The organism is Noviherbaspirillum massiliense JC206 (genome assembly GCF_000312045.1).
Classification (GTDB): Bacteria; Pseudomonadota; Gammaproteobacteria; order Burkholderiales; family Burkholderiaceae_D; genus Noviherbaspirillum; species Noviherbaspirillum massiliense.
Genome location: NZ_HE978634.1, coordinates 878,065 through 928,025 on the forward strand (window position 1 = coordinate 878,065; position 49,961 = coordinate 928,025).

Below are 49,961 nucleotides of genomic sequence, written 5' to 3' on the forward strand. Positions count from 1 at the left end.
CCTCGCACGAGCAAAGCGCCGGCATCGAACAGGTGAACCAGGCCATTGGCCAGATGGACCAGGTCACGCAACAGAATGCGGCCCTGGTGGAACAGGCGGCAGCGGCCACGGAAGCCATGCAGGAACAGGCGCGCAACCTGGCAGAGGTGGTCAGCGTGTTCAAGCTCAGCCACGAGGGCGCGAACCTGCCTGCGGCCACGGCAGTTCCGCGCCAGGTGCCGGCGCCGCAGGCAAACAAGCCGACGCCGCCTGTAGCAGCGATCCGGACCGCGGCAGCGCCTGCCCCGTTACGTCGCACGTCGGGCCGTCCGGCGACAAGCGGGGATGACTGGGAAGAGTTCTGAATCCAGCGGCAGCAGGAGCCGGGCTATTGCAGGAGTCCGGCTCCTTTGCGGCGGATGGGCGTACATACGGTGCGTCCAGACCGCTCGTTCATCACTGCAGCTCCGGATTATCTCCACATTGGCGCATGGCTGCAGCCATCACCAGTCCTGGAAATTTCCAGACTGAACTTCTTGTCACGCCTCAAATCCCGTCTGCGAAACAATCCGACGCTTCGTCTTGTCTACCCTGTGTGCCGGCAGCAAGAACGTCCGGACGATATCCGGTTCACAGCAGAAGGGAAATCAATGGAACAGTTGCAAGCCATCTCGGAATATTTCAAAGCGCACAAATTGCGGCTTGTGACGGCGGAATCCTGCACTGCCGGCCTGGTAGCGGCCACACTTGGCGGACAGCCGGGGTGCGGCAGCTGGCTGGAAGCCGGGTTCGTCACGTATGCGCCGGAAGCAAAATGTCGTTACCTGCAGGTCAAGCCTGAGACCATTGAAAAATACAATCTGACCAGCGAGCCGGTGGCGCGCGAAATGGTCGAGGGTGCACTGCATAACAGCGGCGCCAATGCGGCGGTGGCCAATACCGGGGTGGCCGGGCCAGGCGGCGAGGATGGCATTCCGCCGGGGACCATTTGTTTCGCATGGGCATTCGAGCACAATGGCACAACAATTGTGTTTTCTGAAACCCGGCGCTTTGATGGCGACCGCAACGAAGTGCGCCAGGCAGGCACCGACTACGCCATCGAGCGCGTCGTGTATTATCACAAGCAACTTCAAAGCGGCATCCCGGCGCGTTCCGCATAAGCCTGCGTGAAGGAAAGCCAGGCCTCCGTTGCGAAGGGAGGCCTGTTTCCTATTGAAGCCCGGAATATCATCCCAAGATAAAATCCCTCAGCCGGTGATTCCCGGTTCCATGCCTGTTGTCCACGAATTCCATGCCAAGTCGAAATTTCGTTCTCGTTGTTTACAGCCTGCTCGCCGTATTGCATGCCTATATCGGGTGGCGCGTGCTGCCCGATCTGCCGCTCGACACGACTGCGCGCACGCTTGGCGCATTGTGGTTGGTGGCTTCTTTCGTTCTGGTGCCGGCCGGGCTGCTAGCGCGTGGTATCAGGCGCCAGCCGCTGTCGGACCGGGTTGCCTGGGTCGGCCTGCTGGCGATGGGCCTGTTTTCCTCATTGCTGGTGCTGACGCTGCTGCGCGACGTGGTTCTGTTGCTGGCCGCGATCGTCGGCCTGCATTCCGCTGCGCTCGTAAGCTGGACCGCACTGGCAGTGCCTTCGCTCGCAGTGCTGGTGTCCCTGATTGGTTTCATCAATGCGCGCCGCACCGCACGGGTAGTGGATGTCGAGGTGCCGATCGCCGGTTTGCCGGATGCGCTCGATGGCTTCACCATCGCGCAGATCAGCGATATCCATGTCGGACCAACCATCAAGCGCAGTTACCTGGAAGCGATTGTCGATGCGGTCAATGGGCTAAAGCCGGACCTGATCGCGATCACCGGCGACCTGGTCGACGGCAGCGTCCGGCAACTGGCACCACATACCGCGCCTCTGTCGCAATTGAAGGCGCGTCACGGCACTTACTTCGTCACCGGCAACCACGAATATTATTCGAATGCCCATGCCTGGATTGCGGAGCTACGCCGACTGGGAATCACGGTATTGATGAATGAGCATGTGGTGTTGCAGCACCAGGGCGCATCCCTGGTAGTGGCGGGCGTGACCGATTACACCGCGCACCACTTCGACGAAGCGCACCGCAGCGATCCGCATGCGGCCCTCGCCGGCGCGCCGGAGAATACGGGCGCGAAAGTACTGCTGGCACACCAGCCGCGTTCGGCGGCCGCCGCGGCCGACGCCGGCTTCGACCTGCAACTGTCCGGTCATACCCACGGCGGACAATTCCTTCCCTGGAATTTTTTCGTGCCGATGCAGCAGCCTTACGTCGCCGGCCTGAACCGCTTGCGCCAGCTGTGGGTGTATACCAGCCGCGGTACCGGCTACTGGGGGCCGCCGAAACGTTTCGGCGCACCCTCGGAAATCACCCGCCTGCGCCTGGTGCCGGCGCGCTAGGTCCTGTTGGCAAAGCATCTGCGTGAGTCCCGCTCTCGAGCTGCCGTGCTCGGCCAAAATCCAGATTGCTCCTCGCTGCGCCTAAAGCAGCTTCGATAAGCCTGAAAGGGGACGAAAGTAGGGTGCGCCGTGCGCACCGGGATCGCATGGTGCGCACGGCGCACCCTACTTCCCATGGCAAATTGAAATCCGGACCCAAAAAAAGGCGCGCTCGCGGCGCGCCTTTTTACTTGGGCTGCAACGCTTCAGACATCCAGGGCCGCTTCCAGCACCCGTGCCACGTGGATGGCTTCACGCTCGGCGCCATCCGCGATCTGGTGGCGGCAGCTGGTGCCATCGGCCACGATCAGGGCATCCTTGTCCGCCGCGCGCACTGCCGGCAGCAGCGACAGTTCCGCCATCTTCATCGACACGTCGTAATGTTCCGCCTCGTAGCCGAAGCTGCCTGCCATGCCGCAGCAGCTCGATTCGATCATCTGCACCTTGAGTGAAGGGATCAGGCCGAGCACGGTGTTGATCGGATTGACCGCATCGAAGGCTTTCTGATGGCAGTGGCCATGGAGCAGGGCCGTTTGCTGCGGCAGCGCTTTCAGCTTCAATTTAAGCGTGCCGTTCTTCGCTTCGCGCGCCAGGAACTCCTCGAACAGCATCGCCTGCGCTGCCAGCTTCTTCGCCTGTTCGCCAAAGCCGTAGACCAGGAATTCATCGCGCATGGTCAGCAGGCAAGAGGGCTCCAGTCCCACTACCGGCACGCCGCGCTCCACGAAGGGCAGCAGTGCTTCCATGGTGCGTCGCGCTTCCTGCTTCGCCTCGTCGACCAGGCCGGCCGCGAGATAGGTGCGGCCGCAGCACAGCGGACGCGATTCGCCCGGCGCCTTGGCGAGATGGACGTTGTAGCCGGCAGCCTGCAGCACGCGATATGCCGCGCGGCCGTTTTCAGATTCGAAATAATTGTTGAAGGTGTCGACGAACAGCACCACTTCCGGCGCGCCTGCCGGTGCCGCCTTCTGCTCGGCCGTCTTGAAGAACGTGTCGCTGCGCCATTCCGGCAGGGAGCGCTTGGCGCTGAATCCTGTCGCCTTCTCCATCAGCTGCGCTGCGCCGGGCAGGCGGTTGCGCAGGTTGAACAGGGGCGCGAGCCTTGCCGCAAGCGGCGCATAGCGCGGCATGTAGGCCACCAGCTTGTCCTTCAGGCGCAGGCCGTGCTTCTTGCGATAGTGGTACAGGAACTCGGTCTTCATTTTCGCCATGTCGACGCCGGTCGGGCAGTCGCGCTTGCAGCCCTTGCAGCTCACGCATAGGTCGAGCGTGCTGTACATCTCTTCGGAAGTGAAAGCATCCGGGCCCAACTGGCCGGATACCGCAAGCCGCAGCGTGTTGGCGCGGCCCCGGGTCAGGTGCTTTTCATCCTTGGTGGCGCGATAACTCGGACACATGGTGCCGGCATCGAACTTGCGGCAATGGCCGTTGTTGTTGCACATCTCGATCGCCTTGGCGAAACCACCGGCCGGATCACCGCCGGTGCCCGGAGCCGTTGTTTCTTCGGTAACCGGATCTGCCTGCACGTTCCAGGCGGACCAGTCCAGCGCAGGCTGCAGCGGCAGTGCCGCGTAGCCGGGCTTGAAGCGATACAGCGAGGCATCGTCCATCTTGGTGGAGCGCACGATTTTCCCGGGGTTCATCAGGTTCAGTGGATCGAAGTTGTCCTTCACTTCGCCATAGGCCTTCATCAGGCGTTCGCCGAACTGCCAGTCCACCCATTCGCTGCGCACCAGGCCGTCGCCGTGTTCGCCGGAGAACGCGCCCTTGTACTTGCGCACCAGCGCCGCCGCTTCTTCCGCGATGGCGCGCATCTTCTTGCCGCCGTCGCGACGCATGTCGAGAATCGGGCGCACGTGCAGGGTGCCGACCGAGGCGTGGGCATACCAGGTGCCGCGCGTACCGTGTTTCGCGAACACTTCCGTCAGGCGGTCGGTGTATTCCGCCAGGTGCTCGAGCGGCACGGCGCAATCCTCGATAAAGGACACCGGCTTGCCGTCGCCCTTTAGGCTCATCATGATGTTCAGGCCGGCCTTGCGGACTTCCCACAATTCCTTCTGTTCCTTCTCGTCGGGCATCTCGACCACGGAGCCGGGGAGACCGAGATCACCCATCAGTTCGACCAGGGCTTTCAGCTGGCGCACCTGTTCATCCTTGGTCGCACCCGCGAATTCCACCAGCAGGATCGCGTCGGGCGCGCCGATCAGGGCTTTTTCAATCGTGGGCTTGAATGCCGGATTGCTGCGTGCCAGTTCGATCATGGTGCGGTCCACCAGTTCGACCGCGACCGGCTTCAACTTGACGATGTGCTGCGTCATCGCCATCGCATCGTGGAACTTGGCGAAATTCACCACGCCCAATGTCTTGGCCTTCGGCAGGGGAGCGAGCTTGAGCTTGATCTGGCGCGAATAAGCCAGCGTGCCTTCGGAGCCCACCAGCAGGTGCGCCAGGTTGACACTGCCGTCGACGGTATAGGGGCGCTCCGATTGCGGATGGAAGATGTCCAGGTTGTAGCCTCCGACGCGGCGCATCACTTTCGGGAAGCGTGCCTCGATTTCATCCTTCTCGCGCTCGGCGATCTTGCGGACGTTTTCGGCGAGGTCGCGCACGCGCGGCGAGGCCGATTGCAGCATGGCGGAGAATTCGCCGAAGCTCGCTTGTGTGCCGTCCGACAGCCAGGCATCGATGGCGAGCACGTTGTGCACCATGTTGCCGTAGTGGATGCTGCGCGAACCGCAGGAGTTGTTGCCGGTCATGCCGCCGATCGTGCATTGGGCCGCGGTGGAGACGTCCACCGGGAACCACAGGCCGTGCGGCTTCAGCCAGGCATTCAGATGGTCGAGCACGATGCCTGGCTGCACGGTGACCGTCATCGCCTCCTTGTCGAAGTCGATGACCTTGTTCAGGTACTTGCTGTTGTCGAGCACCAGCGCCTGGCCCACGGTCTGGCCGCACTGGCTGGTGCCGCCGCCTCGCGGCAGGATGGGCATGCCGGCATCGCGCGCGATGGCGATGGCGATCTCCACATCCTGTTCGGTACGCGGAACGAAGACACCGATCGGTTCGACCTGGTAGATCGAGGCATCGGTGGAATAGCGGCCGCGCGAGAATTTGTCGAACAGGACTTCCCCGGTCGTTTCCTGCGCCAGGCGTCGGGCGACTTCATGCCGGTCTGAGAGATTCTGCATTTGCGGACTGAGCAGGACCTGGGAGGGTGTAGATGCGTTCATGTTGTTCCTAATGCCTGTTTCAATGGTGAGTCGAGTAACTGGCGCAGGCGCATGAGGCGCTAGGCCGTGAGTCTTTCGCGCAGGTCGGCAATGACCGAGTCGCGCTTGTTGATCAGGTGCTGCTGCAGGACGGTGCGCAGCGCATCGCCGTCGCGCTTTTCGAGCGCCGCCAGCATGGCATCGTGTTCCTTGACCGCGGCATCCCATTTTTCCTGGTTGAAGTTCGAGCGGAAGCGCAGGCTCTGGATGCGCGTGTTGATCTGCTGGTAGGTCGTCGTCAGCACGTCATTGCCGGCGGCCGCGTTGATGCAGTCATGGATCTTGTGGTTGAGCTTGTAATAGCTCGGCAGGTCGCGCCGTGCATGCGCAGCCAGCATTTCATAATGCATCGCCTTGATTTCCGCGATCGCGGCATCGGTGATCCGCTGGCAGGCGAGCTGGCCCGACAAGCCTTCCAGTGCGCCCATGACTTCAAAGGTCTGCTCGATGTCCTCGATCGACATCTGGGCGACTGCGGCCCCCCGGTTGGGCAGGAGGTCAACGAGGCCTTCCACCGCGAGGGTTTTGAAGGCTTCGCGCAAAGGCGTGCGGGAGACGGCCAGCTGCTCGCACAGCACGCGTTCGTTCAGGCGCGTGCCCGGCGCGAGGATGCCTTCCACAATCATGTCACGCAGTTTCGCCGTCACCGCAGATGACAAGCCCTGACGGTCTATCGACAAGGAAACGGGCAGGGCGGACTGTTTGTTAGAGTTCATAGTCTCTGCATTGTATATTAAATACAGCGATCGAAAAATTTTCAAAGTACCGCAAGTATATCCATAAACCCTTAAAAAACAATTGCTTACAAAAAAGCGACAAATCAATTAGTGCTTGACATGATTTTGGTTTGGTATATTGTATGCAAAGTGCTTTTTTTAATAACCGCCCAGCCCGTGCGCTGGCGTGTAACAGGAGGATCCATGCTCAAGCTTAATTCCCACCCGTCCGGCCGTCATTTCCTGCAAATTCCTGGCCCCACCAATGTGCCCGACCGGGTGTTGCGCGCCATGGATTATCCGACCATCGACCACCGTGGTCCGGAATTCCAGGCCTTGGGCAAGAAGGTTCTTTCCGACATCAAGAAAGTTTTCCAGACCAAGTCGCACGTGGTCATCTATCCGGCATCCGGCACCGGCGCCTGGGAAGCTGCTCTCGTCAATACCCTGTCGCCCGGCGACCATGTGCTGATGTATGAAACCGGTCACTTCGCGACACTGTGGAAGAAGATGGCCGACAAGCTGTCGCTGAAGCCGGAATTCATCGGCGACGACTGGCGCCGCGGTGTCGATGCCGACAAGATCGAAGCCCGTCTGAAGGAAGACAAGGCGCACTCGATCAAGGCCGTCTGCGTCGTGCACAACGAAACCTCGACCGGCGTGACCTCCAACATTGCGGCTGTGCGTCGCGCGATCGACAATGCCAAGCACCCGGCACTGCTGCTGGTCGACACGATTTCCTCTCTCGGCTCGATCGATTATCGCCATGACGAGTGGGGCGTGGACGTTACCGTTTCCGGTTCGCAGAAAGGCCTGATGCTCCCGCCGGGTATTTCCTTCAATGCGATTTCCGAAAAGGCGATCGCCGCATCCAAGACTGCCAAGCTTCCGCGCGCATTCTGGGGCTGGGATGAAATCATCGAAGCCAACAAGAACGGCTTCTGGCCTTACACGCCTGCCACCAACTTGCTGTATGGCTTGTCCGAAGCCTGCGACATGCTGTTCGAAGAGGGCTTGAGCAATGTGTTCCATCGTCACCAGCGCCATGGCGAAGCGACCCGCGCCGCAGTGCGCGCATGGGGCCTCGAAATCCTGTGCCAGAACCCGGCCGAGTACAGCGGCTCGCTGACTGCCGTGGTGATGCCGAAGGACGCGAAGGGCGAGTACTACAACGCCGACAAGCTGCGCAAGACCATCCTCGACAACTTCAACATGTCCCTGGGGCAGGGCCTCACCAAGCTGTCGGGCTATGTCTTCCGAATTGGCCACCTCGGCGACTTCAACGACCTCACGCTGATGGCGACGCTCTCCGGCGTCGAGATGGGCCTGTCGCTTGCGGGAATACCACATAAATCGGGTGGTGTGCTCGCTGCAATGGAATCGTTACAAAAATCCGTTACACCTGTCGCCCAAATCAAAGCGGCCTAGTGCTAGTATTACCGGCGCAGTTGTGAAATGAACCAAAATAGGAGACTAAACATGCGTAACAAGTCGTTGAAGCGCCCCCTGCAACTAGCGGTATCCGTACTCGCTCTCAGCATCGCGAACATCGCGGCTGCATGGGAGCCGAGCAAGCCGGTCGAATTCGTGGTGCCGTTCAGTGCGGGTGGTGCAACCGACCAGATGGCGCGCTCGATTCAGGGCATCATCGCCAAGCACAAGCTGATGAATCAGCCGGTCATTGTCACCAACAAGGCCGGCGCGAGCGGTGCAGAAGGACTGCTCGACATCAAGGCAGCCAAAGGTGATCCGCACCGTGTCGTCGTGTCTTCCACCGGCTTGTTCACCGTGCCGCTGGCAACCGGTCTCCCATTCAACTGGCGCGACCTGACTCCGGTGGCGATGGTCGCGCAGGATGAGTTCATGCTGTGGGTGAACAGCGAAACGCCTTACAAGACTTCCAGCGATTTCATCGCTGCCGTGAAGAAGGCGCCCCCCGGACAATTCAAGATGGGCGGCACCAGCTCCAAGCGGGAAGACCACGTCATTACTGCGATGGTCGAGAAGAAGGCGGGCGTGAAATTTACCTATATCCCGTACAAGGGAGGCGGCGAAGTTACGACACAGCTGTCCGGTAAGCATATCGATGCCGACACCAACAATCCTTCGGAATCGATCGGACAATGGCGTGCCGGCGAGCAGCGTCCGCTGTGCCTGTTTGCCAATGAACGTTCCGCCTACAAGGAAAAGGTAACGCAGACCATGAGCTGGGGCGATGTCCCCACCTGCAAGGAGCAGGGACTGGACGTGGAGTACCAGATGATGCGCATCTTCCTGCTGCCGGGCGGCGTTCCTTCGGAAGCGACCAAGTACTACGAAGATCTCTTCCAGAAAGTGGTAGCTACTCCGGAGTGGAAGGAGTACATGCAGAAGAATGCATTGAAGGACAACTTCAAGACAGGCAATGCTCTGCGTGATTACCTCACCAAGGATGAACAGGAACACCGCGCAATCATGAAAGAAGCCGGTTTCCTCGCTCCCAACGCCAAGTAAGTCCGACATACCGCGCATCCGCTCCACGCGGATGCGCGGCGCAGTACCGTCCACCTTTCACATCCATTCATCATGAGTACAAATCTAGAGCCGGTCGACTCCACCGAGAGTTCAGACGGCGCGATTTCCAATCGCACAATGGAACTGATTGTCGGCATTATCTTGGCGGCGCTTGGTGTCCTCATCATCTGGAGCAATTACGAGATCGGCGCAGGCTGGGCTGAAGACGGTCCGCAATCGGGTTACTTCCCCCTCAGAATGGGCGTCTTCATTCTGCTGGCCAGCATCGCAGTGATTGTCCAGGCGATCTTGAAAAACGACAGATCACCGTTTGTCGAAAAGGCGCAGTTGCGTCTGGTTGCCACGGTACTGGTTCCGCTGATCATTTACGTCGCTGCCATCCAGTGGCTCGGCATCTACGTTGCCTCGGCACTCTTCATCGGCCTCTTCATGCTGGCCGTCGGAAAGTTCAACTGGTGGAAATCGGCGCTTGTCAGCTGCAGTATCAGCCTGGCGTTCTTCTGGATATTCGAAATAGCCTTCAAGGTGCCCCTCCCCAAAGGCCCTCTTGAGCAGTTTCTCGGATATTGACTGGATCACAAATGGAAAATCTAGATTCTCTCTTACACGGTTTTGCCGTCGTCCTGTCCTGGCAAAACACCGGCCTGATGTTCATCGGCATCCTGCTGGGGATCGTGGTTGGCGTGCTGCCCGGACTGGGCGGACCCAATGGTGTCGCGATCCTGCTGCCGCTGACTTTCTCGATGAACCCGACTTCCGCCATCATCCTGCTCTCGTGCATTTACTGGGGCGCACTGTTTGGCGGCGCGATTACCTCCGTGCTGTTCAACATCCCGGGGGAGGCGCACTCGGTTGCCACTACATTTGACGGCTATCCGCTGGCGCAGCAGGGTAAGGCAGGCCAGGCTCTCACCAGCGCCTTCACGGGTTCCTTCATCGGCGCGCTGTTCGGCGTACTCGTGATCACCTTCCTGGCGCCGCTGGTTGCGAAATTCGCGCTGCGATTCGGCCCGCCCGAATTCTTCGCGGTGTACTTCCTGACCTTCTGCAGCTTCATTGGAATGGGCAAGGAACCCAAGGCAAAAATCATCATCGCGATGTGCCTCGGCTTCGCACTGGCTGCCGTGGGTATGGATACCATTTCCGGCCAGTTGCGCATGACCTTCGACATACCGGAACTGTTGCGCGGCTTTGATTTCCTGGTTGCCGTGATCGGCCTGTTCGGTATCAGCGAGATCCTGATGACGATGGAAGAAGGCCTTGCCTTCAAAGGGAAGAAAGCAGCCATCGACCTGAAGGTCGTCCTGAAGACGTGGGCAACGCTGCCACGCTACTTCATGACCCTGCTGCGTTCCTCCGCCATCGGCTGCTGGCTCGGCATCACGCCGGGCGGCGCGACTGCTGCCTCGTTCATGGGATATGGCGTCGCGAAGCGGTTTGCGAAAGATCCGGACAGCTTCGGCAAGGGCAATATCGAGGGTGTGCTGGCACCGGAAACCGCGGCGCATGCTGCCGGCACCAGCGCATTGCTGCCGATGCTGGCCCTTGGCATCCCGGGTTCGGCGACCGCGGCGGTGCTGCTGGGCGGCCTGATGATCTGGGGTCTGCAGCCCGGTCCCTTGCTGTTCGTTGAACAGAAGGAGTTCGTCTGGGGACTGATCGCGAGCATGTATCTCGGCAACCTGTCGGGCCTGATCATTGTCCTGGCGTCCGTGCCGCTGTTTGCCGCGATCCTGCGCATCCCGTTCTCCATCATCGCTCCTGCGATCCTGGTGGTGTGCGCGATCGGTGCCTACACGGTGAACAACGCACCCTTCGATATCTGGCTCATGCTGATCTTCGGCGTGATCGGATATGTGTTCAAGAAGCTGAGCTATCCGCTGGCGCCAATGGTGCTTGCGCTGGTGCTGGGCAGTCGTGCCGAAGACGCCTTCCGTCAAAGCATGCTTGCCTCGGGCGGCAGCATCGGCATTTTCTGGGAAAACGGCCTGGTGGGCACCATCATGACGCTGGCCGTGGCCGGTCTGGCATGGTCCTTCATCAGTTCGCTGTGGAATTCCCGCATCAAAGCGAAAGCCAAAGCCCAGGCTGCTTGAGCCTGGCTTTCCGGATCGGGCATAGCAATATGCCCGATTTTTTTTCTTGCACTTCAAGGATTAAACATGAAAGTCAGTAAAGAACGCAGCGGCCCTCTCGCCGGCATGCGTGTCCTTGAGCTGGCCCAGATCATGGCCGGCCCCACCTGCGGGATGATGCTGGCCGATATGGGTGCCGATGTCATCAAGGTGGAAAAACTGCCGGGCGGCGACGATGCCCGCGGTTATCGCGAACCTCGCGTCAATGGCGTGTCCGCTCCCTTCATGATCCTCAACCGCAACAAGCGCGGCATTGCCCTCAACCTCAAGCATGAGCAGGGCCGCGAGATCCTGCTGCGCATGGTCAAGGATGCGGACGTCCTGACGGAGAACTACCGTCGCGGCACGCTGGAAAAGCTGGGACTCGGCTACGATGTCCTTTCGAAAATCAATCCCGGCCTGATCTACTGCTCGGTATCCGGTTACGGCCGCGACGGCCCTTACGGCGACAAGGGCGGATTCGACTTGATCGCCCAAGGTTTCTCGGGCCTGATGTCGGTCACTGGTGAACCGGGCGGCCCGCCGGCGAAAACCGGCAACTCGATTGCCGACATCAACGCCGGCATCCTGGCCGTGGTCGGCATTACCGCCGCCTATGCGCACAAGCTCAAGACCGGGCAGGGCCAGGTGGTCGACACTTCGCTGATGGAAGCTGCGCTGCAGCAGACCTACTGGCATGCGGCGATCTATTTCGCAACCGGACAATCGGTCGGACCGACCGGATCAGCTCACCTGCTGACCGCGCCTTATCAGGCCTTCCGTGCCAGCGACGGCTGGATCAACATCGGCGGCGCCAACCAGGCAAACTGGGAACGCATTGCCGAAGTGCTCGGTCATCCGGAATGGCGCAATGATCCACGCTATATCGACAACACAGCGCGGATGCAAAACCTGTCCTCGCTGACCGAAGCCATGGCAGCCGTACTGGTTACGCGCACCCGCGCGGAATGGATGGAAGCCTTCGATGCCGCTGGCGTCCCGGTGGGGCCGGTGCATACCATAGGCGAAGCTCTGACACACCCGCAGACCTTGGCGCGCAATATGGTGGTCGACCTGGTGCATCCGCAGGCTGGTCCGACCAAGGCGCTTGGGTGCCCCGTGCATTTTTCCAAGACGCCGACTCAGATCACCCGCCATGCGCCGATGCTGGGCGAGCACTCCCGCGAGCTGCTGCGCGAGTACGGGTACAGCGATGCGGAAATCGACGGTTTCGCCGCCACAGGCGTGATCGAAGAAGCAAAATTTCAGGAAGGCTAAGAGCCGTTCCGGGCTGCGTCTTCGGCAGCCCGGAGCAGCAGGCATTTCCTCATCCATCCATTGCCTTTCACAAGCCAGGTCTTCTGCCTGGCTTTTTTTGTGGCCATCCTTCCTGCACGCATGAATTCGGTAGGGGCGAATTCAGGCAAGGACTCCCTAAAGTTTGCCCTCCATGCAGCCGTAAAGATAGATAAGCGAATGCCGGCTCGATTCAGCACGCATTCCCTTTGCCAGCAATGCCATGTAAAGCATTCTCCAGAAGGCGCAAGAGGTACATGGATTACAGACTGGCAGCCTGCAGAAAAGCGTATGGAGAACACTCCTGTTTCATGAATGGCGCCGATGCCGCCAGCAATAAGCTTCACCATGCTTGGCCGGTTCGGAATCTGCCGCGTTGTCGATTCACTCATATGGATGCATCAGCATGAACATTCTCGTCACTTCTCGCATCAGTACTCGTCTGGCCGCCGGCTTCGCCGTCATCCTCGCGCTTTCCATCGTCTCTACCCTGATCGGCATCTGGCAGTTGCGTGCCGTTTCGGACGCAACGCGCGAAATGATGGAAAAACCGCTGACGAAGGAGCGCATGGCAGCGGACTGGTACCGCAATACCTTCGGATCCATCCGCCGCACCAGTGCGATCGCGAAGAGCAGCGATGATTCGCTCCCCAAGTTCTTCGCCAAGGACATCGAAGAGACCACGAAGAGCTCTTCGGAATTGCAGAAGAATTTCGAAGCTTTGCTGACCAGCGAAGAAGAGAAGGCGCTCTACAACAAGGTGGTCGAGGTCCGTAAAAAATATTCCAAGGCCCGCGATGGCGCGATCAAGGCCAAGGCCGAAGGAAATGCAGCGGAATCGAACCGGCTCTTGGAAGAGGAATACCTGCCCTTGTCCAAGCAATACGAAGACGGCTTGCTCGAATTGCTGACTCATCAGAGAAAGGCAATCGATCAGAATGCGCTGGACATCGAGCATGCCTATGAAGGCAGCCTGAAGCTGATGATCCTGCTGAGCGTGCTGATAGTCGCATTTGGCGCCGCCTGCTCCGTCCTCATCGCCCGCAGCATCACCAAGCCGCTGAACCTGGCGGTCAACCTGGCCACCCGGGTTGCCGAAGGTGACCTGACTGCCGAGGTGCAGCCGAAGTCGAACAACGAGATCGGCAAGCTGCTGCGCGCCCTGAAGAACATGAACGAAGCGCTCAGGAAGATTGTCATCCAGGTACAGACCGGCGCACACGCGATCACGACTGCGTCGAGCGAGATCGCCGCCGGCAACCAGGACTTGTCCTCACGCACCGAACAGCAAGCCAGTTCGCTGGAAGAAACCGCATCGTCGATGGAAGAACTGACGTCAACCGTGAAACAAAATGCCGACAATGCACGGCAGGCGAACCAGCTGGCGGTGTCGGCATCGGCCGTGGCGGGCAAGGGCGGGCAAGTGGTGGCGGAAGTGGTCGACACCATGGCATCGATCAACGAATCCTCGAAAAAGATTGTCGACATCATCGGCGTGATCGACGGGATTGCCTTCCAGACCAATATCCTCGCCTTGAATGCCGCGGTGGAAGCGGCGCGCGCCGGCGAGCAGGGGCGCGGCTTTGCGGTGGTGGCCTCCGAAGTGCGTAACCTGGCCCAGCGCTCCGCCGCCGCGGCCAAGGAAATCAAGGCGCTGATCGATGATTCGGTACAGAAGGTCGACACTGGCAGCAAGCTGGTGGCGAACGCCGGCAGCACCATGGAAGAGATCGTGGACAGCATCCGGCGCGTGACCGACATCATGGGCGAGATCAGTGCCGCCAGCCAGGAACAGACGTCCGGTATCGACCAGATCAACCAGGCGATCAGCCAGATGGACCAAGTCACGCAGCAGAACGCTTCTCTGGTCGAGGAGGCTGCGGCGGCATCCGAAGCGATGCAGAATCAGGCCGCAGAACTGTCACGAGTGGTCAGCGTGTTCAGGCTTGGTAACAGCCAGCCGGCTGGAACAAATCTGCCCGTCGGCCCTGTCAAGACACGTCAGTCTTTGGCTCAGGTTCCCGCACGAGCGGACCGCACCCGGAGCATTTCCGACACGGCAATCGCAACTCCGACCACGCGCCGGCCAGCGCCGGCCGTCAGCGGTGACGACTGGGAGGAATTTTAACGGCACAATCCGGCAACTCCCGGTTTCCAGGTGCCGCACATAGCGGCTCCTGGCCCTTCTGCCCCGGGCCTGAACGCAATACACGCCGCACGCCCTGTTGCCGTCCGTGGTTCGGCAGACGGATGCGACTCTCCATTTGCAGCATGCTTGCGTTTCCATTGGGTTCGTTTTGTCTGATTAACCGGGGCTGGCATGCTCCCAGGGCAATTCCGATCTTGCGATTCTCGATGCGCAGGATCCGGTCGTGGGCACCTACACCGCCGAGGCGCGCAGCACTTCATCGTTGTTATGCGATCGGCCAAGACCGGTCCGACTGGAACTGGCTTTCAGCCATTATCGCCGCGCCGGGCAAGGCATCAGCCTGGAGCGCGGCCGCTGGGCATCACGGGCTGACTGCGCCGGACGATGACGATCGCCTTGCAGTGGTCAAGGGTGGGAACAGCCGGCTCCATATAATCGAAGTGGCGGCAACGGATGACATCGAACGGCAGGTGTCCGGCGGGGGAATGGGTGAAGGCAGCAGATCTTACTCCTTCACCGCGCCAGTCATGCCCGACACGTAATACTCGACGAAAAACGAATACACCACAGCGACCGGCAGGGAGCCGAGCAGGGCGCCAGCCATCAATGCTCCCCAGTGGTAGACATCGCCTTCGACCAGTTCAGTCACCACGCCGACCGGAACGGTTTTTACCTCGGAGGAAGAAATGAAGGTGAGCGCATAGATGAATTCATTCCACGATAGCGTGAATGCAAAGATGCCCGCCGAAATCAGGCCGGGCACTGCGAGCGGCAGGATGATCTTGACCAGGATCTGCCAGCGTGTGGCGCCGTCGATCAGCGCGCATTCTTCCAGTTCGTAGGGAATCGAGCGGAAATAGCCCATCAGCAGCCAGGTGCAGAAGGGAATCAGGAAGGTCGGATAGGTCAGGATCAGGGCCCAGCGCGTGTCGAACAGGCCGAGCTTGAACACGATGGCCGCCAATGGAATGAACAGGATGGATGGCGGCACCAGATAGGCAAGGAAGATGGCCAGCCCGACTTGCTTCGCCCCCTGGAAGCGCAGGCGCTCGATCGCGTAGGCCGCGAATACGCTGGCCGCCAGCGAGGCAAAGGTGGCGACCGTCGATACGATGACGGTGTTGAGCATCCATTCCGGATAGGGCGTGTCGAAAATCAGTTTCTTGAAATGCGCCAGCGTTGGCGCCACGACCCAGAAGGGATTGCCGCTGCGTGACAGCAGCTCCGCATCCGGCTTGAATGCGGTGATCGCCATCCAGTAGAAGGGAAACAGCAGCACGACCAGGAACAGCGCCAGCGGAATGTAGACGGTTACCCAGCGCCGCGGCAGCGACTGAAGGTAATCCATTCCGGTGCTTTCTAGCCGGTTCGTCCTCGTGTTCATTTGTCGCCTCCTTGCTGCCAGCCGCGGCGCTGCAGTCCGAAGTAGGAAAACATGATGGCCGCCAGCAGGAAGGGCACCATCATGGTGGCCAGCGCCGCGCCTTCGCCGAGCGAGCCGCCGGGAATCGCGCGCTGGAAGGATAGCGTAGCCATCAGGTGCGTGGCATTCAGCGGGCCGCCGCGGGTCAGCACATAGATCAGCTGGAAGTCGGTGAAGGTGAACAGCACCGAGAAGGTCATCACCACCGCGATGATCGGCGTCAGGAGCGGCAGGGTGACGTAACGGAACTGCTGCCATGGCGTGGCGCCGTCGATGGCAGCCGCTTCATACAGCGACGGCGGGATGGTTTGCAGGCCGGCCAGCAGGGAGATCGCGACAAAGGGCACGCCGCGCCAGACGTTGGCGATGACGGTGGATATCCTCGCCATCCAGGGCACGCCCAGAAAGTCGATGTAGCGGTCGATCAATCCCATCCTCTCGAGTGACCAGCTGATGATCGAAAACTGGGCGTCATAAATCCACCAGAAGGCCAGTGCCGACAGGGCGGTCGGTACGATCCATGGCAACAGGACGATGGCGCGGAAGAAGGATTTGAACGGCAGGTTCCTGTTGAGCAGCAGCGCCAGCCACAATCCCAGCGCGAATTTGAACACGCTGGCGGTGACGGTATAGAAGACGGTGTTGAACAGCGACAGCTGCGCCACCGAATCGCCGATCAGGAAAATGTAGTTGCTCAGCCCCACCCATTCGCCGACGCGGCCGATCTTGGTATCGGTAAAGCCGAGCCATACGCCGAGGCCGAGCGGATACGTGAGAAACAGCAACAGCAGTATGGCCGTCGGCAGCATGAACAGCAGGCCCAGCAGGTTGCGGTTGTTGAGCATGCGCGGCAGCATGGAGCGGGCGGCGGGCACATGTTTGCGCGCTGCCGCATCCCGTGCGGAAGCCTTGTTGAACAAGAGAGATGCTCTCATGGATTGTCCTCCGATGGAATGCGGCAGGCCCGGCTGGCCGCTGTCTGCGCCGGGCGTGATGTTGCCTGCACCATGATTGTCGTTCAACGAATCTCTGGCTCGGGACACGGCGATCTCCGCACTCAGACCTTGTAATAGCGTTCGGCGCGGCTTGCTGCGCGTGCGGCTGCTTCCTTTGGCGTCTTCGCGCCGCTGGCGGCTTCCGCCACCATGTCGAGCACGATGTAGTCCGCCATTGCCGCAGCAGATGCCAGGCCGAGCGGGCCGGAATAACCGTTGTCGAGCATGATCGAGGCGCCATCGCGGTAAGGCGTGTGCTTCGGATCCTCGGTCCAGACCGGATTGGACTCATAGGCCTTGAGCGGCTGGGACACATAACCGATGGCCGCCTTCATCCAGGGGTTGTACTGGTCGGACTCCATCATGAACTGCAGATAAGCCTTGGCCGCATTCGGATATTTGGAATACTTGAACAGCATGGACTGGGTGAATTGCATCAGTTCGGTCGGCTTGCCGACGGGACCGATCGGGAAGCGTGCATGCTGGATGTCCTTCGCCATCTCTTGCAATTTCGGGTCGGGCGAGTTCTTGGCGGAATAGTAGACCGAGATGCCGTTGGCGGTCAGGCTGACCTGGCCGTCCAGGAAGGCCTTGTTGTTCGAGGGGTCCAGCCAGGACAGCGTGCCGGGCACGAAGGTCTGGTAAAGCTCCTTGGCGTATTCGAGCGAGGCAACCGTTTCGGGAGAATTGACCACCACATTGCCCTTGTCGTCGACTAGCTTGCCGCCATGCGACCACAGCAACCAGTGTGCCCAGTTGTTGCCGTCGCCTACTGCTTTCCCGAGGGCAAATCCGGGAGGCGTACCCTTGGCTTTCAATGCCTGGCACAGCTTCAGGAAGCCGGCTGTATCCTTTGGAATGGAATCGAAGCCCGCCGCCTTGATATGGCTTTCACGGTAGACCAAGGCATTGCCGATCACGCCCAATGGCAGTCCGATCCACTTGCCGTCGCGGGTGCCGTATTTCTTGCAGACGTCATACCAGCCGCCGTACTTGTTGCCGAGATAGCCGGCCAGGTCGGTCAGGTCGACAAGCTTGTCCGGGTACTGATGCGGATCGTCGAACCAGCCGATGATGATGTCCGGTCCGCTGCCAACGTTTGCCGCCACGGCCGCCTTGGGTCGGACATCTTCCCAGCTCTCGTTGTCGATGCGGACATCGACGCCGGTCAGCTGGGTGAATTTCTTGGTGTTGGCTATCCACGTGTCTTCATCGCCCTGCACGAACCGCTTCCAGCGCAGCACGCGCAGCTTCGCGCCTTTCTCCGGCGTATAGCGCAAGTTGCCGGGTGCCGCGGCAAAGGCTGTGCCGCCGAGGGCCGACGCTGCGGCGACGGTTGCGGTGGATATCAGGAAATCGCGTCTTGTAAATTGGCTCATGTCTCCTACTCCTTGGTTATCGGGACGAAGTCCCCTGCGGTTGTGTGGGCCTGCCTTTCAATCATGCTGCACCAGTGCGCGACCGGTTCCGGCATCGAACAGATGCGTCTGCTGATGGTCGGGGCGCAGATGGATCAAGTCGCCGGCAGTAAAGTCGTGGCGCTCACGGAACACCGAAGTCAGTTCGGTGCCGCAAAAACGGGAATACACCTGGGTGTCGGCGCCCGTTGGTTCCACCACGATCACGCCGGTCGGAATGCCGTCGCCGGGCTGGCCGAGCGCCAAGTGCTCCGGGCGCACGCCATAAATGACCTTCTGCCCGTCCATGCCTTCGACATTCGTCGGCACTGGCAGGCGTGTGCCATCGGAAAATTCGACCTCCGCATCCATGCCCTTGCGGCGCAGCGTGGCGGGAATGAAATTCATCGCCGGAGAGCCGATAAAGCCGGCGACGAACAGGTTGGCTGGACGGTCATACAAATCGAGCGGCTTGCCGCGCTGCTCGACCACGCCGTCGCGCATCACAACGATCTGATCGGCCATGGTCATGGCTTCGATCTGGTCGTGCGTCACGTACACCGAGGTGGTTTTCAGACGCTGGTGCATTTCCTTGATTTCGGTACGCATCTGCACGCGCAACTTGGCATCCAGGTTGGACAGCGGCTCGTCGAACAGGAATACCTGCGGATCGCGCACGATGGCGCGGCCCATGGCGACACGCTGACGCTGCCCGCCCGACAGTTGGCGCGGATAGCGATCCAGCAGGTCTTTCAGGCCGAGGATGTCCGCCGCCTTTTCTACCCGCTGGCGGATGCTTGCCTTGTCGCTTCTTGCCAGCAGCAGGGAAAACGCCATGTTGTCGAACACCGTCATGTGCGGATACAGCGCATAGTTCTGGAATACCATTGCGATGTCGCGTTCCTTTGGCTGCATGTTGTTGACGACCCTGCCGCCGATCGCAATTTCGCCTTCGCTGATTTCTTCCAGTCCCGCCAGCATGCGCAGCAGCGTCGATTTGCCGCAGCCGGAAGGTCCCACCAATACTGCGAACTGGCCGTCGTCGATGTCGATATCGACGCCGCGTATCACCTGGGTGGAACCGAAGTATTTCTGGACTGCCTGTATCTGCACGGATGCCATGTTGTCTCCTCACTCCTCTTCCCACTCCGTTTGCGGTTTCGTATTTTTTTATTGCTTCAGCTGCCTTCGATCGCTGCGTATGACCGTCTTCCGCTGCGCTTGCGGGTGGCCATCCGTGATGGACATCGTCAGTGATTGTCCTTCGGCACGCCCGCGCCGCTCTTGCCGACCAGGAAATCCAGGTCTGCGCCGCGATTGGCCTGCTGGACACGCTCGAAATACAACCGGGTCCAGCCCCTTTCCATCGGCGGCTCCGGCGCCTTCCATTCCGCGCGGCGCCGCTCCAGCTCTTCATCGCTCACGTCCAGATGCAGCTTGCGCGCTTCCACATCCAGTTCCACCATGTCGCCGTCCCGCACCAGTGCCAGTGGCCCACCCGCCGCTGCCTCCGGCGCCACATGCAGGACCACGGTGCCATAGGCGGTGCCGCTCATGCGTGCGTCGGATATGCGCACCATGTCGGTAATGCCCTTGCGCAGGACTTTCGGCGGCAGCGGCATGTTGCCGGCTTCTGCCATGCCGGGATAACCTTTCGGGCCGCAATTCTTCAGGACCAGCACGCAGTTCTCGTCGACATCCAGGCTTTCGTCGTCGAGCCTTTCATGCATGTGGTCGCTGTTCTCGAACACGACGGCGCGCCCCCGGAGCTTCAACAGGGCGGGCGTCGCCGCGGACGGCTTGATCACCGCGCCGTCCGGGCAAAGGTTGCCGCGCAGGACGGCAATCCCTGCGCGCTCTTTGAAGGGGTGCTCGTACGCATGGATCACGTCGCGGTTCCAGTTCGATGCGTCCTTGCAGTTGTCCCACAGTGTTCTTCCGTTGACCGTCAGCGTATCGCCGTTGATCACCGGCTTCAGTTCGCGGATCACTGCCGGCAGCCCGCCGGCATAGAAAAAATCTTCCATCAGGTAGCGCCCCGACGGCTGCAGGTTGACCAGGCAGGGCAGGTCATGGCCAAGTGCATCCCAGTCTTCCAGGCTGAGGTTGACGCCGATGCGCCCGGCAATCGCCAGCAGATGGATGACGGCATTGGTCGAGCCACCGATGGCAGCGTTGACCCGGATTGCGTTTTCAAAGGCGGCACGGGTCAGGATCTTCGACATCGTCAGGTCTTCCTTCACCATTTCCACGATGCGCCGACCGGAGGCCCGCGCCAGCACATTACGGCGTCCGTCAACGGCGGGAATGGCGGCATTACCGGGCAAGCTCATGCCCAGCGCCTCTATCATGCTGGCCATGGTGGAGGCAGTGCCCATCGTCATGCAATGACCGTGCGAGCGGTGCATGCAGCTTTCGGCTTCGAAGAATTCCTCCTGCGCCATGCGACCGGCCCGCACTTCTTCCGACATCTGCCAGACGCCGGTGCCGGAGCCGAGTTCACCGCCGCGGTATTTCCCGTTGAGCATCGGTCCGCCCGAGACACCGATGGTCGGCAGGTCGCAGGAAGCGGCACCCATCATCAGGGCAGGCGTAGTCTTGTCGCATCCCATCAGCAGAACCACACCATCGATCGGATTGCCTCGGATCGATTCCTCGACATCCATGCTGACGAGATTGCGGAACAACATGGCCGTCGGCCGCAATAAGGTTTCGCCGAGCGACATCACCGGGAATTCCAGCGGAAAGCCGCCGGCTTCCCAGACACCGATCTTGACCTGCTCCGCGAGTGTGCGGAAATGCGAATTGCAGGGCGTAAGCTCCGACCAGGTATTGCAGATGCCGATCACCGGCCGGCCGTCGAACTGGTCATGCGGAATGCCTCGGTTCTTCAGCCAGGATCGGTAAATGAAGCCATCACGGTCATGCCGCCCGAACCAGGCCTGGCTGCGGCGCAATGGGCGCTTGGAATCGGTCATGCTTTCTCCCTTCGTTTTGCTGCTGGTCTCTCTTGCAAAGGTCAAGAGATAAGGCCGAGGATCGACAGTGCAAATGCATCTTCGCCAAAGCCATGGTCTTCACGTTTGATTGACTTGCCGGAAGCGGTATCCGGGATGCCGCTGGACTGCATCGGAATCGATATCTCGTGTGTCACTGCGTCTCCTCATCCTGCTAGCCAAAATGCCGATGAACTCGTCGGTTCAGTTCATCCAGCTTGTTTGAAGCGACAAACCGCAAAAGCACGAATAGGTAAAGTGGTATTACCAATCTAGGCGGCTTGCGCCAGCCAATTTCAGCATTGTGGTCCGCTTCGAATTATCTGCGCATCAAAATGGCTGGATATTTGATTAATCACAAATGATTTGCCCGCGGCATGGTCCGCGTACCGGATTGCCCGGCCCCGGCTATGGACATTCGGCGAAGGCGCTGCATACAATGCAGGGCCTTGCCGGACTGGTAAGGCCACTTTGTGCCACCGCTCCATATTTTGCGAAGAGGGAAGAGATGGGGGAGCATGCCCGTTACGACTTTTCAGGGCGCCATGCGCTGATTACCGGCGGCGCAGCCGGCATCGGGCTGGCAATTGCGAAGCGGCTCGCAGAGGGTGGCGCAAGTGTCAGCCTCTGGGATCGCGATACGGCGGCGCTCGAGCAGGCGCGGAATGCATTCGGCCCGAAGCCGCCGCATGTCATTGCCGTGGACGTCGCCGACCCGGCCGCGGTCGCGGCAGCATGCGATGCCAGTCTGCGGGTCTCCGGCGGCATTGATATCCTGGTTAACAGCGCAGGCATCACCGGGCCGAACACGGTGCTGTGGGAGTACCCGGTGGACGACTGGGACAAGGTGATGAGCGTGAATCTGCGTGGCCCTTTCCTGTGTTGCCGTGCCGTCGTGCCTCACATGCGCGCGAAGAATTTCGGCCGCATCGTCAACATTGCCTCGATCGCCGGCAAGGAAGGCAATCCGAATGCATCCGCTTACAGCGCATCGAAAGCGGGCCTGATCGCAATGACGAAATCGCTTGGCAAGGAACTCGCGGAAACCGGAATCACGGTCAACTGCATTACCCCGGCGGCGGTGCACACCGGCATGTTTGCACAGATGACCCAGCAGCATATCGATTACATGCTGTCCAAGATCCCGATGAACCGCTTCGGCAAGGTGGAGGAAATCGCGGCGCTGGTGGCATGGCTGGCGTCGGAAGAGTGCTCCTTTTCCACCGGTGCGGTGTTCGATATTTCCGGCGGCAGGGCAACATATTGATGAATAAGTCCGATCCATATTTCGTTGCCGGCTAGTACCTGCGGATATTCGAGCAAGCAGAAGGATGAGTCGAGCCTGTCGAGACATGCAAGCATGGGGTGGGGTACCGCGTGCTGCATGTAGCCGCGGTCTGCGAATTTGTTTGACGGAGTGCGAAGCAGCTGCATCTACCGAGCATCAAGAAACGGAACACATTCATGCCCATTCAAGCAGTCGAATCGCAGAGACTTTACCGCCAGATCAGCAACCAGTTACGCGCACTGATTATTGCCGGAGAATTCCCGGTGAAATCCCGGCTGCCTGCCGAGCGCGACCTTGCGGCGCAGCTCGGGGTCAGCCGGCCGTCATTGCGCGAAGCCCTGATTGCGCTGGAGGTCGAAGGATATATCGAAGTGCGCATGGGCTCCGGGATCTACGTATGCGAAATCCCGTCCAGCCAGGCCTCGGGATTCGACCTGTCGGCGGAAGAGGGACCGCTGGAGCTGATCCGTGCCCGTGCCATGATCGAAGGCGAGATCGCGGCAACCGCCGCCAGGGTCGGGCGCAAGTCGCAGTTCGATGCGATCGCGGAAGCGATCGAGATGATGGAGGGGGACGCCCGCGCAGGCCGGAAGCCGCTGGAAGCGGATCGCCTGTTCCATGTCAGGATGGCGGAGGCGACTGGCAATTGCGTGCTGGTCGGTGTGGTGAAGCGTCTGTTCGATGCCCGCCTCGGCCCCTTGTTCGACCAGCTGGACAGCCACTTCGAGACGGCCGAGGTCTGGGCCCAGGCGATCGCCGAGCACCGGGAGGTATTGAAGGCCTTGCGCGCAAAGAATGCGGCAGGGGCCAGGGCTGCCATGCAGCGGCACATGGATATCGCCTACAAGCGTCTGACCTCCAGTCTGACCCGTGCTCCCAGGAAGGCACGCGAGCCGGCTCGCCAGGTCAGGCGTTCACCTGCCCCAGTTGCAAAGCCGAGAACAGCGGGAACGCGTAGAAAGGCGGCATGAATTTCAAGAACAAAAGAGCGTACGTAAATCGATATGGGCAAGAGTAGTGAAGGTACCGGGAACCCGGGCCGACTGCATTCGATAAATCCCGGTTCGGGAATATCCTGCTGAAGTCAGGATATTTGCCCGGCCAGGGCCGCCATGACTTGTGGCGCATACGGGATCGGTTCGACCGCTCCCCAGCCCTGGGTGGACAAGGCCGCCGCGACATTCGCATAACGCACAGCATCGGCGAGCCTGTCGCCCGCTGCAAGACGAGCCAGCAGGCTGCCATCAAAGCAGTCGCCGGCTCCGGTCGCATCGACCGGGACGACCGGAAGCGCCGGGACGTGTTGGGGAGTACCGCCACGCTCGGCGAACCAGGCACCATCGGCGCCGCATTTCAGGACTGCGGTCCGGGCGCCGTGTGCGAAGCACCAGTCGAAGAGTTGCGGTACTTCAGATACGCCGGACAGGGTTTGCGCTTCCTCGAGGCTGGGCAGAAACAGATCGGTCCGGCCTATGCTCGACTCGATCACTGCTTTTGCGCGCTCCAGCGGCCACAGGCGCAGCCGCAGGTTGGCGTCATAGCTGACACGTACGCCGTGGGCACGAGCCAGTTCGATGGCGGCAGCAACGGTGGCGCAGGCCTCGGGGCTGATCGCCTGTGAAATGGCTGACACATGCAGCCAGCTCGACTGCGCGACCGGCGTCAGCGGCAGATTGTCCGGCGTCATGCGGCTGGCGGCCGAGTCGGCGCGCAGGTAGCTGAAGTGATGGCCAAGCGTATCGTGCCTGACGAAGTAGATGCCGGTATGGAAATCCGCATCCCGCATGACATGCTTGGTCGCCACGCCTTCGCGCTGCCAAAGGTCGAGCAGCATCTGGCCGAAATCGTCCTCCCCGATCCGCGTCAGGTAAGCAGTCCGCGCGCCCTGGCGGGCGGCAGCGATAACGGTATTCGACGTGTCGCCGCCAAAGCTCTGCCGATAGAGCGAAATACCGGGCGTGGTCTGGTTGAACTCGATCAACGGCTCGCCCAGGGCGATCAGGTCGAAATTCACGGCTGTTCTCCCTCCATGCAGCTGAAGGAGCCATTATCGTCCATGGCAGTCCCCTCATCCCGGCGTTCTTATGCGGTTTGAAATGGATCAATTCATAAAGTGGTCTGACCAATTTATCATACGAGATCCGCTTGACGACAATGGAGGCTGATCGTATGGCACAACGCCTGGCTAACAAGACCGCACTGGTCACCGCAGCTGCACAGGGCATCGGACGGGCCACTGCTGAAGCATTCGCGCGCGAGGGTGCACGCGTGATTGCCACCGATATCAATGATGCCCTCTTGCACACGCTTGCCGGCTGCACCGTGCGCCGGCTGGACGTGACCGATGCCGGCGCAGTCGCTGCCCTGGCGCAGGAGATCGGTCCGGTCGATGTGCTGTTCAATTGCGCCGGATTCGTGCATCACGGCACCATCCTCGAATGCGATGAGGATGCCTGGGATTTATCATTTGATCTTAATGTCCGCTCCATGTATCGTTTGATGCGCGCTTTCCTGCCCGGCATGGTGGCGCAAGGCAAGGGATCGATCATCAACATGGCTTCGGTCGCTTCCAGCATAAAGGGTGCGCCGAACCGCTTCGTGTACGGCGCCACCAAGGCGGCCGTGATCGGCATGACGAAGTCGGTGGCGGCGGATTATGTCGCGCGCGGCGTGCGCTGCAATGCGATTTGCCCGGGGACGATAGAATCACCGTCCTTGCGGCAGCGGATCGAGACACAGGCGCGCAATAGCGGCCAGAGCCCGGAGGCGGTGGAAGCGGCGTTTGTCGCGCGCCAGCCGCTGGGACGTCTCGGCAAGGCTGAAGAAATCGCTGCGCTGGCGGTGTATCTCGCCTCGGATGAAAGCGCGTTCACAACCGGGACCACCCATGTGATCGACGGCGGGTGGTCAAACTGATTTGAATGAAAAGGGGACACGGAATGAAATTGATGCGTTACGGGGCGAAAGGGCAGGAAAAGCCCGCGCTGGTCGATGGCAACGGGCGGGTACGCGACTTGTCGAAAGTGGTGCCCGACATTACCGCGGCAATGCTGTCAAAGGAAGGGCTGGCAAGGCTGGCTGCAGTCGATGCCAACAGCCTGCCGGTGGTGGAAAAGCCGGGGCGCATTGCACCGCCCTATGCGGGGATCGGCAAGTTCATCTGCATCGGCCTGAATTTTGCGGATCATGCCGCGGAGTCCGGGATGCCGGTGCCCAAGGAGCCGATCCTGTTCCTGAAGACGAACAATGCGGTCATCGGCTGCAACGATCCGGTGGTATTGCCGCAGGGCTCCGTCAAGACCGACTGGGAAGTGGAACTCGGTGTGGTAATCGGTACCAAGGCGCGCTATGTATCCGAAGCCGAGGCGCTGCAATACGTGGCCGGCTATTGCGTGTGCAACGACATTTCGGAGCGCGAGTACCAGCTCGAACGCGGCGGCCAGTGGGACAAGGGCAAGGGCTGCGATACCTTCGGCCCGGTGGGGCCATGGCTGGTGACTGCCGATGAAGTGCCGGACCCGCAGAACCTCGACATGTGGCTGGACGTGAACGGCCGCCGCTTCCAGACCGGCAATACCAGAACGATGGTGTTCGGTGTCGCCCAACTGGTCAGCTACATCAGCCGCTTCATGACGCTTTATCCGGGCGATATCATCAGCACCGGGACACCGCCCGGAGTCGGCATGGGGCAGAAGCCCGCGCCGGTTTACCTGAAACCGGGCGATACCATGCGGCTGGGCATTGCCGGCCTGGGCGAGCAGAACCAGACGGTGCATGCGTGGAATCCTGCATTGATTGATGACTGACCATGCAGCCGAAGCGGAATTCGCTTCGGCTACGCCGCTCGCCAGGACCAATTTGGTCCGGTACCAGCGTCTTCCTTTAACATATTCCTGTCGGAGAAATTTTCAATGACAACCCCAGCACTTCCTCTCGATCCGACAATCATCCGGGCCCTGTCCGGTATATCGACGGCCACGCTGACCACTGTCCTCCTCAAGAAAGGCCTGCGCAATGTATGGATGCGCGGAACCGTCCCGCTGCGGCCGGGCCAGCCGCGCCTGGTAGGGCGCGCCTTCACCCTGCGCTTCGTACCGGCCCGGGAAGACCTTGCCACGCCGGAATCCTGGTCCTCGCCGATTTCGACGCGGGCGGCGATCGAAGCGATGCCGGAAGGCTGCATCGCGGTGGTCGATGCGATGGGCGTGACCGATGCCGGCATCTTCGGCGACATCCTGTGTGCACGCATGAAGAAGCGCGGGGTCGCGGCGCTGATCACCGACGGCGTGGTGCGCGACGTGGCAGGTGTCCTCGACACCGGCCTGCCGGTCTGGTGCCGGGGTGTGGCGGCGCCGCCTTCAGTGGCGGGGCTGACCTTCGTGAACTGGCAGGAGCCGATAGGCTGCGGCGGCGTGGCGGTATTCCCGAACGATGTCGTGGTGGTCGATGCCGACGGCGCGGTCCTGATTCCGGCAGCCTTGCTTGATGAAGTGGTTGCAGCAGCTTCCGAGCAGGAAAACCTGGAAGCCTGGATCATGCAGGAAGTTGAGCGCGGCGTGCCCTTGCCCGGTCTTTACCCGCCCAATGCCGAAAACAAGGCGCGCTATGAGGCGCAAAAAGCGGCGCAGAAATCGGGCGGAAAGTCCTGATACTGCATCCCATCGAAAAATAAGCCGGCACGCCGGCTTATTTTTTTTCGAAGAGCACCTGCATGCGGGCCCGATACGCTGCCCGAATGTGGGAGCGTGCTGCAGATTCGGCTGCAGCCGGATCGCGGTGCTCGATGGCGGAGACGATTTCCTCGTGTTCGTCGATGGCTGTGTCCGAGCGCCCCGGCAATGCCAGAGTGGTCTGGCCCAGGAGCGCCATCGACTCGCGCAAGGTGCTCAGCGTTTTCAGCAGATAGCGGTTGTGCGCACTGAGATAAAGGGTGTCGTGAAAAAGCTTGTTGTTGGTGGATAGCGCGGCGGAGTCGGGGCCGATTTCGCGATCCTTTTCGGCGATCCTGCGCAGCATGGTAATTTCGGTGTCAGTCGCATTCCTGGCCGCGAGGCCGGCCGCGGTTCCCTCCAGCACTTCCCGCATGACATAAAGCTCGTCGACCATTTGATGGTCCAGCTCGGTGACGATCATGCCGCGCCCGGGATCGTTGGCGACCAAACCGTCATTCAGCAGGCGTCCCAGCGCTTCACGAACCGGCGTGCGGCTGGTTCCCAGCCACTGCGCGAGTTCCACTTCCCGCATTCTCGTGCCCGGCGTCAATTCGCCGGACTGGATGGCATCCCGTATCTGACGGTAGACCAGTTCCCCACGGGGCACCGAGGCTTTTTCGGCTTGCCGGAAAGGCGGATTGGCGAGGCGTTCTGAAGTCATCGGGTGTTTTCAATGGAAAAGAATCGTGGATAGTGCAGCCCGCAGGCGCCGGACAGGACAGCTGGCAAGCAAGCCCGCATTTTGTCACTAATGCCATGATAATGCGGGAAAAAATCTTTTGCATGCGAATGTATACATTGCCTTTGAGATAGTGCATACTTTTGTATACATTAACCATCCAGCAAAACGGAGTTCCAGGTGAAATTTGATGTACTGGTGATCGGGGGAGGCAATGCCGCGCTCTGCGCCGCCCTGATGGCGCGCGAGGCTGGTGCGAGCGTCCTGCTGCTGGAAGCGTCCCCACGCGAGTGGCGCGGCGGCAATTCGCAGCACACCCGCAACCTGCGCTGCATGCATGACGGTCCGCAGGATGTGCTGGTCGATTCCTATCCTGAGGAAGAGTTCTGGCAGGACTTGCTGAAAGTCACAGGCGGCATCACTAACGAAAAACTGGCGCGCCTCGTGATCCGCGCCTCGTCATCCTGTCGCGACTGGATGCGCAAGCATGGTGTGCATTTCCAGCCGCCGCTGTCGGGCGCCCTGCACGTTGCACGGACCAATGCGTTTTTCATGGGCGGGGGCAAGGCGCTGGTCAATGCCTATTACCGCAGTGCCGAAGCCCTGGGCGTGCAGATTCGTTACAACGCACCGGTCGATGCGATCGAACTGGATAAGGGCCGTTTCGTCGCGGCGCGCATCGGCAGCGAGCGCATCGAAGCGCGCACCTGCGTGCTGGCAGCCGGCGGTTTCGAATCGAACCGCGAGTGGCTGCGCGAAGCCTGGGGCCAGATCAACGGCGAATGGGTCGCCGACAATTTCCTGATCCGCGGCACCCGCTTCAACAAGGGCACGCTGCTGAAGTTCATGATCGATGCCGGCGCCGATGCGATCGGGGATCCAACCCAGGCGCACATGGTGGCGATCGATGCACGTGCGCCGCTGTACGACGGCGGCATTTGCACCCGGGTGGATTGCGTATCGCTCGGCGTCGTGGTCAACAGCCACGCCGAGCGCTTTTATGACGAAGGCGAGGATTTCTGGCCGAAGCGCTACGCGATCTGGGGCCGCCTCGTCGCGCAGCAGCCGGGCCAGATCGGCTATTCCATCATCGACAGCAAGGCCATCGGCCGCTTCATGCCGCCGGTATTCCCGGGCGTGAAGGCCGCCTCGCTGCCCGAACTGGCACAGAAGCTTGGCCTGGACGAACAGACGTTCATGCGCACCTTGAATGACTACAACGCCGCCTGCCGCGTCGGCACCTTCGATCACGCGGTGCTTGACGACTGCCACACCGAAGGGCTCACGCCGTCCAAGACCCATTGGGCGAGGCCCATCGACACGGCACCGTTCTATGCCTATGCACTGCGGCCCGGCGTTACGTTTACCTATCTCGGCCTGAAGGTCAATGAACAGGCCGCCGTCCACTTTGGCGGCGAACCCAGTCCCAATCTATTCGTGGCCGGCGAAATGATGGCCGGAAATGTGCTCGGCAAAGGCTATACCGCCGGCGTCGGCATGTCCATCGGCACGGCCTTCGGCCGGATCGCAGGCACGCAGGCGGCACAGGCCGCCATGAAGATCAAGCAGAAGGATACGGAATATGCAGCAGCTTGAGGCGCTCATCGAGGAAGCACGCGTCGAAAAGGCGCACGCCATGCCCGTGCAGTCGCTGGCGTTGAGCGAAAACGAAGCGGAAGTCAATCGTCAGATGCAAATCTGCAATGCGTGCCGCTACTGCGAAGGCTTCTGCGCGGTATTCCCGGCAATGACGCGCCGTCTGGAATTCGGCAAGGCCGACATCCACTATCTCGCGAATCTCTGCCATAACTGCGGCGCCTGCCTGCACGCATGCCAGTATGCGCCGCCGCATGAATTCGCCGTCAATGTCCCGCAAGCCATGGCCAAGGTGCGCGGCGATACCTATGCCGCCTACGCATGGCCGCCTGCGCTGGGTGCGCTATACAAGCGCAATGGCCTCGCGGTTGCGCTCGCCATGGCTGCCGGCCTCGCGCTGTTCCTGATCCTTGCCATCGCACGCAATGGTTCGCTCCTGCAGGCGCAGCTCGCGGGTAATTTCTATGCAGTCTTTCCCCACAACCTGATGGCAGGCATGTTCGGTGCGGTATTCGGATTTGCGGTCCTTGCGCTGGGGATGGGTGTCACGCGATTCTGGCGCAAGGTGTCGCCGGGCCATGCGACCGCGCCGGCCGTTGGTGAAGCCGCAAGAAATGTGCTGACGCTGACTTACCTCGATGGCGGGCATGGAGAGGGCTGCAATGAAGCGGACGATAAATTTACGCTGGCGCGCCGGCGTTTCCATCACTTCACCTTCTACGGCTTCATGCTGTGCTTCGCATCCACATCGGTCGCGACCCTCTACCACTACGTGCTTGGCCTGCATGCGCCGTATGCCTTGACCAGTTTGCCGGTGATCCTCGGCGTCCTCGGCGGCATCGGCCTCTTGATCGGTCCTGCCGGGCTGCTTTGGCTGAACCTGCATCGCCATCCGCAGCAGGGCGACGTGAATCAGCGCCCGATGGACCGCGGTTTCATCGCCTTGCTGCTGCTGGCAAGCGCGACCGGACTGGCTCTGCTGGCATGGCGCGAAACGGCAGCGATGCCGGTGCTGCTCGCCGTGCACCTGGGAATCATCATGGCCCTGTTTGCGACACTGCCTTACGGGAAGTTCGCGCATGGCATTTACCGTACTGCGGCCTTGCTCAAGTCGGCCATCGAGAAGCGGCAACCCAACCGACTGCAGCTCGGTTCAGACTGAGGCGACCGACACTTCGCAACTTTTCTCGTTCTTGCAACCAACTAACAGGAGACAGCATGAAACTTGTATCCCGACGCACCGTACTCACCGCGCTCTTTGGCGCAGCCGTGGCCGCTGCCGCGCCGACCTTTGCCGCCGATAATTGGCCAAGCAAGCCGATTACGCTCGTCGTGCCGTTTGCGCCAGGCGGGACCACCGACATCCTTGGCCGCATCGTGGCACAGAAACTCGGCGAGGAATTGCACCAGACCGTTTTGGTCGACAACCGTCCCGGCGCCGGAGGGACGATTGGAGCTGCCAGCGTCGTGAGGTCGCCGGCGGATGGATACACGCTTTTCCTGGCAACCGTAGCGCATACGATGGCGCCCGGCATCTACAAGAAGCTTCCGTATGACTTCAAGAAGGATATGGATCCCTTGGGGCTGGTCGCGCTGACACCGAATGTGTTGCTGGTAAATCCGTCGGTTCCGGTAAATTCCGTGTCTGAGCTGATTGCCTACATCAAGGCTAACCCGGGCAAGGTCAATTACGGTTCCGCAGGCACCGGCAGCACGGAGCATCTCTCGGGAGCGCTGTTCCGTTCCATGACCGGCACCGACATCACCCATGTCCCCTATAAAGGCGGCGCCCCGATGATGACAGACCTGGTGGGAGGCCAGATCCAGATGGCAATCGAAACCAGTCCTTCAGCGGCACCGCATGTGCGCGGCGGAAGAGTGAAGGCCCTTGCGGTCACGACGAAGACACGTTCCGGCGCCTATCCCGGCGTTCCGACGATGGACGAGGCTGGCGTAAAAGGGTATGAAGTCACGACCTGGTTTGCGTTGATGGCGCCGCATGGCACGCCAAAGGCGATCGAGCAGCGCCTGAGCACCGAACTCGGCAAGGTCCTGAAGCAACCGGACGTCCTGAAGCATTTCGAAGAGCAAGGGGTCACCGCTGGCAACATGACGCCGGCGCAGCTCTCTTCCTTCATTCAGTCGGAAACCGCGAAGTGGACCAAGGTCGCCAAGGAGTCCGATGCTACCGTTGATTAATGGAGTTCGATCCGGAATCACCTTGGCCGGCCTGTTTCCGGACGAGCGTGATTCCGGAAGCACAGATGAAAAAAAGCCTGCGGTTTCGCAGGCTTTTTTACTTGGACCCGTCCGGGAACGGAAATCAGGCGTAGTTCTTCGCCACGAAATCCCAGTTCACCAGGTTCCAGAAGGCTTCGACGAACTTCGGGCGGGCGTTGCGGTAGTCGATGTAATAGGCATGCTCCCACACGTCGCAGGTGAGCAGCGGCTTGTCCGCGGTCGTCAGCGGCGTGCCGGCGTTGGAGGTGTTGACGATATCCACCGAGCCGTCGCTTTTCTTGACCAGCCAGGTCCAGCCAGAGCCGAAGTTGCTGACGGCGGACTTGTTGAATTCTTCCTTGAACTTGTCGAACGAGCCCCACTTGGCGTTGATCTTGTCCGCTACCGGGCCGGTGGGCGCGCCGCCGCCGTTCGGTTTCATGCAGTTCCAGAAGAAGGTGTGGTTCCAGACCTGGGCGGAGTTGTTGAAAACGCCGCCTGACGATTTCCGGATGATGTCTTCAAGCGGCATGTTTTCGTATTCGGTGCCCTTGATCAGGTTGTTCAGGTTGGTGACGTAAGCCTGGTGATGTTTGCCGTAGTGGTATTCCAGGGTTTCTGCCGACATGTGCGGCTGCAGTGCGTCCTTCGCGTAGGGCAGGGGTGGCAAAGTATGTTCCATGATGTGTCCTTTCTATTGTTGAGGGATGTTCTTTTTGAAAGACCTCAATTGTAAGTCGGATGCGGTTCGCCTGCATTAGGCGGAGCGCTTGACGGATCACAAAGAGTGCCCGGATGGCTTTTCGGCGAAGCATTGGCAAGCCCGCACCGGGCAGCGCATTACTCCAGCGTCGGCTGCACGCTGGCAATGCCGATTTCCGCAGTGCCATCCGCCAGCCGTAGCGTGACAGTTTGTTGCGGATGCAAGTCTTTCGGTGCGCGCACCAGCCTGCCTTTGGCATCGGTCACCATGGCGTATCCGCGCTCAAGCGTACGCTGCGGATTCAATAATTCCAGTTGCGCCGCAAGTGCGGACAGTGCTTGCCGTCGCCGCTCCAGATGATGCGTCATGTGCGATGCCATGCGGCGTCCGTTGTCTGCCAGCAGGACGCGGCGGGCTCGGGTATCGGGCAGTCTTGCCGCCAGCCTGGTTTGCAGATGGGTCAGCGCAAATCGTGCCTGGCTCAGGGGCGTGCGGGTTGCATGCGCCAGGCGTGTCTGCAATTCGCGCAGTTTCAAACGCTCATGCGCAATGTAGGTACTGGGGCTGACGAGGCGGCGGGAGAGCCAGTCGAGCGTCTGGCTCGTGTCCGCAAGGCGGCGCCGGATTGCCCGCGTGAGATCGTCGGCATGCGCTTCCAGCGCTGCCAGCCAATTGACGCGCGGCGTCGCTGCCATTTCCGCAGCGGCGGTCGGTGTCGGTGCGCGCAGGTCGGCTGCAAAATCGGCGATCGTGAAATCGGTTTCATGTCCGACACCGGAAATCACCGGGATTGCGCAGCCCGCAATGGCCCGGGCAACGACTTCCTCGTTGAATGACCACAAGTCTTCAATGCTGCCACCGCCGCGGCACACCAGCAGCACATCGCATTCGGCGCGCGCCGATGCCGTCGTGATCGCCTGCGCAATCTTCTGCGCGGAGCCCTCGCCCTGTACCGGTGCCGGATACAGGATGACCTGCACATGGGGCGCCCGCCGGCGCAGCGTGGTCAGCACGTCGCGCAAGGCCGCAGCCTGCGGACTGGTGACGATGCCTATGGTGCGGGCAAATACGGGTGGTGCGCGCTTGCTGGCCGGGTCGAACAAGCCTTCTGCATTCAGCTTTTCCTTCAGCTGCAGGAATGCCTCGTACAGGTTGCCGACGCCGGCGCGCCGGATCGCTTCCACATTGAGCTGGTAATCGCCGCGCGGCGCATACAGCGTCACCAGCGCACGCACCTCAACCTTGTCACCTTCGCGCGGCGTGAAGCCGGCATATTGCGCACGGCCGCGAAACATCACGGCGCGCACCTGTGCGGCATTGTCCTTCAGCGTGAAATACCAATGCCCGGACGCCGCCCGGGTGAAATTCGAAATTTCACCCGAGACCCAGGCCAGCGGAAAGCTGCGCTCCAGCATGTTCGCGACGGCCTGGTTGAGTGCCGAAACTGTCAGGACAGGCGGCCCCGCATCCTTCGCGTCTAACGTGGTCCTGTCATTCATGCAGCCTCCCGTATCAGAACCTCTCCACAGAGGCGGTGAATCTCGATGTGAGCCGTGCAGGCTAGAGCAGGCACAAGGAATTTTTTTAAGTGGTTGATTCTTAAAGGGCTGGTCATAGCGCCCAATTTCCAGTCAGAAAAACAAAATCTTTTGAAATCAAATACTTCTCGGTATGCAGGTTTGATTGCCCACAAGCTTATCCACAAAAATCGTGTAGAACTGATTTGTTGGATTCTTTCCGGAGAGGCTTGCTCCTGGCGGCTCAACACGTTACATTCTGCATCCAGTTGAATTGAACCTAGGAGCCTCTTTTGCTCGCCATTCTCCAAGCCGCCGGCTGGCCAATCTGGCCTCTTTTGATTGCCTCCGTCATCGCACTGGCATTGATCATCGAACGAGTATTGTACCTGCGGCGCAAGCGCATCTTGCCGCCGAATCTCCTCAACGAAGTCGTCCGCGTTTATCACAACGGCAAGGTCGCGCCGGATGTGATTGCCAATCTTGAACAGAATTCCCCGCTGGGCAAGGTGCTTGCTGCCGGCCTGCGCAACATGAACGCACCGCGCGAAGTGATGAAGGAATCGATCGAGGAAGCGGGCAGCGGAACGGCGCATGAACTGGAACGTTTTCTCACCACGCTCGGCACGATTGCCACTCTTGCCCCGCTCATGGGCCTGTTCGGCACGGTGGTCGGGATGATCGAGATTTTCGGCTCCCAGAACGCGGTGGGCGCCAATCCGGCCCAGCTTGCGCATGGCATTTCCGTCGCACTGTACAACACTGGCTTCGGTCTTGCGATTGCCATGCCCTCGCTGGTGTTTTACCGCCATTTCCGCGCACTAGTCGACGGCTTCCTTGTCGAGATGGAGCAGCAGGCGGTGAAGTTTGTCGATATCGTGCATGATGCACGCAAGTAATCTGGCGAAAGAGACGCAGCAATGAATTTCCGCAGGGGCAAAGGCCGAGACGATCCCGATATCAATCTGATCCCATTCATCGACGTCCTGCTGGTGATCCTGATCTTCCTGATGGTCACCACTACCTACAGCAAATTCACCGCGCTGCAGATCACGCTGCCTACCGCAGATGCAGAAAAGGCAGTGGAGCAGCCTTTCGAGATCAATGTCGCGGTCGACGCGCAGGGCCGTTATGCAGTCAACAATGCAAAAGTCGCCGCGCATAATGCCGCGACGCTGGCTGATGAAATGCGGCTGGCTGCCAATGGCCACTCGAAGACTGACCCGGTCGTCATCATCAATGCGGATGCCACTGCAGCACATCAGTCGGTGATCAATGTCCTTGAAGCCGCCCGGCTTGCCGGATTTGAAAAAGTCACCTTCGCCGCGCAGACGAGCGGCAAGAAATGATGCGTAGCGGCTGCAGGAAACCTGCGTCCGGCCAATGCCTGTCGCGGCCTGCAGTGAACTTTTAGCCGCCGCGCCAGACCACGAAAGCATTTCTTGTCTTCCCGACGTTCCGCCCTCGAGTCCTTCCTGATGCGTGCATGGATGCGGCGCGGGCTCGTGGCATGCCTGCTGTGGCCGCTGTCGCTGCTGTTCGGTGCACTTGGGGCGCTCCGACGCGGCTTGTATGCAGCGGGGGTGCTGCGGTCCACGCGCCTGCCGGTCCCGGTGCTCGTGGTCGGAAATATCTTCATCGGTGGCACCGGCAAAACACCTTTCACCATCTGGCTGGTTGAAGCGATGCGACGCGCGGGATACCGGCCTGGCGTGGTATCCCGCGGCTACGGCTCTTCAAATGAAGGATATCAGGCGATCGGCCCCGACTCTGCTGCGCGGGAAGTCGGCGACGAGCCTTTGCTGATAGCGCGGCGCGCGAATTGTCCTGTCGTGGTGGGGCGCGGCCGCGTCACTGCGGCTCGAGCCCTGATTGCGGCACATCCCGAAGTCGACCTGATTATCTCCGACGACGGCTTGCAGCATTACGCACTGCAGCGCGATGTTGAAATCGTTCTGTTCGATGCGCGCGGCAAGGGCAATGGCTGGCTGCTGCCTGCAGGACCGCTTCGCGAGCCGGCCTCACGGCGGCGGGATTTCACCGTTGTCAATGCGGAAGACCTGCCTGAAGGCATGCCGCAATACACGACACAGATGTTACTCAATGGAGAATTTGCCGAGGCATTGGCGGACCGGCGACGCGTCCCGCTCTCAAGCTTCGCTGCTCCCTCCCCCAATGCAGGCCAGCCAAGAATTGTTGCGGCCGCAGGCATCGGCAATCCTTCCCGCTATTTCACCATGTTGCGCAAGGCCGGACTGGAAATTGTGGAGATGCCCTTGCCGGACCATTACGACTTTCTCGACAATCCATTTGCCGGAATGCAAGCCGATATCATTCTGATCACAGAGAAGGATGCAGTAAAATGTAGCCAGAATGCTGCATTGAAAGACGATCCTCGCATCTGGGTCGTGCCTGTGGCCGCTTGCATTGCCGGTTCGCTGGCTGAACAAATTGTGGAGAAATTTCGTGGACGCCCAATTGCTTGATATTCTCGTATGCCCGATCTGCAAGGGCCCGCTGAAATACGATAAGACTGCGCAGGAATTGATCTGCAACCCGGACAAGCTTGCCTATCCAATCCGCGATGGCATCCCAATCATGTGGGCCGACCAGGCCCGCGACCTGAACGCTCCAGCCGAACCGGTACGCTCCGGCGACTGAGCCGGAAGGAAAAGAGGCTGTTCGAATGAGCGGCCCCAGCATTCGGGAAGATGCTTTTCCCGCACTGCACATCCGCTACTGACCATCAAATAATCTACCGATGTCCTTTACCGTCATCATTCCTGCACGCCTAGCTTCAACCCGCCTCCCCAACAAGCCGCTTGCCGATCTGGGCGGGAAACCGATGGTGGTGCGGGTCGCCGAACGAGCGGCCTTGTCCGGTGCGGCGCAAGTCATCGTGGCGACCGATCATCCGGATATTGTTGCTGCCTGTGAGCAGCATCAGGTCGCGGTGCGACTGACTCGCATTGACCATCCCTCCGGCACCGATCGCATTGCGGAAGTCGCGGCAGAAGTGGGCTTGCGTCCCGAGGCAGTGGTGGTCAACGTACAGGGCGACGAACCCTTGATTGATCCGGCCTTGATTCGGGCGACCGCTGCGCTGATCACTCCGGAAGTTCCGATGGCTACGGCGGCTCATCCCATCAGTGACATTGCGGAAACATTCAATCCGAATGTCGTGAAGGTGGTGCTCGACAGGGCTGGCCGCGCCCTGTACTTTTCCCGGGCTACGATTCCCTGGCATCGCGACGGTTTTGCCAAATCAAAAGAGTCGCTTCCACCCGGGTATCAGCCATTGCGCCATATCGGCTTGTATGCGTTCAGCAACAGCTTTCTGCAAACGTATCCGTCACTGGAGCCGGCGCCGTTGGAACAGGTCGAGGCGCTGGAGCAACTGCGCGTGTTGTGGCACGGTTTTTCGATCGCCGTCCATGTCACCGATAGCATTCCTGCCGCTGGTGTCGATACCCCGGAAGACCTGGCGCGGGTGCGGCGGCATTTCAGTACGTGAATTAGGGTAGATCAAAATCAAAGCGCCGAGGGAGCGAAATTCTGTGGTAAGTTTCGTTCAAAATAGGTGTGGCAAAAAATATATTTCGGCGTGAATTCAAATTCGCAATAGCCACGACAGAATTCAAAACTCGTTTAGGGAAATGTCATGCGTCTCATCCTTCTAGGAGCGCCTGGTGCCGGCAAGGGCACGCAAGCCAACTTTATCAAGGAAAAATACAAGATTCCCCAGATCTCCACTGGCGACATGCTGCGGGCAGCAGTCAAGGCAGGCACGCCGCTGGGTATCGAAGCCAAGAAGGTGATGGATGCGGGAGGATTGGTGTCGGATGACATTATCATCGGCCTGGTCAAGGACAGGCTGAAACAGCCGGACTGCCAGAATGGTTATCTGTTCGACGGTTTCCCTCGCACCATTCCGCAGGCAGATGCGATGAAGGAAGCGGGCGTTGCCATCGATCATGTACTGGAGATCGACGTGCCGGACACAGCGATCATCGAGCGCATGAGCGGACGCCGGGTCCATCCGGCATCCGGCCGCACCTATCATGTCAAGTACAACCCGCCCAAGGTTCCGGGCAAGGATGATGTAACCGGGGAGGATCTGATCCAGCGCGACGACGACAAGGAAGAAACGGTCAAGAAGCGCCTTGCGGTCTACCATGACCAGACTGAAGTGCTGGTCGACTATTACACCAAGTGGGCGCAGTCCGGAAAGCCGGGTGCGCCGAAATACCAGAAGATTCCCGGGGTGGGGCCAGTCGAGTCCATCCGCGACAAAGTGTTTGAAGCGCTGGAAAGAAAGTGATTGCAAAAGCGGACCTCGTGTCCGCTTTTTTGTTTCAGCCAATTTAAAAGCCGGGAAAAGTTACCAGCCAGCCAAACCGAAACCTGTAGCGCTTTAGAGAAAGTTTTTGCAGTACGCAGTACACGGAGGCCAAGGACCTGGATCTTGCGTGTATGTGAGCCGTTGATCACCAGTCTCCGCGATGTCGTCATTGTTTTAACTTTGTCGTGAACAACAAGGAGGAGTCGATATGGCAGCAGGTTTATGGTTTGCCTTGGGGTGCGGCGTACTTGCCGTCATTTACGGATTGGTATCCCGCAGCTGGATTCTGAAGCAGGATGCCGGCAACCCGCGCATGCAGGAAATTGCTGGCGCGATTCAGCAGGGTGCGGCGGCTTATCTGGCGCGGCAGTACCGCACCATCGGCATGGTCGGAGTCGTGCTGTTCGTCGTCATCGCGATCATTCCGGGTCTCGGCTTGCGTACCGCCATCGGCTTCCTGGTCGGAGCAGTGCTGTCCGGGGCCTGCGGATTTATCGGCATGAATGTGTCGGTCCGGGCCAACGTCCGTACCGCACAGGCGGCGGCCAAGGGCATGAACGATGCGCTCAATGTCGCATTCAAGGGTGGTGCGATCACCGGCATGCTGGTCGTCGGTCTCGGCCTGCTCGGTGTGAGCCTGTTTTTCTGGGGGCTGAGCGCAACCGGGCAGGGTGCAAATGCAGCTGCTCATGATGTGATCAAGCCACTGATCGGCCTGGGTTTCGGCGCTTCCCTGATTTCGATTTTCGCCCGCCTGGGCGGCGGCATTTTCACCAAAGGGGCCGACGTCGGCGCCGACCTGGTAGGCAAGGTGGAAGCGGGCATCCCCGAAGACGACCCGCGCAATCCGGCCGTGATTGCGGACAACGTGGGTGACAACGTCGGCGACTGCGCCGGCATGGCGGCTGACCTGTTTGAAACCTATGTGGTCACGCTGATCGCCACCATGCTGCTGGGCGCATTGATGATCAAGGGCGCCGAGGGGCAGGCAATCCTGTATCCGCTGCTGCTGGGCGGGGTATCGATCCTGGCCTCGATCATCGGTTGCTCAATGGTGAAGGCGAAGCCCGGGAAGAAGATCATGTCGGCCCTGTACACGGGATTGTGGTGGTCGGCGGGGCTGTCTCTGATCGGGTTTGCGATCGTGACGTGGCTGGTCATGCCGGCGGAAATGCGGATGCCGATGTTGGGCTCCGCCGTGGTTGGCATCGTCCTCACGGCCCTGATGGTTTACATCACCGAATACTATACCGGTACCGATTTCAAACCAGTGCGGCATATCGCTGAAGCTTCCACCACTGGCCACGGCACCAATATCATCGCTGGCCTTGGCGTATCGATGAAAGCGACCGCTTATCCGGTCCTCGCGGTATGTCTGGCGATTCTGACTGCCTACTGGCTGGCTGGCCTGTATGGCGTGGCCATCGCCGCCACGGCCATGCTGTCGATGGCCGGTATCATCGTCGCGCTCGATGCCTATGGTCCGGTCACCGACAATGCCGGCGGCATCGCCGAAATGTCGGGCATGCCGGACTCGGTGCGGGCGATCACCGATCCGCTCGACGCCGTGGGCAACACTACCAAGGCAGTGACCAAGGGTTATGCCATCGGCTCGGCCGGCCTCGCGGCACTGGTATTGTTCGCCGACTATACCCATGCGCTCGATTCAGTGGGCAGGAGCACAGCTTTCGACCTGTCCAATCCGATGGTGATCATCGGCCTGTTCATCGGTGGCCTGATCCCCTATCTGTTCGGCGCGATGGCGATGGAAGCGGTAGGGCGCGCGGCCGGTGCCGTCGTGATCGAGGTGCGCCGACAGTTCCGCGACATCAAGGGCATCATGGATGGAAGCGGCAAGCCGGAGTACGACAAGGCGGTCGACATGCTGACTGCCTCGGCGATCAAGGAAATGATCCTGCCGTCATTGCTGCCGGTGGTGGTGCCCGTCCTCGTGGGACTGATTCTCGGACCCGCGGCATTGGGTGGCTTGCTGATGGGTACTATCGTTACCGGCCTGTTTGTCGCCATTTCGATGACGACCGGGGGCGGGGCCTGGGACAACGCCAAAAAATATATCGAAGACGGCAATCACGGCGGCAAGGGCTCCGACGCGCATAAGGCCGCCGTAACGGGCGATACCGTCGGCGATCCGTACAAGGATACAGCCGGCCCCGCCGTCAATCCGCTCATCAAGATCATCAACATCGTGGCCTTGCTGATCGTGCCGCTCCTGCCGGCGACCGGCACGCAGACTAGCGGGCTGCATACGGCGCCGGCAGCGGCGACGGTTCCGGCTGCGCCGTCTATGGCATCGGAGACGCCGGCCAAGGCTCCCGCCAAGCCCTGATCGTAATTGCCACTCAGAAAAGGCAGCTTCGGCTGCCTTTTCCTTTGCGCGAAGAGATTCTCTACAATGCAAGCCGTGGCTTCACAAAAGATTCATTCAACGCCAATTTAAGGAAAGAGGAGAAGATGCAAATCGCAAATAATGTATTCATCATCACTGGCGGCGCTTCCGGCTTGGGTGCAGCAACGGCGCGCATGATCGCGGCTAATGGCGGCAAGGTGGTGCTGGCGGACGTGCAGGTGGAAGCGGGCGAAAAGCTGGCCGCTGAATTGAAAGGCCGCTTTGTGAAATGCGACGTTACATCCGAAGCGGACGGCAAGGCGGCAGTCGAGGCCGCGCTTGCCATGGGTCCCCTGCGCGGTCTGGTGAATTGCGCCGGCATTGCCCCGGCCATCAAGACAGTCGGCAAGGACGGGCCGCATCCACTCGATGTGTTCCAGAGGGTGGTCAACATCAACCTGGTTGGCACCTTCAACATGGCACGGCTCGCCGCCGACGCCATGGCGAAAAGCGAAGGCAATGAGTATGGCGAGCGCGGCGTGATCATCAATACCGCTTCGGTTGCTGCATACGACGGGCAGATCGGGCAAGCCGCGTATGCATCGTCGAAGGCGGCCGTGGTCGGGCTCACGCTGCCGATGGCGCGCGACCTGTCCAGGAATGGCATACGCGTGATGACGGTCGCCCCCGGAATTTTCGAGACGCCGATGCTGCTTGGCATGCCGCAGGAAGTGCAGGATGCGCTCGGCCGCATGGTGCCGTTCCCGCCGCGGCTCGGCAAACCGGAAGAATACGCACACCTGGCCAAGACCATCATCGAAAATGTGATGCTCAACGGCGAGTCAATCCGCCTTGACGGCGCCATCCGCATGCAGCCGAAGTGATGGCCATTGCGGCTTGGCGGCAGCCACCCCTAGACCCATAGTGCAGATGTCGGACCTCGAATCCGAGGCATCAGCCTTGGCGCTTTCGGGGCCGACCTATACAGGGCTGGTTTTGCACCGGTCCTGATTATTGGAGTAGACATGACCCGGATGAAAGTCGCATCCCTTGCATGCATTGCAGTCCTGTTTGCCGGTTGTGCCGGCGGTCCGAAACAGCCGGACAGGGCGTTGCCGGATACCGCCGGCATGCAGGCTCCGGAAGCTGCCACTGGCTATACCGAGAAGCAAGCTGTCGTCTCCAAGAAATTCATGGTCGCCGCCGCTCATCCACTTGCCGTGGATGCAGGCTACCAGGTCTTGAGGGCGGGCGGATCTGCAGTCGATGCCGCCATCACGACGCAAATGGTATTGACACTGGTCGAGCCTCAGTCATCGGGCATCGGTGGCGGCGCATTCCTGATGCATTTTGATGGGAGCACGGTCAAGGCTTTCGACGGACGCGAAACGGCGCCTGCCGCGGCTACGGAAAAACTGTTTCAGGGGCCGGACGGCAAGGCAATGAGTTTCTATGCCGGGGTCGTGGGTGGGCGCTCGGTGGGCACGCCCGGCGTTCTGAGAATGCTGGAACTGGCGCACAGGCAGTATGGGAGGCTGCCGTGGGCCTCGCTGTTTGCCCCGGCGATCAAGCTGTGCGAAGAAGGCTTTCCAGTCAGTCCGCGCCTGGCGGCTCTGCTCAAGTCCGAGCAGTATCTGAAGCGGGACCCTGTCGCGGCCGCCTATTTTTACGACAAGGATGGAAACCCCTGGCCGGCCGGACATGTCCTGAAAAATCCGGAACTGGCGAAAGTGCTGAAAGACATCGCACTCGGTGGCGCCGATGCCTTTTACAAGGGGCAGATTGCGCGTGACATTGAAGCCAAGGTGAAGAACCACCCGACCAACCCCGGAGGTTTGACGGCAGCCGACATGGCCGGTTACCAGGCAAAGGCACGCGAACCGGTCTGCACCGGCTACAAGTCTTGGACGGTGTGCGGCATGCCGCCACCATCTTCCGGCGGCATTGCGATCGCCCAGATGCTCGGCATACTGGAAGCCAGGAATATCCGGCCGTTTTCGCCCAGGGATGGCGCACTTGATCCCGAAGCAGTGCACCTGTTTTCCGAAGCAGGCCGGCTCGCATATGCCGATCGCGGCCGCTATGTGGCTGACACCGATTTCGTGCCGCTGCCCGGCGGCAGTATCCAGCCCTTGCTGGACAAGCGCTATCTTGCCGAACGTGCGGCGCTGATTGGTACGAGATCGATGGGAACTGCGCAGCCCGGCATGCCGCTCGGAACTCGCCTCGCATGGGGCACGGACAACTCTCCCGAGTTTCCGTCGACGTCGCATATTTCCGTCGTCGATGCCTGGGGCAATGGGTTGTCGATGACGACGACGATCGAGGATGCATTCGGCTCGCGCCAGATGGTGCGTGGCTTCCTGCTGAATAACCAGCTCACCGATTTTTCCTTCGATCCGAAGGATGCCAACGGTCCGATCGCGAACCGGGTGCAGCCCGGGAAGCGGCCGCGCAGTTCGATGGCGCCCACCCTCGTTTTTCAGCGTGGAACCCGGAATCTTGTAATGACTACCGGATCCCCCGGAGGCTCGGCGATCATCAATTATGTTGCGAAGGTGCTGATCGGTACGATGGACTGGGGAATGCAAGTGCAGCAGGCGATCAGCCTGCCGAACTTCGGCAGCCGCAATGGCCCGACTGAGCTGGAGCAGGGGCGTGCGCCTGATGCGCTGGTGCAAGCATTGCGGGAGCGCGGACACAATGTGCGCGTGATGGAACAGACTTCCGGGCTGCAGGGCATCATGCGCGTCAATATTCACGGCGAAGAGATGTGGCTGGGTGGAGCTGATCCCCGGCGGGAAGGTACGGTTCGGGGCGATTGATATTTCCTCGCCGGCCTCGCTTCCTCAGGCCGGCTGATTCCATGCGCCGGATTGTTCCTGCGCAGTTCCTTATGCGTGCGCCTATCCGGCGCTACTTCAAGTCCCTGGTTCAGTCCTGACACTTGGCCTGCTGTTTGACGCCGGCAGCCATATATGGGAAGGGGGTAAAACAATAACAGCAACAACCTAGACAAAAGCAGTTGTCTATAGACAACCTTGGGCAAAATCCAACAGGTCGGTTTGGGCGGAGAGTCACCACGGCAATACGGGTTGATTCAGGGCAGCCAACAAGTTACCCTACCGTATCCCAAGAAGCGGAATTATAAGTTTGTCAACAAATTGACTTGCAAGAAACGCCTGATGAATGCTAAGTTACTGAAAAAGTGGGCCTTTTTTTTGATGGCCTTTCTCTTCAGCCTGAATATCGTTGCTAGAGATACAGGCGGGCTGAAGACGATTCCGGCGAACCGCTTGCCTGTCGAGGCTCAGCAGACATTGGCATTGATCAAGCAGGGTGGCCCTTTCCCCTACCCTAAGGATGGCGTGACGTTCGGTAATTACGAAGGCATGTTGCCGAAGCAAAAGCGCGGGTACTATCATGAATACACCGTCCCAACGCCAGGCGCCCACAACCGCGGTGCGCGGCGCATCATCGCCGGGGGAAAGCCGCCCCAGGAATACTATTACACCGACGACCATTACGCGACTTTCAAGCGCATCGACGAGTAATTCCATGCGAATCGAGTCATTTCAGCGGGAACCCGCAGAACTCATTGCACGAACCGAGGAAGACATGAGCTTGTTAAAAACCGTGCCGGCCAACGTAGTGCAATCCATCCGTGCCTTTCGTGTCGCCGATCTGCAGGAGGAGGCGCGCCGCCTCGGACAGCACTTCCTCTATGCTTATTGCGCAAATGCTACGACCAAGCAGCAGGTTCTGACGACAATTGCAGAATCCTTCCATTTCCCCAGGCACTTTGGCAAGAACTTCGACGCTTTGCACGATTGCCTGACTGACTTGACGTATAAGTCGGGGGCGCAGCCGGGATTTCTGGTCGTCCTCGAACAATTGCCCAATACGCCGAAATTCGATCGGGAAGCGCGTGAAACCCTGCTCGATGTATTCAGGGACGCAGCGGATTTCTGGGCTGACAAGAAAGTCGCTTTCCGCGTTTTCTATTCTTTCCAATAAAAGCTCCCGCGTTGCTCCAGAAAGCCGGCCGACGAGCCGGCTTTTTCGTTAAGGAGCCCCTAACGGGTGCGGTACAATGCGCGCCATGAAAAACATCGTGATCCTGATTTCTGGCCGCGGCAGCAACATGGAAGCCATCGTGCACGCTGCGCAGTCAGAGCAATGGCCGGCGAAGATTGCTGCTGTCATAAGCAATCGAGCAGATGCGCCTGGTCTCAGGTTCGCTGCGAAGCAGGGAATCCCCACGAATGTTGTCACGCACCAGGATTACCCGACACGGGACACTTTTGATGCTGCCCTGCAGGCAACCATCGACCAGTACCAGCCCGATCTGGTGGCGCTTGCCGGCTTCATGCGCATTCTGACAAGTGCATTCGTCGAGCATTACTCCGGTCGAATGCTCAATATCCATCCATCGCTGTTGCCGAGCTTTCCGGGTCTGGCCACACATCGACAGGCGCTCGCGGCCGGGGTCAGGGTGCATGGAGCGACAGTGCATTTTGTCACTCCTACACTTGACCATGGTCCGATCGTGGAACAGGCAGCGGTGCCAGTGCTGTCGAACGATACGGAAGATACCTTGTCGCAGCGTGTGCTGGCACAGGAACACATTATTTATCCACGCGCCATCCGCTTGTTTGTCGAGGGGCGCTTGACCCTCGAGAATGGCATGGTCCGTGTTCTTGATCCGGCCTAATGGCCATCATCCTGAAAGACTTCAATGAGATTGCATCCCGCAGTCATTACGCATCTTGAGGACGTGTTGCGCGAAGTCCTGCGTTTCACCGGACCGGCCGATGCGATTTTGTCACGCTATTTTCGAGAGCATCCCAAGCTCGGCGCGCGCGAGCGCAATGCGGTAGCAGAAGGGCTCTATGCGGTGTTACGCAACAAGCTGGTCTATGCAAGCTTTGCCGAGTCCGGCCATGGTTCGGCAATACGCAGACTGGCTTTGCTCGGCCTGGCCGATGCCATTGGCGTCGATGCGCTCGGCAGCTTGTCAGAGGAAGAGACGGACTGGCTGGGACGCATAGCGCAAATCGACCGCAATGCATTGCCCGCAACGCAGCGTGCGAATCTGCCGCAATGGCTCTATGACAAGCTGGTCGCACGCGACGGCGAGGCGGCTACCTTGCAATTGGCGGAAGCGTTGAATAGTCCGGCGCCGCTCGATCTGCGAGTGAATGCTCTGAAAGCAAAGCGCGAAGAGGTTCTCGCCGAACTGACCAAGGCGCCGATTCAGTGTGAGCCTACGCCCTATGCACCACTCGGGATTCGAGTAAAGAAAAAGCCAGCCCTGCAAAACCTTCCCTTGTTCCAGAGCGGAGCGATCGAAGTGCAGGATGAAGGCAGCCAGCTGCTTGCGCAGATTGTCGGTGCCAGGCGCGGTGAAATGGTGGTCGACTTTTGCGCCGGCGCCGGCGGCAAGACACTGGCACTCGGCGCGGCGATGCGCAGCACCGGCCGTCTGTATGCATTCGATGTATCGGAAAAGCGCTTGAGCAAGCTGAAGCCGCGGCTTGCTCGCAGCGGCTTGTCGAATGTGCATCCGGCCGTAATCGCTCATGAAAATGATGCAAAGATCAAACGGCTGGCTGGGAAGATCGACCGGGTGCTGGTGGATGCTCCCTGTAGCGGGCTTGGAACGGTGCGTCGCAATCCGGATCTGAAGTGGCGCCAGACGCCGGAATCCATTGCGGAGCTGAAGACCAAGCAAACCAGTATTCTGGACAGCGCAGCCAGGTTGGTGAAGCCGGGAGGCAGGCTTGTGTATGCGACATGCAGCCTGCTCGACGAGGAAAATGAAGCGATCGTCGAGCAATTTATCGCTTCGCATCAGGACTTTGTGTTGTTGCCGATAGGAGCCATTCTGACGGAACAAAAAATCCCATTGGACATGCAGGACTATCTGAAGCTCCTGCCGCACATTCATCAAACCGATGGCTTTTTCGCGGCAGTGCTTGAGCGCAGAAAATGATTCCTGCCACGCGGATTGCTGCCCTCGCATTCGCATCCTTGCTCAGCGTGTGGCATCTGCATGCCGCTGCAGATGATGCGCCGGCCGTAGCAGGCGAATCCATTCAAGCTGCATTCGCGCCCTGGGACAATCTTGAAGATCTGATTGTGAAAGCCATCAATACGGCAAACAATCAGGTACTGGTGCAGGCATATTTGTTGACTAGCAAAAAAATTGCCGCAGCCCTCATCGATGCGCGCCGACGCGGAATTGACGTGCGCATTCTGGCAGATGCGGAACAGGAAGCCAAAGCGGCATCCTCAAGACTGCCCGAACTCGCTGCTGCCGGAATCCCCGTATGGCTGGAGACGAAATACCAGAATGCGCATAACAAGATCATCGTGATCGATGCAGATGACAAGGATGCGATCGTCATTACCGGCAGCTACAACTTCACCTGGTCCGCACAGAACAGGAATGCGGAAAATATACTGATTATCCGAAAACATCCCATTCTTGCAGCCCGTTATGCGGCGAACTGGGAACGCCACAGAAGGGACGCGAGCGCATATAAAAAATGAGAGAAAACGTTCTTGCCAGCCTTTTATCCGAGACTTGGATCGATTTGAACAATCCACAATTGTTGAGGCAGATCGGCGTATTACTTTTTTGCCTCACGCTCGGCCCCTTGCTCGCGCGGCTGTTGCGCGGGAGGTTTGCCGCAGACGATGCTCGCCTGAAGGTCATGCGTCTCGGAATGGAAAGCTTTGCCCGCGTGCTGTCGCCCTTGCTGGCACTGGCCATGATTGTGCTCGCGAAGGCAATATTGGGCGAATGGCAGAACGTAAGCCTGCTGCGCGTGGCAGTCCCTCTGGTCGGTTCATTTGCGCTGATACGCTTTACGTTCTACGTATTGCGCCGGATTGTTGCAAGGGATGGCGACCTTGGCGGCTTGTTGCCTGTACTTGAGACGGTTTTCGCTACCTTGGTATGGGTAGGCGTTGCTCTTTATATTACCGGTCTGTGGCCCGGGCTCATTGAATATCTGGAGCAGACAGTCGTTCCATTGGGCCGCAACAAGGTTTCCCTGTTGACCATCCTGCAGGCTGCGGCTTCCGTCATCGTGACGCTGGTTGTCGCGCTCTGGGCAGGGGCATTGCTGGAAGAGCGGCTGATGCGGATGGATTCCATCCATTCATCGGTACGCGTGGTGATGGCGCGCATGGGCAGGGCCTTGTTCATTGTTGCGGCAGTTCTGCTTAGCCTGTCGCTGGTGGGAATCGATATTACGGTGCTGTCCGTGTTCGGCGGTGCCCTTGGCGTCGGCATCGGCTTGGGCCTTCAGAAAATTGTGGGTAGCTATGTATCGGGTTTCGTGATCTTGCTTGAGCGCAGCCTGACTATCGGCGATATCGTCAAAGTAGGCGATTTTTTCGGTGAGGTTACTCGAATCAATACGCGGTACACCATCATCCGTGGGATGAGTGGCGTGGAAACGGTGATACCGAACGAAATGCTGGTGTCGGGGGCCGTACAAAATTATTCACTGACTGATCGCAACCTGAGACTTGCAACTCAGGTTTGTGTTGGCTATCAAACAGATATAGAAACGCTCCTGCCACTACTGGAACGGACGGTCGCTTCGGTTAAGCGGGTGGCAGCTCATCCTTCGCCAAGTGCGCAGTTGCAACAATTTGGCGCAGATGGGTTTGACTTGGAAATTGGCTTTTGGATTTCGGATCCGGAGAACGGACGGTCAAATGTATTGTCGGAGGTCAACCGTGCGATTTGGAAGTTGTTGCAGGCTCATAATATAGAAGTGCCTTATCCTCAACGCGAAATACGCTTGATCGAATTGCAAGAAAAGCATCAAAAAAGCGCTGTGGCGTGATGCATACAACCAATCGCCAATATAAACAGCGTACAATCTGCAGCGGAAATTCAGGCAGGTTGTCGCGTACGATATCTGTGCGTGCTGCATGATAGTAATTTAACTCTGGAGTGGTAATGATCGTAAATTCGGCATTTGACGCAGTTCTTGATTTCCTGGCCAATGGCCTTTCCGGCGCGTCTGCCTGGCAAATCGTGGTGTACACCCTGGTAGTGACCCATATCACTATCGCGGGCGTCACGATTTTCCTTCATCGCTGCCAAGCGCACCGTGCACTTGACCTGCATGCCATCCCCAGCCATTTCTTCCGCTTCTGGCTGTGGCTGACCACCGGCATGGTGACGAAGGAATGGGCTGCGATCCATCGCAAGCACCATGCGAAATGTGAAACCGAGGAAGATCCGCACAGCCCCGTCACGCGAGGCATCAAGAAGGTATTGCTCGAAGGTGCCGAACTGTATCGCGCTGAATCGAAGAACAGTGAAACGATGCAGAAATACGGCCATGGCACGCCGGATGACTGGATCGAGCATAACCTGTACAGCAAATACAGCTGGCAGGGTGTCGCCCTGATGCTGATCATTAACGTGCTGCTGTTTGGCGTCATCGGTCTGTCGGTTTGGGCAATCCAGATGCTGTGGATCCCGATCCATGCAGCAGGCGTCATAAATGGTATTGGACATTTCTGGGGTTATCGTAATTATGATTGCGCCGATGCTTCGACGAACATTTTCCCGATCGGTATCTGGATCGGGGGCGAAGAGCTGCATAACAACCACCATACCTTCGGTACCTCCGCCAAGTTTTCGACCAAGTGGTATGAGTTCGATATCGGCTGGGTCTATATTCGTGCGCTCGAAATGTGCGGCCTGGCAAAGGTGAAGAAAGTCGCACCGGCGCCAAAATTCGATCGTGAAAAGATGGCGCCCGATTTCGAGACGCTGCAATCCGTTATCGCCAATCGTTATGACGTGATGGCGAAATACGCCAAATCCCTGAAGCGTGCATGGCGCGAAGAGTTCGATCATCTGCTTAGCAAATCCAAGCTTGAGGTCAAGACCTTGAGGTCGTCAAAGAAGCTGTTGCAGCGCGAACCTGCCAAGCTGGAAGGCGCCCAAAAGCAGCAGTTGAGTGAGGTGTTGGCACACAGCAAGGTTTTGGCGACGATGCACGAGATGCGTGCAGAACTTGCAGCCATTTGGGAGCGTTCCACTTTCAGCAAGGAGCAATTGCTGCAGCAGTTGCAGGATTGGTGCGCACGTGCCGAATCCTCGGGCATCAAGGCACTGCAGGACTTTTCCTTGCGCTTGCGCAGCTATGCGTAATCGGAGTGCGTAAGACTTGTTCGCGCAAGTCTGCAATTAAGGTGAAAAA

Annotated in this window: 44 protein-coding genes and 2 pseudogenes; 33 read left to right on the top strand and 13 right to left on the bottom strand. The window is 59.7% G+C overall.

Going from position 1 to position 49,961, the window contains the following annotated elements; genetic code table 11:
• The 3 genes and pseudogenes from HGHM_RS23665 to HGHM_RS04480 all read left to right on the top strand — a co-directional run.
• A pseudogene (locus tag HGHM_RS23665) lies at window positions 1-344 on the top strand (methyl-accepting chemotaxis protein); the annotation flags it as partial.
• A gap of 54 nt (window positions 345-398) precedes the next feature.
• Window positions 399-1,139 carry a CinA family protein gene (locus HGHM_RS04475; RefSeq protein WP_322785775.1) on the top strand — a complete coding sequence of 247 codons (741 nt, stop codon included), beginning with the start codon at window positions 399-401 and terminating at the stop codon, window positions 1,137-1,139.
• Window positions 1,140-1,270: 131 nt separating this feature from the next.
• Window positions 1,271-2,410, top strand: a complete 1,140-nt coding sequence (locus tag HGHM_RS04480; protein ID WP_026075694.1) for a metallophosphoesterase — start codon at window positions 1,271-1,273, stop codon at window positions 2,408-2,410.
• A gap of 245 nt (window positions 2,411-2,655) precedes the next feature.
• On the opposite strand, the gene HGHM_RS04485 is transcribed toward HGHM_RS04480, so the two are convergent.
• Both HGHM_RS04485 and HGHM_RS04490 read right to left on the bottom strand, forming a co-directional pair.
• Window positions 2,656-5,637 (bottom strand): FAD-binding and (Fe-S)-binding domain-containing protein, encoded by a 2,982-nt coding sequence (locus HGHM_RS04485; protein ID WP_051155311.1) that lies wholly within the window; start codon window positions 5,635-5,637, stop codon window positions 2,656-2,658.
• Window positions 5,638-5,738: 101 nt separating this feature from the next.
• A complete protein-coding gene (locus tag HGHM_RS04490) occupies window positions 5,739-6,434 on the bottom strand; it encodes a GntR family transcriptional regulator (protein WP_019140316.1) in 696 nt (231 codons plus the stop codon).
• Window positions 6,435-6,638: 204 nt separating this feature from the next.
• Here HGHM_RS04490 and HGHM_RS04495 point away from each other — a divergent pair, with 204 nt between their 5' ends.
• From HGHM_RS04495 to HGHM_RS04515, 5 genes are all read left to right on the top strand, one after another.
• Window positions 6,639-7,862: a pyridoxal-phosphate-dependent aminotransferase family protein gene (locus HGHM_RS04495; protein ID WP_019140317.1), complete on the top strand. Its 1,224-nt coding sequence runs from the start codon at window positions 6,639-6,641 to the stop codon at window positions 7,860-7,862.
• A gap of 51 nt (window positions 7,863-7,913) precedes the next feature.
• A complete protein-coding gene (locus HGHM_RS04500; protein ID WP_019140318.1) occupies window positions 7,914-8,927 on the top strand; it encodes a Bug family tripartite tricarboxylate transporter substrate binding protein in 1,014 nt (337 codons plus the stop codon).
• A gap of 138 nt (window positions 8,928-9,065) precedes the next feature.
• The gene (locus HGHM_RS04505) at window positions 9,066-9,518 is read left to right on the top strand and encodes a tripartite tricarboxylate transporter TctB family protein (protein ID WP_019140319.1); all 453 of its coding nucleotides are present in this window, start codon (window positions 9,066-9,068) and stop codon (window positions 9,516-9,518) included.
• Between the two features lie 11 nt (window positions 9,519-9,529).
• Window positions 9,530-11,044, top strand: a complete 1,515-nt coding sequence (locus HGHM_RS04510; RefSeq protein ID WP_026075696.1) for a tripartite tricarboxylate transporter permease — start codon at window positions 9,530-9,532, stop codon at window positions 11,042-11,044.
• A 66-nt stretch (window positions 11,045-11,110) separates the two neighbouring features.
• Window positions 11,111-12,340: a CaiB/BaiF CoA transferase family protein gene (locus HGHM_RS04515; protein ID WP_026075697.1), complete on the top strand. Its 1,230-nt coding sequence runs from the start codon at window positions 11,111-11,113 to the stop codon at window positions 12,338-12,340.
• On the opposite strand, the gene HGHM_RS23055 is transcribed toward HGHM_RS04515, so the two are convergent.
• Window positions 12,337-12,750, bottom strand: a complete 414-nt coding sequence (locus tag HGHM_RS23055; protein ID WP_148415367.1) for a hypothetical protein — start codon at window positions 12,748-12,750, stop codon at window positions 12,337-12,339. The two genes, HGHM_RS04515 and HGHM_RS23055, sit on opposite strands and share 4 nt — an antisense overlap.
• Before the next feature lie 14 nt (window positions 12,751-12,764).
• Between HGHM_RS23055 and HGHM_RS04525 the strand changes: the two genes are divergently transcribed.
• Complete coding sequence (locus HGHM_RS04525) at window positions 12,765-14,486, top strand: methyl-accepting chemotaxis protein (protein WP_019140322.1); 1,722 nt, start codon at window positions 12,765-12,767, stop codon at window positions 14,484-14,486.
• Window positions 14,487-15,012: 526 nt separating this feature from the next.
• Here HGHM_RS04525 and HGHM_RS04530 read toward each other — a convergent pair.
• From HGHM_RS04530 to HGHM_RS23805, 6 genes are all read right to left on the bottom strand, one after another.
• Complete coding sequence (locus HGHM_RS04530; protein ID WP_019140323.1) at window positions 15,013-15,855, bottom strand: carbohydrate ABC transporter permease; 843 nt, start codon at window positions 15,853-15,855, stop codon at window positions 15,013-15,015.
• A 32-nt stretch (window positions 15,856-15,887) separates the two neighbouring features.
• Window positions 15,888-16,787, bottom strand: a complete 900-nt coding sequence (locus HGHM_RS04535) for a carbohydrate ABC transporter permease (RefSeq protein WP_026075699.1) — start codon at window positions 16,785-16,787, stop codon at window positions 15,888-15,890.
• 200 nt (window positions 16,788-16,987) lie between these two features.
• Window positions 16,988-18,304, bottom strand: coding sequence for an ABC transporter substrate-binding protein (locus HGHM_RS04540; protein ID WP_019140325.1), 1,317 nt, complete (start codon window positions 18,302-18,304; stop codon window positions 16,988-16,990).
• 57 nt (window positions 18,305-18,361) lie between these two features.
• The gene (locus HGHM_RS04545; protein ID WP_019140326.1) at window positions 18,362-19,444 is read right to left on the bottom strand and encodes an ABC transporter ATP-binding protein; all 1,083 of its coding nucleotides are present in this window, start codon (window positions 19,442-19,444) and stop codon (window positions 18,362-18,364) included.
• Window positions 19,445-19,572: 128 nt separating this feature from the next.
• Window positions 19,573-21,300 carry an IlvD/Edd family dehydratase gene (locus tag HGHM_RS04550; RefSeq protein ID WP_019140327.1) on the bottom strand — a complete coding sequence of 576 codons (1,728 nt, stop codon included), beginning with the start codon at window positions 21,298-21,300 and terminating at the stop codon, window positions 19,573-19,575.
• Between the two features lie 41 nt (window positions 21,301-21,341).
• Window positions 21,342-21,476: a hypothetical protein gene (locus tag HGHM_RS23805; RefSeq protein ID WP_281004495.1), complete on the bottom strand. Its 135-nt coding sequence runs from the start codon at window positions 21,474-21,476 to the stop codon at window positions 21,342-21,344.
• Between the two features lie 350 nt (window positions 21,477-21,826).
• Here HGHM_RS23805 and HGHM_RS04560 point away from each other — a divergent pair, with 350 nt between their 5' ends.
• Complete coding sequence (locus HGHM_RS04560; RefSeq protein WP_026075700.1) at window positions 21,827-22,585, top strand: SDR family NAD(P)-dependent oxidoreductase; 759 nt, start codon at window positions 21,827-21,829, stop codon at window positions 22,583-22,585.
• A gap of 197 nt (window positions 22,586-22,782) precedes the next feature.
• Window positions 22,783-23,577 (top strand): FadR/GntR family transcriptional regulator, encoded by a 795-nt coding sequence (locus tag HGHM_RS04565; RefSeq protein WP_019140330.1) that lies wholly within the window; start codon window positions 22,783-22,785, stop codon window positions 23,575-23,577.
• A gap of 113 nt (window positions 23,578-23,690) precedes the next feature.
• Here HGHM_RS04565 and HGHM_RS04570 read toward each other — a convergent pair whose 3' ends face one another.
• The gene (locus HGHM_RS04570) at window positions 23,691-24,620 is read right to left on the bottom strand and encodes a sugar kinase (protein WP_019140331.1); all 930 of its coding nucleotides are present in this window, start codon (window positions 24,618-24,620) and stop codon (window positions 23,691-23,693) included.
• Window positions 24,621-24,775: 155 nt separating this feature from the next.
• On the opposite strand from HGHM_RS04570, the gene HGHM_RS04575 reads away from it, so the two are divergent.
• The 3 genes from HGHM_RS04575 (at window position 24,776) to HGHM_RS04585 (ending at window position 27,255) form a co-directional block, all read left to right on the top strand.
• Window positions 24,776-25,522, top strand: a complete 747-nt coding sequence (locus HGHM_RS04575) for an SDR family oxidoreductase (protein ID WP_019140332.1) — start codon at window positions 24,776-24,778, stop codon at window positions 25,520-25,522.
• A gap of 23 nt (window positions 25,523-25,545) precedes the next feature.
• Complete coding sequence (locus HGHM_RS04580; protein ID WP_019140333.1) at window positions 25,546-26,412, top strand: fumarylacetoacetate hydrolase family protein; 867 nt, start codon at window positions 25,546-25,548, stop codon at window positions 26,410-26,412.
• Window positions 26,413-26,517: 105 nt separating this feature from the next.
• Window positions 26,518-27,255, top strand: a complete 738-nt coding sequence (locus tag HGHM_RS04585; protein WP_019140334.1) for a ribonuclease activity regulator RraA — start codon at window positions 26,518-26,520, stop codon at window positions 27,253-27,255.
• A 37-nt stretch (window positions 27,256-27,292) separates the two neighbouring features.
• Here HGHM_RS04585 and HGHM_RS04590 read toward each other — a convergent pair whose 3' ends face one another.
• Window positions 27,293-27,979 carry a GntR family transcriptional regulator gene (locus HGHM_RS04590; RefSeq protein ID WP_019140335.1) on the bottom strand — a complete coding sequence of 229 codons (687 nt, stop codon included), beginning with the start codon at window positions 27,977-27,979 and terminating at the stop codon, window positions 27,293-27,295.
• A 198-nt stretch (window positions 27,980-28,177) separates the two neighbouring features.
• Between HGHM_RS04590 and tcuA the strand changes: the two genes are divergently transcribed.
• From tcuA to HGHM_RS04605, 3 genes are read left to right on the top strand one after another with little or no spacing between them, the layout of a single operon-like run.
• The gene (tcuA, locus tag HGHM_RS04595) at window positions 28,178-29,593 is read left to right on the top strand and encodes an FAD-dependent tricarballylate dehydrogenase TcuA (protein ID WP_019140336.1); all 1,416 of its coding nucleotides are present in this window, start codon (window positions 28,178-28,180) and stop codon (window positions 29,591-29,593) included.
• Window positions 29,594-29,633: 40 nt separating this feature from the next.
• Window positions 29,634-30,755 (top strand): tricarballylate utilization 4Fe-4S protein TcuB, encoded by a 1,122-nt coding sequence (tcuB, locus tag HGHM_RS04600; protein ID WP_407635405.1) that lies wholly within the window; start codon window positions 29,634-29,636, stop codon window positions 30,753-30,755.
• A gap of 56 nt (window positions 30,756-30,811) precedes the next feature.
• A complete protein-coding gene (locus tag HGHM_RS04605) occupies window positions 30,812-31,792 on the top strand; it encodes a tripartite tricarboxylate transporter substrate binding protein (RefSeq protein ID WP_019140338.1) in 981 nt (326 codons plus the stop codon).
• 124 nt (window positions 31,793-31,916) lie between these two features.
• Here the strand turns inward: HGHM_RS04605 and HGHM_RS04615 are convergent, their stop codons facing one another.
• Both HGHM_RS04615 and xseA read right to left on the bottom strand, forming a co-directional pair.
• Window positions 31,917-32,495 carry a superoxide dismutase gene (locus tag HGHM_RS04615; RefSeq protein WP_019140340.1) on the bottom strand — a complete coding sequence of 193 codons (579 nt, stop codon included), beginning with the start codon at window positions 32,493-32,495 and terminating at the stop codon, window positions 31,917-31,919.
• Window positions 32,496-32,653: 158 nt separating this feature from the next.
• On the bottom strand, window positions 32,654-34,015 hold the full coding sequence (gene xseA, locus HGHM_RS04620; protein WP_019140341.1) for an exodeoxyribonuclease VII large subunit: 1,362 nt from the start codon (window positions 34,013-34,015) through the stop codon (window positions 32,654-32,656).
• Between the two features lie 311 nt (window positions 34,016-34,326).
• Here xseA and HGHM_RS04625 point away from each other — a divergent pair, with 311 nt between their 5' ends.
• The 16 genes and pseudogenes from HGHM_RS04625 to HGHM_RS04700 all read left to right on the top strand — a co-directional run bounded on the left by HGHM_RS04625 (window position 34,327) and on the right by HGHM_RS04700 (window position 49,912).
• Window positions 34,327-34,932: a MotA/TolQ/ExbB proton channel family protein gene (locus HGHM_RS04625; protein ID WP_019140342.1), complete on the top strand. Its 606-nt coding sequence runs from the start codon at window positions 34,327-34,329 to the stop codon at window positions 34,930-34,932.
• 21 nt (window positions 34,933-34,953) lie between these two features.
• Window positions 34,954-35,382, top strand: coding sequence for an ExbD/TolR family protein (locus tag HGHM_RS04630; protein ID WP_019140343.1), 429 nt, complete (start codon window positions 34,954-34,956; stop codon window positions 35,380-35,382).
• A gap of 141 nt (window positions 35,383-35,523) precedes the next feature.
• A complete protein-coding gene (gene lpxK, locus HGHM_RS04635) occupies window positions 35,524-36,519 on the top strand; it encodes a tetraacyldisaccharide 4'-kinase (protein WP_019140344.1) in 996 nt (331 codons plus the stop codon).
• Window positions 36,500-36,694, top strand: coding sequence for a Trm112 family protein (locus HGHM_RS04640; RefSeq protein ID WP_026075702.1), 195 nt, complete (start codon window positions 36,500-36,502; stop codon window positions 36,692-36,694). Before lpxK ends, HGHM_RS04640 begins: the two co-directional genes overlap by 20 nt.
• 100 nt (window positions 36,695-36,794) lie before the next feature.
• Window positions 36,795-37,547 carry a 3-deoxy-manno-octulosonate cytidylyltransferase gene (gene kdsB, locus HGHM_RS04645; RefSeq protein ID WP_019140346.1) on the top strand — a complete coding sequence of 251 codons (753 nt, stop codon included), beginning with the start codon at window positions 36,795-36,797 and terminating at the stop codon, window positions 37,545-37,547.
• Window positions 37,548-37,694: 147 nt separating this feature from the next.
• Window positions 37,695-38,354, top strand: a complete 660-nt coding sequence (gene adk, locus HGHM_RS04650; protein WP_019140347.1) for an adenylate kinase — start codon at window positions 37,695-37,697, stop codon at window positions 38,352-38,354.
• Window positions 38,355-38,583: 229 nt separating this feature from the next.
• Window positions 38,584-40,722 carry a sodium-translocating pyrophosphatase gene (locus tag HGHM_RS20655; protein ID WP_019140348.1) on the top strand — a complete coding sequence of 713 codons (2,139 nt, stop codon included), beginning with the start codon at window positions 38,584-38,586 and terminating at the stop codon, window positions 40,720-40,722.
• 125 nt (window positions 40,723-40,847) lie between these two features.
• Entirely contained in the window at window positions 40,848-41,606 is a 759-nt protein-coding gene (locus HGHM_RS04660; protein WP_019140349.1) for a 3-hydroxyacyl-CoA dehydrogenase, read from the top strand.
• A 141-nt stretch (window positions 41,607-41,747) separates the two neighbouring features.
• Window positions 41,748-43,547: a gamma-glutamyltransferase gene (ggt, locus tag HGHM_RS04665; RefSeq protein WP_019140350.1), complete on the top strand. Its 1,800-nt coding sequence runs from the start codon at window positions 41,748-41,750 to the stop codon at window positions 43,545-43,547.
• Window positions 43,548-43,907: 360 nt separating this feature from the next.
• Window positions 43,908-44,276, top strand: coding sequence for a ribonuclease domain-containing protein (locus HGHM_RS04670; protein WP_026075703.1), 369 nt, complete (start codon window positions 43,908-43,910; stop codon window positions 44,274-44,276).
• Between the two features lie 55 nt (window positions 44,277-44,331).
• A pseudogene (locus HGHM_RS04675) lies at window positions 44,332-44,739 on the top strand (barstar family protein); the annotation flags it as partial.
• 76 nt (window positions 44,740-44,815) lie between these two features.
• Complete coding sequence (purN, locus tag HGHM_RS04680) at window positions 44,816-45,436, top strand: phosphoribosylglycinamide formyltransferase (RefSeq protein ID WP_019140353.1); 621 nt, start codon at window positions 44,816-44,818, stop codon at window positions 45,434-45,436.
• A 24-nt stretch (window positions 45,437-45,460) separates the two neighbouring features.
• Complete coding sequence (locus HGHM_RS04685; RefSeq protein ID WP_019140354.1) at window positions 45,461-46,717, top strand: RsmB/NOP family class I SAM-dependent RNA methyltransferase; 1,257 nt, start codon at window positions 45,461-45,463, stop codon at window positions 46,715-46,717.
• Window positions 46,714-47,277, top strand: coding sequence for a phospholipase D family nuclease (locus HGHM_RS04690; RefSeq protein WP_019140355.1), 564 nt, complete (start codon window positions 46,714-46,716; stop codon window positions 47,275-47,277). Before HGHM_RS04685 ends, HGHM_RS04690 begins: the two co-directional genes overlap by 4 nt.
• Window positions 47,274-48,587, top strand: coding sequence for a mechanosensitive ion channel family protein (locus tag HGHM_RS20660; RefSeq protein ID WP_051155280.1), 1,314 nt, complete (start codon window positions 47,274-47,276; stop codon window positions 48,585-48,587). Before HGHM_RS04690 ends, HGHM_RS20660 begins: the two co-directional genes overlap by 4 nt.
• Window positions 48,588-48,703: 116 nt before the next feature.
• Window positions 48,704-49,912: a DesA family fatty acid desaturase gene (locus tag HGHM_RS04700; protein WP_019140357.1), complete on the top strand. Its 1,209-nt coding sequence runs from the start codon at window positions 48,704-48,706 to the stop codon at window positions 49,910-49,912.
• The last annotated feature ends 49 nt before the right edge of the window (window positions 49,913-49,961 follow it).

What these genes read in the sequence shown, in the direction of transcription:
- HGHM_RS04510 (WP_026075696.1), top strand. Translation starts at nt 9,530, where the DNA reads ATGGAAAATCTAGATTCTCTCTTACACGGTTTTGCCGTCGTCCTGTCC.
- HGHM_RS04515 (WP_026075697.1), top strand. Translation starts at nt 11,111, where the DNA reads ATGAAAGTCAGTAAAGAACGCAGCGGCCCTCTCGCCGGCATGCGTGTC.
- HGHM_RS04500 (WP_019140318.1), top strand. Translation starts at nt 7,914, where the DNA reads ATGCGTAACAAGTCGTTGAAGCGCCCCCTGCAACTAGCGGTATCCGTA.
- HGHM_RS04700 (WP_019140357.1), top strand. Translation starts at nt 48,704, where the DNA reads ATGATCGTAAATTCGGCATTTGACGCAGTTCTTGATTTCCTGGCCAAT.
- HGHM_RS04615 (WP_019140340.1), bottom strand. Translation starts at nt 32,495, where the DNA reads ATGGAACATACTTTGCCACCCCTGCCCTACGCGAAGGACGCACTGCAG.
- HGHM_RS04590 (WP_019140335.1), bottom strand. Translation starts at nt 27,979, where the DNA reads ATGACTTCAGAACGCCTCGCCAATCCGCCTTTCCGGCAAGCCGAAAAA.
- HGHM_RS04540 (WP_019140325.1), bottom strand. Translation starts at nt 18,304, where the DNA reads ATGAGCCAATTTACAAGACGCGATTTCCTGATATCCACCGCAACCGTC.
- HGHM_RS04530 (WP_019140323.1), bottom strand. Translation starts at nt 15,855, where the DNA reads ATGGATTACCTTCAGTCGCTGCCGCGGCGCTGGGTAACCGTCTACATT.
- HGHM_RS04690 (WP_019140355.1), top strand. Translation starts at nt 46,714, where the DNA reads ATGATTCCTGCCACGCGGATTGCTGCCCTCGCATTCGCATCCTTGCTC.
- HGHM_RS04565 (WP_019140330.1), top strand. Translation starts at nt 22,783, where the DNA reads ATGCCCATTCAAGCAGTCGAATCGCAGAGACTTTACCGCCAGATCAGC.
- HGHM_RS04550 (WP_019140327.1), bottom strand. Translation starts at nt 21,300, where the DNA reads ATGACCGATTCCAAGCGCCCATTGCGCCGCAGCCAGGCCTGGTTCGGG.
- HGHM_RS04575 (WP_019140332.1), top strand. Translation starts at nt 24,776, where the DNA reads ATGGCACAACGCCTGGCTAACAAGACCGCACTGGTCACCGCAGCTGCA.
- HGHM_RS04630 (WP_019140343.1), top strand. Translation starts at nt 34,954, where the DNA reads ATGAATTTCCGCAGGGGCAAAGGCCGAGACGATCCCGATATCAATCTG.
- adk (WP_019140347.1), top strand. Translation starts at nt 37,695, where the DNA reads ATGCGTCTCATCCTTCTAGGAGCGCCTGGTGCCGGCAAGGGCACGCAA.
- HGHM_RS04585 (WP_019140334.1), top strand. Translation starts at nt 26,518, where the DNA reads ATGACAACCCCAGCACTTCCTCTCGATCCGACAATCATCCGGGCCCTG.
- HGHM_RS04560 (WP_026075700.1), top strand. Translation starts at nt 21,827, where the DNA reads ATGGGGGAGCATGCCCGTTACGACTTTTCAGGGCGCCATGCGCTGATT.
- HGHM_RS20655 (WP_019140348.1), top strand. Translation starts at nt 38,584, where the DNA reads ATGGCAGCAGGTTTATGGTTTGCCTTGGGGTGCGGCGTACTTGCCGTC.
- HGHM_RS04505 (WP_019140319.1), top strand. Translation starts at nt 9,066, where the DNA reads ATGGAACTGATTGTCGGCATTATCTTGGCGGCGCTTGGTGTCCTCATC.
- HGHM_RS04480 (WP_026075694.1), top strand. Translation starts at nt 1,271, where the DNA reads ATGCCAAGTCGAAATTTCGTTCTCGTTGTTTACAGCCTGCTCGCCGTA.
- purN (WP_019140353.1), top strand. Translation starts at nt 44,816, where the DNA reads ATGCGCGCCATGAAAAACATCGTGATCCTGATTTCTGGCCGCGGCAGC.
- HGHM_RS04605 (WP_019140338.1), top strand. Translation starts at nt 30,812, where the DNA reads ATGAAACTTGTATCCCGACGCACCGTACTCACCGCGCTCTTTGGCGCA.
- kdsB (WP_019140346.1), top strand. Translation starts at nt 36,795, where the DNA reads ATGTCCTTTACCGTCATCATTCCTGCACGCCTAGCTTCAACCCGCCTC.
- HGHM_RS20660 (WP_051155280.1), top strand. Translation starts at nt 47,274, where the DNA reads ATGAGAGAAAACGTTCTTGCCAGCCTTTTATCCGAGACTTGGATCGAT.
- lpxK (WP_019140344.1), top strand. Translation starts at nt 35,524, where the DNA reads ATGCGGCGCGGGCTCGTGGCATGCCTGCTGTGGCCGCTGTCGCTGCTG.
- HGHM_RS04660 (WP_019140349.1), top strand. Translation starts at nt 40,848, where the DNA reads ATGCAAATCGCAAATAATGTATTCATCATCACTGGCGGCGCTTCCGGC.
- HGHM_RS23055 (WP_148415367.1), bottom strand. Translation starts at nt 12,750, where the DNA reads ATGAGTGAATCGACAACGCGGCAGATTCCGAACCGGCCAAGCATGGTG.
- tcuB (WP_407635405.1), top strand. Translation starts at nt 29,634, where the DNA reads ATGCCCGTGCAGTCGCTGGCGTTGAGCGAAAACGAAGCGGAAGTCAAT.
- ggt (WP_019140350.1), top strand. Translation starts at nt 41,748, where the DNA reads ATGACCCGGATGAAAGTCGCATCCCTTGCATGCATTGCAGTCCTGTTT.
- HGHM_RS04475 (WP_322785775.1), top strand. Translation starts at nt 399, where the DNA reads ATGGGCGTACATACGGTGCGTCCAGACCGCTCGTTCATCACTGCAGCT.
- HGHM_RS04495 (WP_019140317.1), top strand. Translation starts at nt 6,639, where the DNA reads ATGCTCAAGCTTAATTCCCACCCGTCCGGCCGTCATTTCCTGCAAATT.
- HGHM_RS04685 (WP_019140354.1), top strand. Translation starts at nt 45,461, where the DNA reads ATGAGATTGCATCCCGCAGTCATTACGCATCTTGAGGACGTGTTGCGC.
- HGHM_RS04485 (WP_051155311.1), bottom strand. Translation starts at nt 5,637, where the DNA reads ATGCAGAATCTCTCAGACCGGCATGAAGTCGCCCGACGCCTGGCGCAG.
- HGHM_RS04535 (WP_026075699.1), bottom strand. Translation starts at nt 16,787, where the DNA reads ATGCTGCCGCGCATGCTCAACAACCGCAACCTGCTGGGCCTGCTGTTC.
- xseA (WP_019140341.1), bottom strand. Translation starts at nt 34,015, where the DNA reads ATGAATGACAGGACCACGTTAGACGCGAAGGATGCGGGGCCGCCTGTC.
- HGHM_RS04580 (WP_019140333.1), top strand. Translation starts at nt 25,546, where the DNA reads ATGAAATTGATGCGTTACGGGGCGAAAGGGCAGGAAAAGCCCGCGCTG.
- HGHM_RS04670 (WP_026075703.1), top strand. Translation starts at nt 43,908, where the DNA reads ATGAATGCTAAGTTACTGAAAAAGTGGGCCTTTTTTTTGATGGCCTTT.
- HGHM_RS04545 (WP_019140326.1), bottom strand. Translation starts at nt 19,444, where the DNA reads ATGGCATCCGTGCAGATACAGGCAGTCCAGAAATACTTCGGTTCCACC.
- HGHM_RS04490 (WP_019140316.1), bottom strand. Translation starts at nt 6,434, where the DNA reads ATGAACTCTAACAAACAGTCCGCCCTGCCCGTTTCCTTGTCGATAGAC.
- HGHM_RS04525 (WP_019140322.1), top strand. Translation starts at nt 12,765, where the DNA reads ATGAACATTCTCGTCACTTCTCGCATCAGTACTCGTCTGGCCGCCGGC.